Here is a 54,711-nt window from a genome sequence, read left to right on the forward strand (position 1 = left end):
CTCAGTCGCGGCGCCAGGGCAGAGGAGGCTTATCGCGATGGCGGGGCTTGAACTCTATATCGGCGGCACGGTGCTGCTGCTGGGTGCGGCCTTCACCCTGCTGGCCAGCGTCGGCGTCATCCGGCTGCCCGACCTCTATACGCGCATGCATGCCGCGTCCAAGGCAGGCGCGGTGGGTGGCGGACTGATCTTGCTGGCGGTGGCACTGGTGGGACAAGATAGCGCAGTGGCATTACGGGCGATCATTGGCATCGTTTTCCTGTTGTTAACCACGCCGCTGGGCGCTCATCTGCTGGCCCGCGCCAGTTATATTTCCGGATACAGACCAGACGGCGCCACCCGCAGCGACAAACTGGATTTGAACAGCGGTCAAAATTCCGCCACATGAATAGTTCTTGCCATTACATGCAAAATATAGTCGCGCGGCTTGCCTGTCGCAATAAACGGGGCTAGGACTAAGATAAGCTGACAACTGCCCTTGTTGCGGCTCAATAAAAATTTCGGAAGGTTGAAAAATGAACGACGATACCGGCGCGTTCGCTGGTGGTGAGTCCGATCTGATCGAACTCAGCACGGAAATTGTCTCCGCTTATGTAAGCCACAACGCCGTCAGCCCCAGCGACTTGCCCAAGCTCATCGCTGAAGTCCACGGTGCCCTGCGCGCCTTGCAGTCCAACGAAGTACCCGCACCAGTCGAAGAGCTCAAGCCGGCAGTGCCGGTGCGCAAGTCTGTGGCCGCCGACTACATCATCTGCCTTGAAGACGGCAAGAAGTTCAAGTCGCTCAAGCGCCACCTGCGCACCCACTACAACCTCTCCCCCGAAGAATATCGCGAGAAGTGGGGTTTGCCGGCCGACTATCCGATGGTCGCGCCCAGCTATTCGGCGACCCGTTCGCAGCTGGCCAAGGACAATGGCCTCGGCCGCAAGGCCTGACGCAGCCGCGTCTTTCTCAAGACGCCGCCAGCACGCGGGGCAGCACGCCTCGCTCTCGATAATTCCTCCCCCTGACGCAGGGGGAGGGCCGGGGCGGAGGGGTGGTGAATGATCCACTCATGGACCCCCACCCTCAATCCCTCCCCACAAGGGGGAGGGAGGCGCAAGTGCCCCGAGTCCACCTCAGTTTGAAATGGTCTAGTCCAAACGCTGTGGCCGCCCATCGGGCGGCTTTTGTGTTTCTCGGGGTCTGCGGGAGCGGGCTTCTGCGTCGGCGCGGCGAAAGCGCATGTTTAACAAAGAGATAAGATATTTATCCTCGGATGGCTGGTCATTGGGCAGGATGTAGGAATATTATCCTTCATCTGACGGAGTTTTCGATGCCTGTTCGCACCATCAAGCGCCACCGTTTTTCCGCGACGCGCGCCGCGCTGCAGCCAACTGCACCCTATGATCGCATTGTCACCCTGGTCTCGGCGGAACGGCAGGTGCCGACGAAACTTATTCTGAATGCGTCGCGGTGCCGATCGCGCGCCTCCAAGGCGCGGCATCTGGCCATGTATCTGGCGCATGTGGTTTTCGGGGAAAGCCTGGCACGGGTGGGCGTCGCCTTCGGACGAGATAGGACAACTGTCTCCCATGCCTGCGCCCAGATCGAGGACCTGCGCGACGATCCCAGTTTCGATGCTGAAATCTGCCGGCTGGAACGGTGCCTGCAGCAGGAGGGCGTCAGCCATGATGCCTGACATGCAGAAGGGTGACGAAACCCCCGACGCCGTACAGCGGCTGTTGGCGCGGCGCGGCAATGAGGCGGGATTTCTGGGCGATCAGCATGGCGAGGCGGCGCGGCGCCTAGCGCGGCTGATGCGCAGGGCGCAATTGAGCCAGCGGGTCACCATGTCGTATGACGCCAGCCATGTCGGCGGCAATCGCGGGCGGCCAGTGCAGGGGGAGCTGGCCGATAGCGCCGCCGAGGCGCGGCGGCTGCTGGGCGCACTGGCGCATCGCCTGCCGGGTGATTGCTGGTCGGTGCTGGTGGATGTGTGCTGCTTCGATCGCGGTCTGCAGGATATCGAGCTCAGCCATGGCTGGCCGCGACGCGGCGCCAAGCTGGTGCTGCGCATCGCCCTCGATCAGCTGGCTTCGCTCTGGGGACTGGGTGGCGTAGCGGAGGGCAGGGCCCAGGGACGCCAGCGCCACTGGCTGCCGGAGAGGCCGCCGATGTTCGCCGATTAACGATGTAAGCATCGGTAATGATGGCAAGCGAACAAGACGTGGTATGACGCTGGTCTCGGATGCTGCGGTGACCGGAAATGCAGGGCAAGCTCCCCACGATACAATATCTGCGCGGTCTGGCGGCGATGCTGGTCGTGGCCTCGCACGCCCTGCTTTATCCTTTGGCGGAACAGACCATCGCCTATGGGCGGCTGGGATGGCTGGGGGTCATCCTGTTCTTCGTGGTGTCCGGCTTCATCATGGTGACGGTGACGGGCACCGGATCGTTCGACCCCGTGGCCTTTCTCAAGCGCCGCATCCTGCGCATCGTGCCGCTCTACTGGGCCTTTACCCTGGTGGCGGCGGCGCTGGCGCTGGTGGAGCCGGGCCTGTTCAAGACCACGGTGTTCGATGGTGGGCAGCTGCTGAAATCACTGGTTTTCGTGCCGTTCTATAATCCCGCCAGCCATGGGCTGCATCCGCTCTACAAGCTCGGCTGGACGCTGAATTACGAGATGTTCTTCTATGTCGGCTTTGCGGTGCTGGCGCTGCTGACGGCGCGGCGGCGGGTGGCGGTTTTGACCATCGCCTATGTGGCGCTGGCGCTGACCGGGGCGCTGCGGCAGCCGGTCGATGCCATACCGGCCTTCTATACCAGCTTCATGCCGCTGGCCTTCGTGGCCGGGGCCTGGCTGGGACTGGCACAGATCGAGGGGCATTTGCAAAAGGTGCCGACACCGGTGCTGGTCGGGCTCGGCATCATGGCGCTGGCCGGGCTGGTGCAGGGCTTCACCTGGGACCATGGCCTGGTGGAAGACCCGGTGGCCTTTATCGGTCTGCTGAGCTTTGCAGCGGCCACGGTGGCGCTGGTGGTTGGCCTGGAGCCGGTGTTGCCGCGGGTGCGGTTTCTCGAGACGCTGGGCGATGCGTCCTATTCGATCTATCTGGTGCACATCTTCGCGGTGGCGGCGACGGCAGGCGTGCTGCTGCGGCTGCTCGATACCACCGATCCGCTGGTGACCAATGCCATCATCGCCTTTGCCATCGTGGCGGGGGCCGTGGCGGGGCTGATGCTCTACCGACTGGTCGAGCGGCCGCTGATGGGGCGGCTGCGCAAGCTGGCGTAGCTGCTACACCAGCGCGGCGCGGGCTTCGTTGCGCATGCGATTGACCATGGCGACGAGGCCATTGGAGCGCTGCATGCCCAGATGCTCGCTGAGCCCCAGTTTGCGGAACCATTCGATGGCATCGGTCTCGGCGATTTCGGCGGCAGGGCGGCCGGAATAGAGCGCGATCAGGACGGCGACGAGGCCCTTGGTGATGATGGCGTCGGACTGGCCGCGAAAGGTCAGCACCGGCGTGCCGCTTGCGCGCTCGGCATCCGATACCAGCCAGACATTGGAGACGCAGCCGCGCACCTTGTTCTCGTCGGTCTTGTCGGCATCGTCCATGGGCGGCAGCGCCTGGCCGAGCTCGATGAGATAATTGAGCCGGTCCTCCCAGTCGTCGAGGAAGCTGAGGTTTTCGGCGATGTCCTGGAAGGCGGCTGGCTCTGTCATGCCCCCTATCTAGGCGATCTGACCCGGCTTTGCCAGTTGGCAAAATGGGGATCGCGGCGGCGCCCGGGACAAGGCGCCGCCGTCCGATCTCAGGCCGCGCTCGGGCCCGGATCGTGATCAGGATCGATCCGTGGATCGATGGGGGCCGTGACCCGCAGCACGCGGATGCGCTGGCTTTGGCCGTCCGTCCCGAGCCAGGAAATACTCTGCCCTGGCCGCAGACCGAGAAGGGCGGCCCCCTCCGGAGTCGTCACCGCCAGATTATGCTCGTGCCGTTCGGCATTGGCGGGCAGGACCAGCTCGATCGTGCGTTCGCCGCCTTCGCTCGGCCGATAGCGCACGACGCTGCCAATGCGCACCACATCGGGCGGCAGCTGGGCGTCGGGCACGACGTGGGCGCGGTCCAATTCATAGAGCAGGTAGTCGGCGTGTTCGGCGCTGTGGCCGATTTCGGTGAGAGCGACGACGGTCAGGCGCCGACGCTCTTCTTCACCCACCACGATCTGCGGCGATTGCGTCCAATCCGACAAGGCTATGGTGGTCATCGCGCTTTTTCCTCCTGGTGCACAATGGCTGTCGGCGCGGCCGACCGGCGGTCGAAAATGCCGAACAGGTGCTCCGGGGGTGCGCGATGTTCGGCATTGGCGTTGAGACACCACGGGCAGCGTATGGCGGCGCGTGGACGGGGTCCTGTACAGGAACGACAGAACCGCAGGGCGGGCATTTTAGGTCTCCTTGGGTGGTTGGGTTGGTTAAGGGGTTAAGGGAAAGTTACGGGATTGGAGGGGTGGAAAGTTCCAAAGTGCAGGGCCCTCGGGTCGAGCCCGAGGGTGACGGCTGGCGGAGGCTGAGCCTGCAGAACCCCCACCCTCAGGTTCTCTTATCAAGTGGGAGTTGAGGCTGTGGCGCTCGATGCCCTGCCGTCAGATCTGCGCCCGGGCCAGTTGTTGGAGGATGCGGCGGCGGTCGTCGAGGGAGGCGAGACGGATGGTCATGGTCTCGGTCTTGATCGGCGTCTGTGGGGGCAGGCGGTAGGGCAGGCCGGGGAGGTGGGCCTCGGCCCAGGCCTCGAAACGGCTGAGCTTGTTGCCGCCGCTGATCGGCAGGGTGAGCGAATATTTGAACGTCATGGTCATCACTCCGATGAACATATCCGACATGACGAAGGGCGCGGCAAAGCCACGTCCGGAGCGTCTGCGGATAGGTGTAATTGAGCCTACGAGATTGCGATGATCCTGGTGCCGCTCTTGCCCTGGGCAGGTAGCAACACCAGGCAATCAGCCTGCCTGGCGGCGATAATCTCGTTTTGGAGTGATGGTCGAAATCGGGCTCATGAGCGCCATCATGGCCATATTGCCCGCTTTGTCAAATTGGCGCCCGGGCAAAGAAAAAGCCGCAAATGCGGGGCTGCGCATCTGCGGCTGGACCCTGATCGGAACTGTATCACCGGGGCGGAGACACGATCGGGGTCGAGGTCTTGGAGGCACGGCGGGGGCGCGCCGTCATCCCGCCCTTGCCGGTCGAGGCCGGGGGAAGGGGACCGGAGGGGCGGCCGGAGACGTCTGCATGTCGTCAACGGCCTGGGCGGAAAGCTTCTCGGCCGGGGCGGAAAGGTGTTCCACCGGGGCGGAACGGTGTTCCGCCGGACCGGCAGGTTTGAGGGCAGCGGCTGCGATGGCCTTGCCACCAATGCACGTGAGGTCGGTGCACTCGATCTGTTCGATCTGGCTGGCAATGAACTGGCTGCCCTGTGCCATGGCTTGTGCGGACAGGGCAGACGCGGACTCGCGCACATCCATTTCCGGCTTGATGACCAGAAAGGCGAGTGTGAGCCAGAATGCGGAGCGCAGCAAAAACATCAACCGGACCTAGTTCGCATGGCCGCCATGAGCACCCAATGCGAGCTAACCTCTTGTTTGGTCGCGCTTCCAAACCGCAAAAGTGTTGCCACTTCTGCTGGAAGCGTTCCCGCCAGCAGGACCCATTCCCACCGGATTTGAACCAAAATCTAAGCGCCTGCCGTTAAGCGCGGCTGCGCCCAATCGATACAATTTGAGTCAAATTGCCCCGCCAGCGTTAAGCGCGGGCAACCCCTTGTTTACGCTAACTGGCGAAAGGCCGCTTCGGCCTGAGTCGAAGGGGCACCAAAGCCCCCGCGCTTAAACCTGTCTTAGCGGTTGGCGCGTCAGTTTCATCGCAACAGACCCGGACCTCATCCGGGCAGCGATCCAAGCAAGGATCGCCGAACCGGCCGCGCGGCCGGAATCATGGCGTCGGTTTGTGAGTTTGTTGATGCGTAGCCTACAGTTCTTCGGCAGCAAGGGGTTCGACCCCGCCTTGGCCGGGACCGGGAGCCGGCCGGAAGCGCTGCGCCGCAAGACCATCGCCAACAATGCCCGCCTGATGAGCCTTGCTGCCCTCCTGGCCCTGGTGCCCGCCACCTATGGCCTTGTCGTGGGGGCAGGCCTGCCCTTCGTGCTGGCTGCCATGATGCTGGCTGGCGGCATGCTGAGCCTGACGCTGCAGCAGCGCCATCTCTATGACATGGCCGCGCTTGCCCAAGTGGCGACGCTGATGGGGACGGGCCTGGTGCTCACCGCCATCGATCCCAACCTGGCCGATGCGGGGTTGGCCATCGTGCTGATGGGCCCGGTCTTGGCGGCATTGATCGCGCGGCCAGACATGCGGCGCTGGAGCTGGCTGGCCATGGCCATTGTCGCCATTGTCGGCGGCGGGCTTGGCCTTGCCGGCGTCACTGCGAATGGCAGCACCATGCTGCTGGAAAGCTCTGCCATCACCTTCCTTATCGCCTTCGCGGTGGTGGCGCATAGCGCCCATTGCATCGCCACGGCCTATGAAGTGCACGACAGGGCACAGATCAGCGCCTATCGGCACCTGATCGAGCATGTGCATGACGCCGTGGTGCGCTTTGCCGGCGGCGGCCATATCCTTCTGACCTCGCGGTCGTCGGAAACCCTGTTCGGTTGCCCGCGCTATCAATTGTCGAGTGGCGGCTTGCTCGAGCGCGTGCATGTGCTCGACCGGCCGAACTATATGACGGCCTTTGCCGACGCCAATCAGGGCGGTCGCAGCCGCACCATCGAAGTGCGGATGCGTCGCGACGATCCGCGCGCCACCGGCAATGTACCGCAGTTCATCTGGGTCGAGATCAGCCTGTCACCGATTCTCGACGGCGAGAGCAGCGACGGCCGCAATGAAGTCATCGCCCTGATGCGCGATATCACCAAGCGCAAGGACGCCGAGGCGGCCATGACGCGGGCACACACTACGGCCGAGGAAGCCTCGCAGGCCAAGTCGCGGTTCCTGGCCACGATCGGGCATGAACTGCGCACCCCGCTCAATGCCGTGGTCGGCTTCTCCGAGATGATGAGTTCGGGCATCGGTGGCGAATTGTCGCCGACGCATAAGGAATATGCCGGACTCATTCACCAGAGCGGCAAGCATCTGCTCGAAGTGGTGCGCATGCTGCTCGACATGTCGCGCATCGAGGCCGGGCGTTTTGAAATCCAGGCCGAACCGATGCAACCCGCCGAGGTCGTGCCGGCTTGCCTGCCCATGGTCGAGACCATGGCCCAGGCGCGGCGCATCCAGATCACCGCCGATATCGAGCCGAACCTGCCCATGCTGGTGGCCGATGAGCGCGTGTGCCGGCAGGTGATGATCAATCTGCTCTCCAACGCCATTAAGTTCAGCCATGAAGGCGGGCAGGTGACAGTGTCGGTGCGCCGGCAGGGGCAGTCGATCAATTTCTCGGTGCGGGATCGCGGCATCGGCATGGCGCCTGCGGCGCTCAAGCGCATCGGCGAGCCGTTCTTCCAGGTGCAGGACGGGCTGACGCGCCAATATGAAGGCACTGGGCTCGGGCTCTCCATCGTCAAGGGGCTGGTGGAGCTGCATGGTGGTACCCTTAGGGCACTGTCCGAAATTGGGGCAGGGACAACCATGACGGTGTTGTTGCCCATAAACGGTCCGGCAACCAAAGCGGGCGACACTGCCGAAGTTCTCACCCTCCATAAAGAGCCCAATCCGGCCGCATCAGTTTCCAGCCCAGTTTCATGGCCAAACGAAAAAAGAAAAGCGCAATGACGGCTTCGACCCTCTCCCAGCTGCCCCTGATGGCGGGTGGCGCCCTGCTTGGCACGCTGAAAACCGGCGGTCAGTGGGCCTTTTCGCAGTATATGCGCGCGCCGCTGGCCTCCACGGGCCTGCTGGCGCTCGTCACCATGACGGCGCTGGCGGGCAGCAATGCGCTCTATTTCCAGCGGGGCATGCATCCCTCGCCATTCTTCGGCGTGGCGCGCGATGTGCCGGTGGCGCCGATGCCGCTGCCGGTGGAAGAACGCCCGGAAAGCGCCGCAGTGCTGAGCCTGCCGGCGGCGAGCCAGCCGCAGACAACAGGCAGCGTGCAACCCGCGCCGCAGGTGGTACCGGATGCGCCGGTGGGCAATACCGAGGTTTTCGCCGTGCAGAAGAAGCTCTCGGAGCTAAAGCTGTTCGACGGCAAGGTCGATGGCTATTACGGCCCGATGACGGCGCGGGCCATTCGTGCCTTCGAGGAGCGCAATGGCATGAAGCCGATGGGGGCGATGGAGCCCTCGGTGATTCGCGCCATCCTGAGTTCGGATGCCGGCGGCATGGTCAGTGCGCCGGTGCAGCAGCAGGCGCAGCCGCAACCTCAGCCCGTTGCCGTGGTGGCGCCGCAGCCGGTGGCCGTGGCCCCGACGCCGGCCCCTGCGCCGATCGTGGTGCAGCCGGTGGTGCAGCAGGCCGACCAGGTGGTGGGACGCCTGCCGGCGCTGTCGCCGGCCGAACAGACCTTTGACCGCGTCGCCGAATCGGCGGCCAGCAGCATCGACAACATCATTGCCGCGGTGGACAATTCGCGCACCCCGCCGGCGCAGATGGCCAATCCGCCGATCCCGACCGCTCCCGTGGCGCAGGCAGCAACCACCCAGCCCATGCCGGCCCCGGTGGTGCAGCAGCCGGTCCAGCAGGTCCAGGAGCCCGCCGTCATGGTGGCCTCGATCTCCGAAGTGCCGCAATCAGGCCCGCCGGCCACCAATGTGCAGCTGGTGACGCAGATCCAGCGCGGACTGGCGAGCCTGGGCTTCTTCCGCGCCCCCATCGACGGCAAGCCCGGCCCGGAAACGGCCCGCGCCATCCGCGAATTCGAGAATTTCCATAGCTACAAGATGACCGGGCAGGTGCAGCCGGATCTGGTGGAGCTGCTGGTCAAGGCCGGGGCCTCCATCTAGGTGTCCAGCCTGCGCAGCGATTTGTGGTGCATGGCCTTTGTGCGGCGTCACAACGACCTGGGCCATATGTGCGTGGTGGCGCGCAGGGGCGACCCCATCGCCGGGCAGGTGTTCATCGAGGTGGACCATCTCGATGGCACGCGCTCGCTGTTCACCCCGGCGCCGGTCGTCAGTCGCGGCGAGGGTGCCGGGCTGGTGTTCCAGAAGCGCTTCGAGCATGTCGAGCCGGACCAGGTGCGCCAGCGCATCGAGCAGGAAGCCAAATTCGATCCTGACCTGTGGGTTCTGAGCGTCGATATGCGTGGTGACGATATCGGCGTGGACGTGGTCCGCGCCGATCGTTAGCGGCGTCAGCTGGCGCGGCGGGCGCCGATGCGGGCGAGGGCTTCGATGGCCTGCTCGACCACGGGATTCTGGGCGGGCGCCGCGGTGGTGGCTGCTGCGGTGCGCCGGCTGGGCTGGGTGAAGGGCTGGTATTGCGGCTTGCTCAATTCGAGCAGGTTCACCTCGCCGCGCCAGGCGCTCATCAGATAGGCCATGGATTCGGACGAGACGGTGCCGAACAGGGTGGCATAGTCGGCCAGGGCCTTGGAACGCTCGGTGTCGTGGCTGGTGGCGTGGATCAACACCTTGAGCCCGTCATAGGCGGTGGCCCCGAAAGCGCGCAGGATCACGAACAGTGCAGCGCCGGTGGCGTCATGGGCGATCTGGCCGCAGCGGACCTCGTCGAGCCCGGTGATCTGGGCGAGAAGGCGCGTGACCTCCGGACGACGATTCTCGGAAAAGAGCTTCATCAGCGCCTTGGTCAACTCGGCGCTGGCCACCGAGAGCTGCTCGATGGTGCGGGTGATCGGAGCGACCGGGGTCTCGCGGTTGGAGAAGGCCTGAATGACCTTGATTCGGTGGCTGTCGGAGAGGTCGAAGAAGGCAGGCGCCAGGAGGGCCGCGTCGAAATCCTTGCGGCGGCCAAGGGCTTCGGCCACCAGGTGATCCATCTGCGCCGAACGGGCGAGCGCACTGAGATAGGCGCCGCGCGGCGTGATGGCGGTATTGGCGGCAAGGGCGCGATAGACCTTGCGCGAATTCATCTGGAAGAGCTTGGCCAGCACCACATTGGAGAGGTTGGCGCGGGCGGCGAGCGTGGCGCAGGCCGGCACGTCATAGCGCGCGATAATGTCGAGCATGGTCTGGTCGGACAGCTCGGCAGCGGTTTCGAGGAAGGGAATGAGGTCCTCGCCGATATTGTCGACCACCAGCTGTTCGAGGGCCGGCGACAGCACTTCGGCGCGACCGAGAATGGCCGCGCCCTTGGCGCGGGCTTGCGGGCCGGCCGTGGGAAAGAGGCGCGCGGCGAGGGTCTCAAACTGTTCCATCTCGGGAACGGTCGGCTTGCCGCGACGGGCATAGGCGTCACACGCCGCGATCAGCAGCGTGTTCGTACGGTCGACGCCACCGGTCTCGATCAGCAACTGAAACGTCTCGTAAGGCTGAAATCCAAGCATTCTGGGGGAACCGTCGACTCGCTAAGCCATCAATTTCGATGTGTGATCACTTTTGACGGCAATTCGTTAGCAGACTGTTAACCTTGACGATCTCTTAATGAGGTCAAGCGCGAGGGGCGTCGCGCCGGGACTTTCCGACATCAACTCGCTGGCTCCGTTGGGGAACGGGGGAGCGGCGTTCAATGGAGGCTGGCTTGGGAAAGCTGCTGCAACTGACCGGGCGGGCACGACCTGCCACCACCGGGAACAAACCCCCTGGTGACGCCCAGATTCTGATTTTTACCGGGGTGCGTTATGAACGCGGCACAACACCGCCGCCCAATAATCGCCTCGATCCTTCACGGCCAAAGCGCAAGCGCGGCTAGATACGGCGACCAATTGTTCCGCATTGCCCTTTTTCTGACCGCCGCGGCGCTGCTGACCGGTTGCGTATCGCGACCCGTTGGTGATTTCGGTCGCGCGCAGCCCAGCGTGCTGCATGACAGCGTCATGCCGGCCATCGGCAATTTTGCGGCCAAGCAGCGGCGCGAACCGGTATCGGGTTTCAACCAGACCGACCAGGAACGCGAAATGCATGATCGCACCTGGCGCTTCCTCGTTGCCGCGCATGGCAAGGACTGGATGTTCGACGGCACGGTGGAATTGCAGCGTACCCGTATCGGGCGCGCCAAGGACCACACCTATCTGCCCGACCGCTATTACGACTGGCTGAAGCGCACGCAATATCAATCCTCGCGCACCCGCTATTCGACGGTCGGCCGGCATATTGCCGCTGATCTCGACACGCTGCCCACCACCTTTGCCAGTATCTGCGCCGTGCAGGAGGTGGACCGGCAGCGGCGCATCGCCCTGGCCGAACTGGGCGGGCTGGAAGACAAGGTGGCGCTGGATGTCGCGGCGCGGCGGACCGAGAACGAATGGCATATCGACTGGTTCGTGCGGGCGCTGACCTATCGATATGAAAGCTATAGCTATGCGCTGGACCACCTGCTGGTGGAAACGCCACACGAGCAATCCATGGGCGTCGATGAGGCGCTGCGGCGGTTGCAGCCCTGGGTCGCCCGCGCCAATCGCGGCGATTTCTGCTCGGGCAGCAGCCCGCAGGGGCAGGGCGGGGGCTTTGCCATTCCTTCGCGCTTCCAGACCATGGTGATCGACAGCGAAGTGGTGGCGCAGAAGTAAGGGGGGCTTTGCCTCTGGCCCGTCTTCGCCCATAAGGGGCCGATGACGAGGGAGCAGGCGATCTCAATGACCAGACCGAGCTGGGGACACCGCACGCGCGCGGGTTGGCAACGCCTGTTTTCCGGTCCGGTTCTGCCCGCTTATCCCAACAAGGCGCCGTTCGAGCGGCCGCTCGTGGTGCTGATCGCCGCCTTCGTGCCGGCTCTTATCCTGATGTTTCATGCCGATCAGGCGCTGGGCGAGTGGATGGTGAACTATCCCGAAGCGCTGCGGCCCTTTGCCGACAGGGTGACGCGGCTGGGCGAAGGCGTCGAAGTGCTGGTGAGCACAGGCATGTTCCTGGTGCTCAGCGCGCTGGCGCCGGTCTGGCTGGTGCGCAAGCGTCTCGCGGCGGGGCTCGATGCGCTGACCTCGGCCGCGGCCTTCGTGTTCCTCGCTGTGGCCGGCGGCGGGCTGACGGCACTGATCAGCAAATATCTGATCGGACGAGCGCGGCCGGTGCTGCTCGAGAGCCACGACGCGCTCTCCTTCCAGCCCTTTGCCTTCAACTCGGATTTTTCCTCGTTTCCCTCGGGGCATTCGGCAACGGCGGGCGCCATGGCCATCGCGCTGGCGCTGGTGTTTCCACGGCTGCGGGTGCTGTTCATCACGCTGGGCATACTGATCTGCGTGTCGCGGCAATTCGTCGGCGTGCACTGGATGAGCGACACGCTGATGGGCTGGGCAGTGGGCGCCGCTTTCACCTATTGGCTGGCGCATGTCTTTGCCCGGCGGCGGCTGATGTTCACCTATGACGGGTTTGGACGGTTGCGGCCCCTGCGGCTGCGCCTGCGTATGACGCGGTTGCTGCGCCGGCGGCGCCAGCCCTGAATGTCGCAGAACTGTCATCCCTGATGGATTAGGAACAGGACCGAAACGGGACGGGGACAGGCATGAGCGAGAGGGCGGGGCAAGGCGGTGTGGGCGAGGTGTTCGGGGCCTTCCTCAAGCTGGGCCTGACGAGCTTTGGCGGTCCCATCGCGCATCTGGGCTATTTTCGCGATGAGTTGGTGACGCGGCGGCGCTGGATCAGCGAAGCCGGCTATGCCGATCTGGTGGCGCTCTGCCAGTTCCTGCCGGGCCCGGCATCGAGCCAGGTGGGCTTCGCACTGGGGACGATGCGGGCGGGCCCGCTGGGCGGGCTGGCAGCCTGGGCAGGCTTTACCCTGCCATCGGCGCTGCTGCTCATGGCCTTTGCGCTGGGTGCGGCGGCGCTGGACGGGCCGTTGGCGCAGGGCGTGTTGCATGGGCTGAAATTGGTGGCCGTGGCCGTGGTGGCGCAGGCGGTGTTCGGCATGGCGCAGAGCCTGACGCCGGACCGGGTGCGCGCTGTTATCGCCGTTGTCGCCGTTTTCATGGTGGTGCTGGTCGGCGGCGCCTGGGGGCAGTTGGGTGCTATCGGGCTGGGCGCGGTGGCGGGGCTGGTTCTGTGTCGGAATGGTGCGGCTGTGGCGAGCGGCGAGGCCTTTCCGGGGTCGCGGCGCGTCGGGCTGGGGCTTCTGCTGGTCTTCGCCCTGCTGCTGATCGGCCTGCCGCTGGTGGCGGAATGGTCGCCGGTGCTGGCGCTGGCAGATGCGTTCTATCGGGCGGGATCGCTGGTGTTCGGCGGCGGGCATGTGGTGCTGCCGTTGCTCGAGGCCGGAGTGGTGGGACGTGGCTGGGTCGGGCCGGATGCGTTTCTGGCCGGCTATGGGGCGGCGCAGGCGGTGCCGGGGCCGCTCTTTACCTTTGCTGCCTATCTGGGCGCGGTTGGAACGCCAATGGGCGGCGGGCTAATCGCCGGGCTGGTGGCGCTGGTGGCCATTTTTGTGCCGGGTCTGCTGCTGGTGGCAGGAGCCCTGCCGTTCTGGAACGGCCTGCGCGCCTGGCCGGCGGCGCAGGCGGGATTGCGCGGGGCCAATGCGGCGGTTGTGGGCCTTTTGGCTGCGGCGCTTTATGATCCGGTGTTTTTGACCGCGGTGCTGTCGCCGCTGGATTTTGCCCTGGCGCTGGCCGGGTTCGTGGCACTGGTCGCCTGGAAAGCACCGCCCTGGAGCGTGGTGCTGGCTCTGGCTGTGGCGGGTGGGTTTTTGGGGGTGGCTTGGTAGCTGGTTGTTGAGGGAAGCAGACGGGTTTGAGCGTGTTGCACACCCCCACCCGGCCTCCCCCTGTAGGAGGGGGAGGAGCCGCATCGCGTTTGGGGTAAGATTTTGCCAAGAACGCCACCCGAGCTCCCTCCCCCTTGAGGGGAGGGAGGCTAAAGTGCCCAGGTCCGGCTACCCCTTGGGCCCGCAGGTGATTTCTGAGAGTTCCTGCTCGAAGCGGGGGCGCATGGCGGCGTGGGGTGGGGCGAGGCGGACGAGGACGGCGAGCTGGTCGGATTGGGCCTCGACCACGAGCAGTCCCTCGGCGATGTCGATCTGCTGCTGGGCGAGCAGCGCGGTCTGCGCGGCGTTGAAAATGCCCAGTTCCACGGTCTGGCCGATGCCGTCGCGATTGGTGGTGGAATAGGTGACGATCCCGGCGGGGTTGAAGATCGCCACTGACCAGAAGGCGTCGGGCAAGACGCCGCTGAGAAAGGCCGGGCCCTGGGTGAGATCGACGCGGCAGAGGCCATAGGCCAGCTCCGGATCGAGATGCAGCGGATTGGGCTCGCCGGGCAGGACCGGGGGCAGGACCAGCATGCGATTGCCTGCTTCCAACGCCTCGATGCGGGTCCAGGCGGTTTCCTCGGCCAGCAGCGGCAGGGTCAAGATAACCACGATATGGATGATGCCGCCGAGCAGCACGCCACCGAAGAGCCAGAGCAGGGTGCGGATCATCAGCAATCTCCCCGCGTAATCGTGGGAAGGCTGAGATCGGCCGAAGCCGAGCCGCTGAGCGCGGTGGTGTCGTAGAGGGTGAGGACGAGGCTGAACGCACCGCTGCCGGCGAGCTCAAGCCAGGTATAGGGCGAAAGGCGCGTGCCGACAGAGACGCGAAGCGCGCCGGATGTGTCGCGCACCACTTCGCTGGAGCGGATGGCTGGCTGGGTGGGGGAGGCGGAAAGATTGACCCAGTCGGCATTGACGGCCGCAAGGGTCCAGAAGGCGGAGACCGGAACGCGCCCATCGAGCCGATAGGTGCAGGCGAGATCGAGGGGACCGCCGGCGCTGTCGGTGGTGGCGATGAATTGCAGGCCCTCGCTGCGCCCCAGCTGCAGGGCGCCGTCGCGGGTGAGATGGCCGCGCGTATAGGGGTTGGGACTGGGGGCGCCGACATCGGGCCAGCTGATCCAGGGGCCTATCTCACGCGCGCCGAACAGCCGGCCATCGGTCAGCGCATAATAGCTGAGCCCGAAGCCCACACAGAGGGCGACGGCGATGGACAACAGGAGGCGGAGAACGAAGCGCACGGGGTTCAGCTTCTCTGCAGTGTGGGCATGGAGCGGCTGAACCCGTTCGGTTGCGACTGGTCTAGGCTATAGCAACCGAGGGAGCGGGGCGGAAGGCCGATTGTGGCCTCCGCCAGAGGGAGTGCCCTCGGGTCGGGCCCGAGGGGGGCGCGTGGCTAGGTGGGTGACCACCGAAGGTGAGCTGCGGATTACAGCCGGACGAAATCGACCTTCTGGCAGGCGACGAGCTTGCAGCCGGAAAGCGTCATGCGGCTATTGGTGATGAGGGTCACCGAGCCGGCGACGTTGTGGCCGCCATACTGCACGGTGCCGCGCCACTTGTTCTGTGCGGTCGCAGTGGCGCGATTGACCACCATCTTGTTGAGCAGAGCGAGATTTTCGGGCGTGCGGGCATCGGCACGCAGCCAGGTGAGCTTGGCGCAGAGCTGGGTGCCGTCGCCGCAAAGGCTGACGGTATAGCGGGATTCGCCGGTGGTGGTTTGCCAGGTGCCGACGGGGTTCATATCCCCGGCCATGGACGGCGCGGCCATCCCGATGAGCGTCACCAGGGCGGCGAGCGTCTTCCCAAAAGTCATGTTCGTCTCCTAACTCCAGACACAAGCATCGCGCCCTGGGACTTGCGGCCCGGGATAGCGACGCCGGAGGTTCGATAAAATTGCACCGTTCAACTGAACCTTGTGCAAACCATGCGTTCAGATTGGGTTCACAATCTGGGCAAGCCGAAGGCAATTGCGGCAAGCGCCGCGCATGGCGGCCATGCGCTCGATTTCGTCGATCGTTAGGCTGATGTTAAGGCGTTTTCAGGCGCCGAAAATCCGGCGGGATTCCAGCGCCAGCCCGAGGCCCACACTGCCCAACACGTCGGTGCGGATCACCTCGGCGGCCGGGAACAGGGCGCGCAGGCGGGTCGAGACGGCAGGCACCAGGGTGGAGCCGCCGGTGAGGATGAGACTGTCCACCGCTTCACTGCCGAGGCCGGCGCGGCGCATGGTTTCGGCAATGGTGTCTTCGAGCTTGGCCACCGATGCCTCGAGCGCTTCGCCCAGCTGTGCGGCAGTGATCTCGGTATGAATCTGCCGGGCGCGGACGGGGAAGGCGAGGTCGGTCGTGGCGCTGTCGGACAGGGCGATCTTGGCGGCTTCCACGGCGCCGATCAGCCGGTGGCCGAGGCGGTCCTCGACCAACATCATCATGGTTTCGACGCGCTCGGCTTCCACCGCCTCGCGCATGGTCGAACGCAGATCGCGCAGCGCCTGGGCGTCATAGAGGCGGTTGATGCGGTGCCAGGTGGAGAGGTCGTAATAGGGGGCCACCGGCAGATGGCGCTTGCCGTCGCGGGTTTTCGAGCCGAGGCCAAGCTCGGGCATGACCTGGGCCATGGAGAGCAGGCGGTCGAAATCGGTGCCGCCGATATGAACACCTGCCGTGGACAGGATGTCATCGCTGCGGTCGGGGCGACCAGCGCGCTCCGGCGACACGCGGACCAGCGAAAAGTCCGAAGTGCCGCCGCCAAGGTCGACGATGAGAGCGAGGCGTTCGGCGCTGACCTGGCGTTCGTAATCGAGCGCGGCGGCGATGGGCTCGAACTGGAAGGCGATCTCGGCAAAACCCTGCGCCTTGACGGCGGCTTCGAGCTGGGACTGGGCCTGGCGGTCGGCGGCGGGATCGTCGTCTACGAACTGCACCGGGCGACCGACTACGGCGCGGGTCAGTTCCGCACCCAGTTCGGCCTCGGCGCGGCGCTTCAGCTCGCCGACAAAGAGGCCGATGATTTCGCCAAAGCCGAGCCGGCGTGCCTTGACGCGGGTGGTGTCGCCGAAAAGAGCGGTGCCGAGGACGCTCTTGAGCGAGCGCATCAGCCGGCCATCGGCGCCGGTGACATATTCGGCCACCGCCTGGCGCCCGAAATAGAGCTGGTCATCCTCGAAGCCGAAGAACAAGACGCTCGGAATGGTCGCCTGGCCGGCTTCCAGCGGCACGAGCTGCGGCTGGCCAGTGGCACCGACGCGGCCGAGCGTGGAATTGGACGTGCCGAAGTCGAGGCCACAAGCGAGGGTCATGATAAGCCGCCATGGGGGAGAAGCGCCAAAGGCGCGGGAGGGAGGGGTCTCATAAAGAGAGGGGGGCGGCTTGGCAAGGTGGTTGGGGGAGGGGCATGAGGGGGGGTGTTTAGTTCTGGCGCATTGATAACCAGTGTCAGCCCCCCACCCTCAATCCCTCCCCCTTGAGGCAGGGATTGAGGGTGGGGGGCTGAACCATCCAAGAATCCGTTCGTTCCTGGGCGTTTGCTGAACCTGCAGCACCCCCACCCAACCTCCCCCTGAAGAAGGGGGAGGAGCCGCATCGAGTACCGGGTCAGATGTTGCCAAAGACGCCGCACGAGCTCTGTCCCACATTGAGGGGGCAGCGCTTCCTTTGGGCGTATCGGGAGGCACGGAGCCCTCGGCTCCTGCTCTCCCTCCCCCTTTTTCAGGGGGAGGTCAGGTGGGGGTGCTGCAGGTTCAGCAAACTCGATGTCCGAATGGATACCCGGATGGTTCAGCACCCCGCCGAAAAACCTCAGGCGGCTTTGCGGGTGGCGTCTTCGTGGGTGCGGAGGTCGGCGACTTCGAGGCGGGCGAGGCCGCGTTTCTGAGCCTTGCGCAGCGCCTTTTCGGCGGCGGTGGTCACCAGGCGGTCGACCTTGCCATGCGGATTGATGACGGCGAGGCCGATGCCGAGAGTAACGTGGCCGGCATGGCTTTCGCGATTGGCGAGGCCCTGGCGGCGGACGGCGATGGCGATCTTGCGGGCGAGTTCGCGGGCCATGAGCACCGGCATGTCGGGCAGCACCAGGGTCAGGCCGGCGCGGCCGGAGCGGATGCAGCGATGACTGTCATGGGTGAGCAGGACCGAAATTGTGGCCAAAAGCGTCTCGATGCAATCGTCGGCAGCGTCGCGCCCATAGGCGGCGACATATTCGGCGTAGCGGTCGATTTCGAGCGCCATGACGCAGAGCGACACCTTGCGCTGCGCCGCCAGATCCCAGCCCTGGCGCAATTCGTCGTTGACGCGGGCGGGCTTGGGCTTGCCATTGGGGGTGGTGGCGATTTCAGCGTGGCCGTAAGCGGGTTCGGCGATTTTGCCGCCACCAAGCGCGGTCCGCACCCTGGCCCAGAAGCCATCGCTGCCGCTCATCGTCACTCTATTCATCTAGCCTGTCCTGGGCCATGTCGTTCGCGGGCGATCTGGCCACACTATAGTTAAGGCAACGTAAGCAGAGCCACGCATAAGGGTGCGGCGCAGCGCCGCCGGGATGCGGCAGCATCTGCACTATTAAGCACTCAATGTATTGAGTCGTATCGAGAAAAACGCCGGAACTACAAATGCTCGGGCGGTTCCCATTCGGGCCAATCCACGGCGTGATCTTCCCATTCGTCGGGTTCGACTTCGGTTTCGAGAAAAGTGCGGCCCTTGACCGAGACACCGACATCAATGACGGTCTGCGGATCGCCCGAAACCAGCGGGTGCCACCAGGCCAGGCCCTTGCCCTCGGCCAGTCGCCGATAGGCGCAGGTCGTTGGAATCCATGGGATTTCGCCAACATTTTGTGGTGTCAGCTTCACGCAGTCGGGCACCTGTTTCTGCCGGTTGGGATAGTCGGTGCAGGTGCAGGCATCGCCGTCGAGCAGCTTGCAGCGCACATCCGAAGTAATCAGCGTGCCGGTATCTTCGTCTTCGAGCTTGATGAGGCAGCAGCGACCACAGCCGTCGCAGAGCGCTTCCCACTCGGCATCGGACATTTCCACCAGGCTTTTTTCTTCCCAGAAGGCCATCTTAACTTTCAGTCGTTCATGCTGTTGCCGGTTTGCGCTTGTCGGCGGCCCGGCGCAATCATATTCCAGCGATCAAGTTGCATTGTCCGCCTGATGTGGACAATTCTCCCGCCAGTGGGGCCCGGGGCGTAGCGTGCAGGATCCGTTCTATACCAGGGAAAAAAAGCGCAAGTCGACCAGCGGCATGCTGGCGGCGGACGCCTGGCTGGATTCCTCGTTGTACGAGTTCTGGCAGGCCCTGGGCCGCGCCTATACGCGCTACCAGGATTTCATGAGCCGGTTTCATGTCACCGGCATAAAACGCTTCTTCGTCGAAATTCTGTCCGATGCCTTCACCTTCGGTGCCATCGGCGCGGTGCTGATGACGGCGCTGGCGCTGCCGGCCTTCAACATCATCGACCGCGGCGCCTTCAACAAGGCCGAGGATTACTCGGTGGTGTTCCTCGATCGCTATGGCGAGGAAATCGGCCGGCGCGGCATCCGCTCGGATGACAGCGTGGCGCTGGACGAAATGCCCGACTACCTGATCAAGGCGACGCTGGCGACGGAAGACCGACGGTTCTACGAGCATTTCGGCATCGACGTCATCGGTACGCTGCGCGCGCTGATGACCAATGCCACCGGCGATTCCTCGCTGCATGGCGGCTCGTCGCTGACCCAGCAGCTGGCCAAGCAACTGTTTCTGTCGTCCGAGCGCACCATCGAACGCAAGATCGTGGAAGCTTATCTGGCCGTGTGGCTGGAGTGGAATTATTCCAAGGACCAGATTCTCAAACTCTATCTCGACCGCGCCTATATGGGCGGCGGCAATTTCGGGGTGACGGCGGCTGCCGACTATTATTTCGGCAAGCGCGTGCAGGATATTTCCCTGGCCGAGGCAGCAATGCTGGCCGGGCTCTACAAGGCGCCGGGCCGCTGGGCGCCGCATGTGGACCTCGCGGCAGCGCGCGGCCGCGCCAATGTGGTGCTGACCAATCTGGTGGCCGCCGGCTTTCTGACCGAGGGCCAGGTGACGGCAGCGCGCCGTCATCCGGCCGCGCCGATCAACCGCACCGCCGACGTCAACTCACCCAATTATTTCCTCGACTGGGCCTTCGACGAGGCCAAGCGGCTGATCGCGGATAACAACGCGCCGGGCAACAATTTCGTGGTGCGCACCACCATCGACACCACGCTGCAGAAATATGCCGAAGAGGCCATCACTTCGGTGATCCGCGAGCAGGGCGAGCAATATCGAGTCGAGCAGGCGGCCATGGTGGTGACCGACACCAAGGGCGCCATCCGCGCCATGGTCGGCGGCACGGATTATGCCAAGAGCCAGTTCAACCGCGCCATCGTCTCGACCCGCCAGCCCGGCTCGTCCTACAAGCCCTTCGTCTATGCCGAGGCGTTCGAGCAATTGGGGCTCAAGCCCAGCGACACCATTTCCGACCGGCCGGTCTGTATCGGGGATTGGTGTCCGCAGAACTATGGCCGCTCCTATAAGGGGCAGACGACGCTGATCAGTGCCTTTGCGGCCTCGATCAACACCGTGCCGGTGACGCTGTCGATCAAGACCGGGCGTGATGCCATTGCCCAGCTGAGCTATCGCATGGGCTTGCGGCAGGAATATCCGGTGACCCGTTCGCTGGCGCTGGGCGTGGCCTCTGTGTCGGTGCTCGACATGACCTCGTCCTATGCGGTGTTCGCCAATCACGGCTACAAGACCCCGGCCTTCGGCATCACCCGGATGACGACGCTGTCAGGTGACCTGGTGTGGGAAAACGACGCAGACGCGCCGCATGAGCGGGTGCTGAGCGAGCAGACCGTGGCCTATATGAACCAGATGATGCGGGCCGTGGTGACCAGCGGTACCGGGCGTCGCGCCGAGGTGCCGGGCGTGCCAACCCTGGGCAAGACCGGCACGACCACGTCCTATCGCGATGCCTGGTTCGTCGGGCTGACCGGCAATTACGTGGCGGCGGTCTGGTTCGGCAATGACGACTATCGCACCACCAATAATCTGACAGGCGGGCTGTTGCCGACCATCGCCTGGCAGAAATTCATGGCCTATGCCCACACCAATATCGCCATTGCGCCGGTATTCGGCGTCGACTTCGTGCCCGAACAGACCATGGTGGCGGAAGCCGATCCGGACGAGAGCGAGGAAGAGGCCGAGCAGCGCCCGCCCAGCCTCAAGCCAGCGGCGGCGCGCAAGCTGCTCGACCTGGCCAGTCGGTTCGAAACCACCCTGGCCAGCACGCAGCCGGTGAACGACACGGCCAGCCTGCCGGCAGCAGCGAGCAAAACCGGCATTTAGCCCCGTTTCGGCCCGGTCGCGCCGTTTTGCGGCGCCGAAAACGGCAAAAAGCTATCCCCAAAATCCCCGCGTCACGGCGCTGTGCTAGTGTTCAGGCATGGTCGAAGAATTGGGTGAAGCGGGGGACGGATGAGCGAAGGCGTTGTCTCCCCCGACGAGCTCGACCGCGATGGCAGGCCCATTGCCTGGGATGCGGTGCGGCGGGATTACGAGGCCGGTTACCTCACCTGTAACACCATTGCCCGGCTGCATCGGCTGCGGCGGCCGCAGCTCGACAATCACGCCCGCAAGAACAAATGGGACCGCGCGGCCAGCATGGTGCTGGACCGGCATATTCTCATTCAAAAGCTCATGGCGTTGCTCGAACGTCAGATGGATATCCTGGAGGATGGCATGGCCAGTGGCGAGAAGGTGGAGAGCAAGGTGCTCTCCGATCTGGTGCGCGACCTCGACAAGCTGATCGGCATCGAAAAGGCCGAGGGGCAGCGCAGCGGGCATGACGGCGAAACCGGCGAAATGCGCGATCTGCAGCGCAAGCTCGAGGCGCGGATCAACGCTCTCACCAAGGCGAAGACGACGACAGGCTAAGGCGTTGGGGGACGACGCTGGCGGTGCCATTGCGCGATCAGCCAGCCGGTCCCCAGACCGATAATGGCACCGGCGGCCTTGACCAACGCGTCGTCGAGCCGGCCGTGACGATCGGAACGCAGCATCTGCAGCAGTTCCAAGCCGAAGACGCCGACGAGCACGATGGCCAGCGCCCACCAGATGCGGCGGGGATAGGCCAGGGCGAAGAGCAGCCCGACCACCAGAAATGCCAGGCCGCGCTCGATATCGACCGGCAGCGGCAGGCGCGGGCGCAGGCCGATGGGCGAGAGCGTGGCAAAAGCCAGCGCGAAGAGGGCGCCCCAAGCGAGGAGGCGAAGCGGGTTGAGCGTCATGCATTCGACATACGACGCGCCGGCGCGCTTGGCCAGCCATGGGGCTGGGGTAGGCGGATGACGGCGCGCGATCCCACCATTGGGCAATTGCTGGAGCAATTGCCGTTCGAGGCGCAGGCCAAGCTGTTTTATCACTGGCCGATCTGGGCCTATGAGCACCAATTGGCGCCGGCGGGCGACTGGACCACCTGGCTGCTGCTGGGCGGGCGCGGCGCGGGCAAGACCAGGGCCGGGGCCGAATGGGTGCGGCAATTGGCGGAGGCGGGTGTGACCCCGATTGCGCTGGTTGGCGAGACCATGACCGAGGCCGAGGCGGTGATGGTGCGCGGGGAAAGCGGCGTCTTGCGCGTCTGCCCGCCCTGGAACCGGCCAAAGCTGAGCGGCACTGTGCTGCGCTGGGGCAATGGGGTGGAGGCGCATATTCTGCCCGCCTCCGACCCCGAACGGTTTCGCGGCCCGCAATTCGCCGCCGCCTGGAGCGATGAGACGGCCAAATGGCGCAAGGCGGAGGCGGCCTGGGACATGCTGCAATTCGGGCTGCGGCTGGGCGAGCGGCCGCGCCAATTGGTGACGACGACACCCCGCGCCACGCGGTTGATGAAGCGGCTTCTGGCCGACGAGCAGACGGTGGTGACGCGCGCGGCGAGCAAGGTGAATACACATCTGGCGGAAAGCTTCCTGCAAGCCGTGGTCAGCCGCTATCAGGGCACGGTGCTGGGGCGGCAGGAACTGGATGGCGAATTGATCGAGGATTTGCCTGATGCGCTGTGGCGGCGGGCCCTGTTCAAAGCACCGCCGGCGCCGGTCGATGGCCGGATTGTCGTGGCCGTGGACCCGCCTGTCACCGGCACGGCGCGTTCGGATGCCTGCGGCATCGTCGTGGCGGGGCGAAGCGGGGACGGCGCGGTGGTGCTGGAAGATGCAACGTTGAAGCCGGCTTTGCCGCTGGTCTGGGCGCGGCGGGCGGTAGCGGCCTATCACGCCCATGGGGCCGATGCGATCGTGGCCGAGGTGAACCAGGGCGGCGACCTGGTGGTGCAGATGATCGCGCAGGTCGATCCCAATGTGCCGGTGCGGCCCGTGCGGGCCAGCCTCGGCAAATGGACGCGCGCCGAGCCGGTGGCCGCACTTTATGGGCGGGGATTGGTCTGGCACATGCCGGGTTTGACGGCGCTAGAAGATGAATTGTGCGCCTTCGGGCCCGACGGCAAGGCCGAAGGCCATTCGCCGGATCGGGTGGATGCGCTGGTCTGGGCGCTGACGGAATTGCTGCTGAATGACGGCAGGCCGCGGGTGCGGGGGATTTAGGCGAGCCAGGGGTTAAGGAGGTCGACGCCCAGCCCTGAAAAATCCGCCTCGTTACGTGTGACCACGATCAGGCGATGTTCAAGAGCCGTCGCGGCGATCAGGGAGTCGATAACAGGCCTTTTGTCTGGCACATGCATCGGCGCGCAGCGCAGGGCGATCGCTTCGGTGATCGGAAAGGTCGCATCGGCGAATGTCGGCGTGACGAAGGTGTCGATCCAGTGCCGGACGCGGGCGGCCTGTTCGGGATCGCGGCGGTTCAGACGCGCAAAGCGTGCCTCCAGCTCGAACCGCGTCAGGACCGAGATGGCAAAATCGGTGGCGGACACGCTCCTGGCCCAGGCCACGAAATTGCTGTCCATGCTGTCCCGGCGGCGGAATTCGGAAACGGCATTGGTATCCAGCAGGAACCGCGCCAACTAGTCGGCCTCGAAGGGATCGCGCAGGCGCTCTTCGGCGCGCGGCGGGATCAGGTCCATAAGGTCGATATCGCCCGTGGCGTTGGGGTCGTAAAGCGCATCATAGAGAGAGTGGAACGGTTTGGTCTCGCGTCCAGGTGCCAGGCGCTCGAAGTCCTCGTAGCGCATGAACACGTAAGCCGGTCTGCCACGATCGGTGATGGTCACAGGGCCCTGATCGGCAGCCTGTTTGGCGCGGCCGGTGTTTTGATTGAATTCGCGCGACGACATGGTCTGTGTGGGCACGTGTCGGTTCATCACTCATGTCTCCGAATGTAGCAACGTTACTACATTTTCTTGTTCAATAGCAAGATTTCAAGGTCCATATCATGCCCAACCTACTGAACCGCCTGTTCGGCGGGCGATCGAACACGCCCGGTGAAACCAAGTCTTTTGCCGGGCAGACCATGTTGACGCTGAGCCAGTTGGGGCCGGCGCAGTGGAGTGGGCGGGGTTATGCGAGCCTCGTCAACCAGGGGTTCATGCGCAATCCGGTGGTTTATCGCTGCATCAGGCTGATTGCCGAGACCGCCAACCGGGTGCCGCTGATGGTGCAGGTGGATGGCAAGACGGTGGCCGACCATCCGCTGGCGCAATTGCTGGGCCGGCCCAATGGCCGGCAGTCGGGGCCGGAGCTGCTGGAGGCGATCTATGCCTACCTGCAGACGGCGGGGAATGCCTATCTGCAGGCCGGGATCGTCGATGGTGCAGTGCGCACGTTGTTTGTACTGCGGCCTGACCGGATGAGCGTGGTGGCCGGGCGCGATGGCTGGCCGGTGGCCTATGAGTACAAAGCCGGGGGCAGGGCCACGCGGCTGAGCCAGGAGGCGCTGCCGATCCCATCGGTGCTGCACATGGCGCTGTTCCATCCCATGGATGATCACTACGGCATGGGGCCGCTGGAGGCGGCGCAGACCAGTCTCGATATTCACAATGCCTCGGCGCAGTGGAACAAGGCGCTGCTCGACAATGCGGCGCGGCCCAGCGGGGCGCTGGTCTATTCGGCGGGCAATGGCAGCCTGACCGATGACCAGTTCAGCCGGCTCAAGGAGGAGCTGGAAGAGCAGTTCTCGGGCTCGGGCAATGCCGGGCGGCCCATGGTGCTCGATGGCGGGCTCGACTGGAAGGCGCTGGCCATGAGCCCGCGCGACATGGACTTCATCGAGGCGCGCAATGCTGCGGCGCGCGATATCGCGCTGGCCTTCGGCGTGCCGCCCATGCTGCTCGGCATTCCCGGCGACAACACCTATGCCAACATGGCCGAAGCCAATCGCACGCTTTGGCGGCAGACATTGGTGCCGCTGGTGGTGCGGGTAGCCCAGGAGTTGAGCGGCTGGCTTGGACCGGCATTTGAGGGCGTGGACGTGGTGCCCGATTTCGACAAGGTCGAGGCCCTGGCGGAAGACCGTGCAGCGCTATGGGAGCGGGTGGGCAATGCGAGTTTCCTCAGTGACGAGGAGAAGCGGCAAATGGTGGGGTTAGGGGCGTCCTCTTGAGGAAAATCGCCCCAATGGAGCGATTTGAACGGCCAAGGCCAAGAGAGCTGCGCTCGAATGGCGGAGTTGGGAGCGTAAAGCATGGCGCGGATTGCTCGGCACCAATTGAAGGCGCTAGCCCGTGAAATCCGGTTGGCGACATTGTCTTTGAAATTGGATGTGCTCGTTGCAGCGCTCGAGCGACGCTACCGACCGGATCAGCCACGAGCGCCAAGGGGCACATCAGAAGGTGGCCAGTGGATACGTGATTTTTCTACCACGGTTAGTCCACCAGAGCCTGAGCGCATCCTCGTTGCAGGGCCGCGCTGTGATGGGTTTTCTAGCGGATGCCAAAATGGAGGAAGTTTTGGTACAACCGACGCTGTCCACATCTCAGGCAAGCGCTACTGCATTGACTGCGCAGTGAAGTTCTTGGGCCTTCAGGGACTACCATTCGATGAGATAGCGGAGACCTTAGGTGGCTTCGATTCAAACTGGCGAAAGAAGGGTACCAATGTCAGCAAGAGCGAGGGCCCTCAATGCGGTGAAAGTGGGCGACGTGATCTTTGGAATAGCGGAAGGTGGCCAGCCGAAGCTGCTCTTGGTGTATGAAGCTGATGACGAGGGGTTTTCTGCACGACATGTCACCTCGCAAACTAGCGCGAGGTTCGGGCGCGATGGCAAGAGCAGTTGGGCCCCGGATGGTGGCTCGTGTGTAATTGTCTCTACTGCCCAACTACCTTTTGATATGCACGAGACGGTGTTGGGTCTAGATCGTAAATGGGCCGCTAAACCGGAGTATCCGGACACCAAGCTGAGTAGTGCGGAAATCAAATTGATGACATCTCACAGGGCATTTTTTGAAGCACATCGCCTACCGGATGAATAGGAAGGTGCCGGATGTTGGAGGGACGATGTCGTCAAGGACGCAAGCACTCAAAGGCGTGTCGGTCGGGGACTTGATTTTCGGGCTCAGGGAGAATGGGCGGCCGGATCTTTTGTTCGTCTATAGCGCCGACGATACTGCGTTGTTGGCTCGCAACATTTTCAATCGGGCGAACTTCAGGTTCGGTCGTGACGGCGTCGGCCAGAGGGTGGAGGACGGGCAGGTGTGCACGATCGTTTCGACCGCAGAACTTCCCCCTGAACAGCGTCAAGTTGCCATTGGGCTGGACCGTAGGATGGGGTCAAATCCCGAATATCCGGACACAAGAATGACTGAGGACGAAGTCCGGCTGGTTCTTGATCACGACGACTTCTTTGAGGCCCGCCTGTTGCCCGGAACGGAGGCAATCGTTAGGCGAGCGCAGCGGCTGCGGGCTGTATCGCTGATTCTAGTTTCGGAACTGAACCTGATCGACGAACGGGACACCCCAGCTTCGCTGTCTGAGTACGACGATTACATTCCAACATTGGTTGAGCTATTGGAGAAGCCGGGCTCGACCGAAGAGGTGGCGCATGCGCTCTCGGAGATCGCAGCATTGAGACACAGGCCGCATAGGGTGTTTGAGCGCACGGCGGCAGTAGCGGAGAGCCTGGTGCGGCTAGCGCAGTACTGGGCTTAAGCAGGCCCACACGCGGCTCACATTGACAGTCAACCAAGCCCGCCTCCGGCGGGCTTTTTTGTGTCCGGAGGGTCCATGGACAACCTCACCACCACCATCATCGAGCGGGGCGATCTCGCTCATCTGGCGCTGTTTTTGTGGGCCAGCGGGTCGAGTGCTCTGCTCGTGTGGAGCCTCAAGGAGCTGGCCAGGGCCAATCAGCACTTCAACGACTTCGTGCGCGAGATTGCCGCGCTGAATCGATTGTTCCGCAAGGAGGATTAAGCCGATGGCTGACAAGCAAAATCGGGAGAATGCGCAGCATACGTTCCGGCAATTTGCCTGGAACCTGGCGGGAACGCTGGCCGACAAGCAGGCTGGGGCGATCAAGCCGAAACCGAGCCGGACTGGTGGAGCCAAGCGCTGATGTCGGCCATTCCCATTGATGCGGAAGGGCGGTTCGCCGGCTATGCCAGCGTCTTCAACCGGCTCGATAGCGGCGGCGATATCGTGCTGCCGGGCGCCTTTGCAAAGTCATTGGCGAAACGGCGCGGGCGCATAAGGCTGTTGTTTCAGCATGATCCCAAGGAGCCGGTCGGCATTTGGGAGACCATTGCCGAGGATAGCCACGGCCTGTTCGTGACCGGGCGACTGGTGCCGGGTGTGCCGCGCTCGGATGCGCTGCGGCGGCTGATCGAAAACCGGGCGCTGGATGGCCTGTCCATCGGCTTTCGCACGGTCAAGGCCAGTCGCGAAGCGGGGACCGGTCATCGGCGCCTTAGCGAAATCGACCTCTACGAGATTTCCATCGTGACCTTTCCGATGATGGAGGACGCGCGCATCGCCGCCCCCCTCACCGCCGGCGCGGCTATTGCCGCAGCCACGAAAACTATCCGCAACCGATAGAAGGATACCGACATGGATCGGATTGACGACGGCCTTGAGATTAAGGCCAGCGCGGGGACTGATATTGCCGCGCTGTTCGCTGACTTCTCGACGGCGTTCGAGGAATTCAAGCGCACCAATGACCAGCGCCTGGGCGAAATCGAAAAGCGCGGCACTGCCGATGGGCTGCTCGAGGGCAAGCTGGATCGGCTCAATGCGGTGCTCGATGGGCAGAAGGCGGCGCTGGACCGCGCCAAGGCCGAACGGGCGCGCCCGGCCATCGAGGGCAAGGGGCAGATCGCCGACGGCGAATACAAGGAGGCCTTCTCGGCCTATGTGAAGCGCGGCGAGGAAAAGGCGCTCTCGATTGGGGTGCCGGCGGATGGCGGCTATGTGGTGCCGGCCGAGGTCGAGACCGAAATCACCCGGCTGATGACCCACATCTCGCCCATTCGTGCCATTGCCGGGGTGCGGCAGGTGTCGGGCTCGGTCTATAAGCGGCCGATCACGGTGACTGGGCCGCAGACCGGCTGGGTGGCCGAAACGGCGAGCCGCCCGACCACCACCAGCCAGACCCTGGCGGAGCTGAGCTATCCGACTGCCGAGCTCTACGCCATGCCGGCGGCGACCACGGCGTTTCTGGACGATGCGGCTGTCGATGTCGGGCAGTGGATTGCCGATGAGGTCAATGCAGCCTTCGCAGCGCAGGAAACCACGGCCTTCGTCAATGGCAATGGCACCAACAAGCCCAATGGCTTCCTCAACGCCGCCAAGGTGGCCGAGAGCGGCTGGGAATGGGGGAAGCTCGGCTATCTCGCCACCGGCGTGGATGGGGCGCTGCCCGCCAGCAATGGCGCCGATGTGCTGATCGACCTGGTCTATGCGCTCAAGGCCGGCTATCGCCAGAATGCCAGCTGGGTGATGAACCGCAAGACGCAAGGCGCGCTGCGCAAGCTCAAGGATGGCGAGGGCAATTATCTCTGGCAGCCGGCGACGGCGGCCGATGGCAATGCCACGTTGATGGGCTTTCCGCTGGTGGAAGCCGAAGACATGCCGAACATGGACGAAGACAGCTTTTCGGTGGCCTTCGGCGATTTCCGCCGCGGCTATCTGATCGTCGACCGCCAGGGCGTGAGCGTCTTGCGCGACCCGTTCAGCGCCAAGCCCTATGTGCTGTTCTACACCACCAAGCGCGTCGGCGGCGGCATTGCCGACTATGATGCGATCAAGCTGCTGAAGTTCGGCGAGAGCTGATTGGCAGCGTCCAAGCAAAAAGGGGCGCCCGCCGGCGCCCCTTCCATGCATTCATGTCAAAGATTACTGCGCGACGCCGAGAGCGCGGGCGCTGGCGTGGAAGATGTCGGTATTGTCGACATAGATCTGGCTTTCGGCAGGAACGCCGTATTTCGCCAGGTTCTCGTCGGCTTGGCCAACTTCGAGGAAATAGGCCGATCCCGGTCCCTTAGCATAAACCGGCACCAGTTCACGGGTGTGGGTGTCGGAGTTCCAGCTGACCAGCGGCAGGGCGCCGGCGCCCTGGCTTACGACCGGGCTGAAGGCATTGGTCTTGGCATCGGGGCCGAGCAGCAGGCCATTGCCATGGTCGGTGGTGACGATAACCAGCGTCTCTTCCCAGGAGGAATTGGCTTCGACCCAGTCCACGACGGCCTTCACCGTGTGGTTGAAGTCCATCTGCTCTTCGATGATGCGGGGCAGATTGTTGGCGTGGGCGGCCCAATCGACGGCGCCGCCTTCGACCATCAGGAAGAAGCCGTCTTCATCCTTGGCGAGGACGTTGAGCGCGCCTTCGGCCATGGTCACCAGCGAGGGCTGGGTGTCGAGGAAGTTGCCGGCAGTGACGCCCGAGCGGTTGAACTGCAGCGTCGCGCTGTTCTGCACGGTGCCCAGGAGCTGAGTCTTGTCGCCCAGATCGAGAGTGCCGGCGGCCAGGGCTTCGAAATCGGCCTTGGTTTCGATCAGCTTGTAGGGGGTGTCTCCAGCGACCAGGCGCTCCCACAAATCCTTGCCGCCGACATAGCGGAAGGCCTTGTCTTCGCTCGGCTCGATGGCCTTGCCATTATTGTCGAAATAGGGATGGCCCGATCCCATGATGACGGTCGCCTGGCCTGCTTCGATGATTTCCTGCGCGAGCGCCGCATATTCGTTGCGGCTCTTGTTGTGGCCGAGGAAAGCGGCAGGGGTGGCGTGGGTCCACTGCACCGAGGTCACGACACCCAGGGCGCGGCCGGACTCGACGGCCAGTTCACCGATATTGGTGAGCTTCTGGTCCATGTTCGACCAGTTGATGGCATTGTTATAGGTCTTGTGACCTGTGGCCAGCGCGGTGCCCGCGGCAGCGCTGTCGGTGTAAAAATTCTGCGCATAATCGTAGCCGGCGAACCAGGCCGGATATGCACCCAGATTGCCCTTGAACACCGCATCCGAGGCAGCATCGGACCACAGGGCGGTCGGATCAAAAGTGACCTCGGCCGCTTCGGTCATGGTCGGCTCGTTGGCCGTGTTGAGCGGAATGGTGTCGGCAAAGACTTTGACGTCGAAGGCGTCGTAGGCCTGCTTGCCCAGGCCGCCGAACTCGAAATAGGAGGCGGCGTTCCAAGTCTGCATGCCGGCGCCGTCAGAAATCAAGAGAATGACATTCTTCGCAGGGGCGTCCTGCGCAAGAGCTGCCGGCACCAAAGCCGAACTGGCCAGAAGGGCCGCGAACAAAGTGGAAAATCGCATGTCGATGGTCCTTTGATGGGAAGCCCTTGTGGGCCGCATCGGGGACCTAGCGGTCGTTTGTGACGTGGCGACTGCAGTTTTTTGACATTTCCGTCACGTCAAGCGCGCTTAAACAAGGACAACCAACATGATTTCCTATCTCCTGGCGGGGCCCGCCGAGGAGCCGGTTTCGCTTGCCGAGGCCAAGGCTTTTCTCAAGATTGATGACGCAGCAGAGGACGGGCTGATCACCACCCTGATCGGCGCGGCGCGCCTGCATATCGAGGGCATCACCGGCCGGGCGCTGTTGGCGCAGAGCTGGCGCATCGTGCTCGACGACTGGCCGGAAACGCTGGTGGTAAAGCTGCCGGTGGCGCCGCTGATTGCCATCACCGCCATCGCGGCCGTGGATAACAATGGCGCCAGCCACGATATCGGGTTGGCGCAGTTTTCCGCCGAACCGGATCGGCTGATCGTGCCGCGCGCGATCACCGGCATGCCGGGGCTGCAGGCACGGGGTGGCATCGAGGTCGACTATGTCGCCGGCTTCGGCACCGAACCCGAGGATGTGCCTGCCGATCTCAGGCAGGCGCTGCTGGGGCTGGTGGCACATTGGCACGCGCATCGGGACGCAGTGATTGTTGCGGGGTCCGGCGCGGTGGTGCCATCGGGCTTTGACCGGCTGGTGAGCCGCTACAAGAGGGCGCGGCTGTGAGCGGGGATAAAATCCCGCCCATCGGCACTCTGACCGACCGGGTGCAGTTGCGCCAGCGGCAGAGCGTGGCCGAGGACGAGGGCGGGCATGGACGGGTCTATGTGCCGTTGGGCACGGTGTGGGCGCGGGTACGCAGCCTAACCGGGCGGCAGGGGACCAATGCCGATGGCCGGTCGGTGGCGATTTCCCATGCCGTGGTGCTGCGTTTTCGCAGCGATCTGGGGCCGGGCGATCGCATTGTCTATCGCGGGCGGCAGCTGGATGTGCTCAGCGCGTCCGACATCAATGGGCGGCGCGCTTATGTCAGCTGCGCCTGCAGCGAAACCAGCGTGACGGGGTAGGCCATGCATCCGATCGTGCAATTGCAGGCGGCGTTGGTGGCGGCCCTCATGGGCGACGCGGCGCTGGTGGCGCTGGTCGGCACCGCGGGCGTGTTCGACGCGCCGCCGCGCGACCGGCCGGCACCCTATGTGGTGATCGACCGCCACGATATCCGCCAGCGCGATGGTGACCTGACCCCGGGCTGGGAACATCGGGTGCTGCTGCATTGCTGGGCGGGGCAGCCGAGCCGCAAGGCGGCACTGGCGATTGCCGAGCGCGTGGTGGCGGCCAAGGACGGGCTGACGCCTGCCGGGCTGGTGGTGACCCTGGCAGAGCATATGCGGACCGAGACGGTGATCGATGGTGCCACAGGCTTGGCACGGGCGGCGGTGTTGCTGCGGTTTTTGAGTGAGTGATCGTCTGCGGGATGAAAGCCCCCACCTAACCTCCCCCTGAAGCAGGGGGAGGGACCGATCGAGTTTGCACGGACTTTAGGGTGAGCGCGACCTGCTCCTCCCCCTGCTTCAGGGGGAGGCCGGGTGGGGGTGCTTGCGCATCCAGGAGGGACAAAAATGGCGGCCCAGAGTGGCAAGGATATGCTTTTGAAGCTCGACCAGACCGGGTCGGGGAGTTTTCTGACGGTGGCGGGACTGCGGACGCGCAGCCTGGCGTTCAACGCGGCCAGCGTCGACACGACCGACCAGGAAAGCGCCGGGCGCTGGCGGGAACTGCTGGCGGGCGGCGGGGTGAAGCGGGCTTCGGTGGCCGGTTCGGGTGTGTTCAAGGACCAGGGCTCGGACGCGGCGGTGCGGAGCCTGTTTTTCGCCGGCACCATCCGCAACTGGCAATTGATCCTGCCGCATTTCGGGGTGGTCGAGGGGCCGTTCCAGATTGTGGCGCTGGAATTTTCGGCCGACCACGCCGGTGAGGTGACGTTCGACCTGGCGCTGGAAAGCGCCGGAGAAGTGACGTTCGCGGCGGTTTAGCGACTATCGAGCGCGTGGCCCCCCTCATCCGGCCCTTTGGGCCACCTTCTCCCCGAGAGGGAGAAGAATAGGAGGGGGGCACCATTCCTCTCCCACTCGGGGAGAGGGTGGATCGGCCATAGGCCCAGACGGGTGAGGGGCCATCATTTAGGCGGGAACAGAAATGACCAATATTCATCGTGGTGAAATCGCCGCCGAGATCGGGGGCGAGGTGCGGGTGCTTTGCCTGACGCTGGGGGCGCTGGCGGAACTGGAGGCGCGGTTGCAGGCCGGGGATCTGGCCGGGCTGGCGGAGCGGTTTGCGGATGGCAAGGTGTCGGCACGGGACCTGACCGCCATCCTGGGCGCCGGGCTGCGCGGCGGCGGCAATGCCGTCACCGATGACGACCTGGCGCGGATGAGCGTCGAGGGCGGGTTGCGCGGGGCGGCGGAGATCGCAGCACGCTTGCTGCGCGCGACGTTCGGAGAGGCGGCATGAAGGCGTTTCCCTGGACTGATGCAATGCGGTTCGGGCTTGGCGTGCTGCGGCTGCCGCCGGACGCCTTCTGGCGCATGACACCGCGCGAACTGGCGGCGGCCTGGGGTGCTGTGGTGGGCGATCGCGGCGCACCCTTGGGGCGGGCCGATCTGGACCAGATGATGGAGCGCTTTCCCGATGGCCGGTGAGCTTTTTGGCGACAAAGTCCGCGACGAGCTGGGCGAAGTGTCAGTGGAGCTCGAACGCATCGGCGACCTTGCCGATGGGGTGTCGCGCTCGATCAGCACCGCCTTTCGCGGAGCGCTGATGGATGGAAAGTCCTTCAAATCGGTGCTGGGCGATATTGCCCGCGCCTTTGCCGATATCGCGCTGAAGGCAGCGATCAAGCCGCTGGGCAATCTGGTCGGTGGCCTGGTGGAGAATATCTTCACTGCCACCAATCCGGCTTTGGCGGGGGTGAAACCCTTCGCCAAGGGCGGGGTGATCGCAAGCCCGAGCTATTTTCCGCTGGGCAAGGGGTTGGGGCTGGCCGGGGAGGCCGGGCCCGAGGCGATCATGCCGCTGCAGCGCGGGCCGGACGGGCGACTAGGCGTGGCTGGCGGCGGCGGTGGTGGTGTGCAGGTGACGTTCAACGTAACCGCAAGCGACGCGCGCAGTTTCGCGGCGAGCGAGGCCGAGGTCAGCGCCATGCTGTTGCGCGCGGTGCGGCGGGGGACGCGGGGGAGTTGAGAAGCCCCCCACCTAACCTCCCCCTGAAGAAGGGGGAGGGACCGATCGGGTTTGTTATTGCCCCGGCTTTCCGAACGTAAAGAGCCCTCGGGTCAGGCCCGAGGGTGACGATTTGTGTTTGCGGAGCCGCGGAAGCTTACGAGGACGTCATGGCTTTTCATCATATCCGCTTTCCGCTCGATATTGCGCTGGGGGCGCGGGGTGGGCCGGAGCGGCGGACCGAGGTGGTGACGCTGGCGGGCGGGGGCGAGCAGCGCAATGGGCGCTGGCAGCATTCGCGGCGGCGCTACAATGCCGGTTATGGCGTCAAGTCGCGGGCCGACATGGCGGCGGTGCTGGCGTTTTTCGAGGAAAGGCGCGGGCGGCTGCATGGCTTTTTGTGGCGCGATGGGCTCGACCATTCATCGGGCGGCGCCATGCCCCAAGCCACCGACCAGGTGCTCGATACGGGCGATGGAGAGCGGACGCAGTTTCAGCTCACCAAGCGCTATGGCGCGGATTTCGATCCCTATTTGAGGCCCATCAGCAAGCCGGTTGCCGGCTCGGTGACGGTGGCGCTGGACGGGGTGGAGCAGGGGAGCGACTGGGCGGTGGATGCGACCACCGGTGTGATCAGCTTCGCCGTGGCGCCGGGGGCGGGCGTGGTGGTGACGGCCGGGTTCCTGTTCGACGTGCCGGTGCGCTTCGACACCGATCGGCTCGATATCGAGACGCATAGTTTTGATGGCGCCGAGGCGCCCAACATTCCGCTGGTGGAGATTTTGCCATGAGAGCGATCGATCCCGACCTGGCTGCGCATTTGGCGCAGAGCGAGACGACGCTGGCCAAATGCTGGCGGGTGATCCGCGGTGATGGCGTGGTGCTGGGCTTCACCGACCACGACCGGGGGCTGGTAGTGGAAGGGACGGCGTGCTCGCCCATGCATGGGCTGGACGGCAGCGAAATGCCTGCACGGCTGGGGGCGCAGGTCGATACGGGCGAAGTGCTGGGCGTGCTCGACAGCGCCGCCATTGCCGAGGACGACATTCTGCTCGGCCGCTATGACGGCGCCAAGGTGGAAAGCTGGGTGGTGAACTGGAGCGCGCCCGAGCAACGGCTTTTGTTGCGGGTGGACACGATCGGCGAGATCGTGCGCGAGGATGGGGTTTTCCGGGCGGAACTGCGTTCGCCGCAACAGGGGCTGAACCTGACGCGCGGACGGATCTATCAGGCACTGTGTGATGCAGTTGTGGGAGATGGACGCTGTGGCGTCGATCTCGAAAATCCGGCCTTTCGCGGCAGTGCGACCGTGGTGCGGGTGGATGATCCCTTCCGTATCGTGGTCAGCGGACTCGAGGGGTTTGCCGAGGGCTGGTTCGGTTTTGGCATGGGCCGGTGGGATGATGGCAGGCGGGTGGGGCTCGCCGATGCGGTGCTGACGCAGCAGAAAACGCCTGAGGGCGATGTGCTGGGTTTTGCGGCCAAGGTGGGCGAGTGGGTGGCCGTGGGCGACCGGCTGACGCTGACGGCCGGCTGCGACCGGCGCTTTGCCACCTGCGGGAGCAAATTTGCCAATAGCGCCAATTTCCGCGGCTTTCCGCATATTCCGGGCAATGACTATGTGCTGCGCCATCCGCGCGCTGGCGATGCGCTGGACGGGCGGGCGGTGGTGCGGTGAACGGCGACAGCGTGGTCGCGGCGGCGCGGCTGTGGCTGGGCACGCCCTATCGGCATCGGGCGTCGACGCTCGGGGCCGGCTGCGATTGCCTGGGGCTGCTGCGCGGCGTGTGGCGGAGCCTTTATGGCGAGGAGCCGATGGCTGTGCCGCCCTATCGCGCCGATATGCGCGACCCCGCCCATACCGGGGCGCTGCGGGCGGCTGCGGAACGCTTTCTGCTGCCGGTCGAGGGGCCAGCGGCCTCGGGCCAGGTGGTGCTGTTCACCCTCGGTGGCATGGCCCACGCCAAGCATTGCGGGATCCTGGTGGCGGCCGACCGGTTCATCCATGCGCAGGAAAAGCTGGGCGTGGTGGAAGCGAATTTGACCGCCGCCTGGGCAAGGCGGGTGAGCGGGCGGTTCGGGTTTCCGTGAGATTTTTTTTGGGGGTGGGGGCGTTTGGTGATCGACTGAAGGACCCCCTCCCTCATTCCCTCCCCTCAAGGGGGAGGGAGGCGAAAGCGCCCAGAGTTCACCTTAGTTTGAAATGATCTCGCACCTCATCCGTCTCGCGCTGCGCGCGATCCGGCTTCTCCCGCACGGCGAGAAGGGGAGCCGGTATGTACCCCGATAATCTGCAAGGAACAAAAACATGGCGACTTTGGCGTTGTCGGTGGCGGGGCAGTTTGCCGGGGCGCTGGTGGGTGGTCCGTTCGGGGCGACCATCGGGCGGGCGCTGGGAGCGCTGGCGGGGAGTGTCGTCGATGGCTGGCTGTTCGGTGAGAAGGCCGAGGCGCCGGTCTTCGATGTGCGCCTAGGCGGCTCGGCGGAGGGCGGGGCCATCCCGAGGCTTTATGGCTGGGGACGGCTTGGCGGCAATATTATATGGGCGCGTGAACTGGAACGGCTGGGCGGCGAGCAGGCCGGTGCCAAGGGGCTGATGCCGCAGGAGGACGACGAGGAAATCGGCGCCAGCTTCGCTATCGGTTTCTGCGAAGGCCCGGTGGCGCGGCTGGGACGCATATGGGCCGATGGGCAATTGCTGGATACGCGCGGGCTGACGCTGCGCTTTTATCACGGCGACGCGGCGCAGCTGCCCGATGGGTTGATCGAGGCGACGCAGGGCGTGGGTCAGGCGCCGGCCTATCGCGGGCTCTGTTATCTGGTGGTCGAGAACCTGCCGCTGTCGCGGTTCGGCAATCGCATCCCGCAGATTTCGGCGGAGCTGTGCCGGGTGGTGGGCGAGCTGGAGCCGGCGATATCAGCGGTGACGGTCATCCCGGGGGCGACGGAGTTCGGCTATGACCCGGTGCCGCGCGTCCGCATGGTCGGGCGAGGCGCCGGAGTGAGCGAGAACGCGCATCTCCTCGCCGGCGTCAGCAATTGGAGCTGGTCGATCGACGAGCTGCAGGCGCTTTGCCCCAATCTCGAACATGTGGCGCTGGTGGTGACCTGGTTCGGCGACGACCTGCGCTGCGGTGAATGCAAGGTGACGCCGCGCGTCGAAGCTGCCGGGCGCAGTATCGAGGGGACGGAGTGGAGCGTTGCCGGGCTGGGGCGCAGCGATGTGCCGGTGGTCTCGCAGCACAATGGCGGGCCGGCCTATGGCGGCACGCCGTCGGATGACAGCGTATTGGCGGCAATATCAGACCTCAAGGCGCGGGGGCTCAAGGTCACCCTCTATCCGCTGATGATGATGGACGTGCCGGCCGGCAACGGGCTGCCCGATCCCTATGGCGGGGGCGAGCAGGCCAACTATCCCTGGCGTGGTCGCATGACCTGTTTTCCGGCCGCTGGCATCGAGGGCTCGCCCGATGGGACGGGTATGGCCGCGGCGCAGGTGGCCGCCTTCGTGCCCGGATATCGCGACATGGTGCTGCATTATGCCGGCCTCGCAAGCGCGGCCGGTGGTGTCGAAGCGCTGCTGATCGGCTCGGAAATGCGCGCCCTGACCACGGTGCGCGGCGAGGGTAACAGCTTTCCGTTTGTCGAGGCGCTGGTGACGCTGGCGGCCGATGTGCGGGCGATTGTGGGACCGGAAGTGAAGCTCAGCTATGCGGCGGACTGGAGCGAATATTCCGGGCATCAGCCGGATGGGCAGAAGTTCTTTCATCTCGATCCGCTGTGGGCTTCGCAGGACATCGATGCGGTGGGGATCGATTGCTACATGCCGCTCGCCGATTGGCGGGACGGGGAGAACCATCTTGATCGTGCAATTTCAGCCAATGGCTATGAACTCGGCTATCTCGGCGGCAATGTTGCGGGGGGCGAGGGGTTCGACTGGTATTATGCCAGCGACGCGGACCGCCAGGCGCAGCGGCGAACGCCGATCGTCGATGGTGCATATGGTGAGGACTGGGTCTGGCGCTACAAGGATATCGCCGCCTTCTGGGGCAATGCGCATTACAATCGGCCGGGCGGGGTGCGCGATAGCGTGCCGACCGCATGGGTGCCGGGCTCCAAGCCGATCTGGCTCACCGAACTGGGCTGCGGGGCGGTCGACAAGGGTGCGAACCAGCCCAATATTTTCGGCGACGACAAGAGTGCCGAGGGCGGTCGGCCATATTTTTCGAGCGGCCAGTCGGACGCCTTGATCCAGCGACAATTCCTGCGGGCGCACTTCCGGCACTGGGCCGATGCGACGAAAAATCCGCCTGGAATGGTGGATGCGGGGCGGATTTTTGCCTGGACCTGGGACGCGCGGCCATATCCGGCCTTTCCGGCGCAAGACGATGTGTGGGCCGATGGACCCAACCATCGCACCGGCCATTGGCTGACCGGACGGCTTGGGGCGCTGGCCTCGGACGAACTGGTCGGGGCAGTGGCCAGTGAACATGGCTGCACGCTCGAAGCGGTGCCGGCGGCGCCGCTGGTGACTGGGCTATTGCTGGAAGGGCCGAGCACAGCGCGCGAAGCCGTCGAGCCAGTGCTGGAGATCGCCGGATTGCGGCTCAAGGCCGAAGGCGCGGCGCTGGTAGCTCAGGCACAAGGAGGCACTGGCGCTGCATTGGACCGGGACGAACTAGCGGAGATCGATGCGCCGGTGGTGTCGCGCCGGCGTGGTGCGGCAACCGAGCGGGCGAGCCGGCTGGGATTGGGTTTCCTCGACCGCAGCCGCGACTATCTCGCTGCCAGTGCCACGGCCATTCGCCCGGGAACGGGGCCGCTCGAAACGCGGCGCCTGCCCATGGTGCTGGACGATGGCTCGGCGCGGCAGGCGGCCGAACGGCTGCTCGATGCCAAGGCGGGTGAGGATGACCGTCTGGAACTGGCACTGCCGCCCAACCGGCTGGATCTGGAGGTCGGGGATCGGATTGGTGTGGTTGGACTGGCCGAGGGGCCGTTCGAAATCGTCGAAATCCGCGACGGTTTGGCGCGACGACTAACGGCGCGGGCCGTTTCGGCCGCCGACGCCAAGGCCGTGGGTGGGGGACGCGCCATGACGGCACCGGCGCTGCCGCCGGCTGCGGTGTCGCCGCATGTGGTTTTGGCGCATCTGCCGCTGCCGGCGGGGGAGGGCGCAGGGAGCCGGCTGGTGATCGGCGCCTATGCTGATCCCTGGCCAGGCATGGTGCGGATCGAAGATGCCGCGAGTGGCGGTCGCCTGTTGGAGCTGAGCCAGCCGGCTGCGCTTGGCGAAGTCATGTCGCCCTTGGCGCCGGGACCGGTGCACGTGTGGGACCGAGGCAATGCGCTCGAGATCGTGCTTTATCGTGGGCACCTCGCCGATGTGGACGAGCAGGCACTGTTTTCCGGGGCCAATCGCCTTGCGGTGGAGACCGATAGCGGGGACTGGGAAGTTATCGGCTTTGCCGAGGCGACGCTGGTGGCACCGGGGCGCTATCGGCTGACCGGCCTGCTGCGGGGACTGGATGGGACGGAAGCCGCGATGGCGCCGGCGTCTGCTGGTCGCTCGGTGATGGTGCTGGATGGACGCGTCGGGACAATGGCGGTCGATCCGCAATGGATCGGCGATGGCCGGGCGCTGCGCTGCTTTGCTGGCGGTACCGACTTGGTCGGACAGGAACTCGCTGTGGCCTTCGGTACGACAGCGGTTTTGCCGCTGTCGCCGGTGCATCTGCGTGTCCGGAGGTCCGAGAGCGGGGCCATCACCATCGGCTGGATCAGGCGCAGCCGCGCTGATGCCGGCAATTGGGGGCTGGCGGAGCCGCCCCTCGACACAGGCACCGAGGCCTATCGGGTGAGCATTCGCTCCGGCGGCAGCATCGTTCGGACGATGACGACGCTCGTGGCGGAGGCCGTTTATGAGCTGGCCGCGCAAGTCACGGATTTCGGTGGGGCGGCCACTGATTTTGGGATCGAGGTGGCGCAGGTGAGCCCGGCTTTCGGTCCGGGGCCGGCACTAACGGGAGGGTTTGCGGATGAGTGGACGGTTTGAGGCCTGCCTGACTGAGGTGCTGCGGCATGAGGGTGGCTATGTCGATCACCCTTCCGACCCCGGCGGGGCTACCAATATGGGAATTACCCGCAAGACGCTGGCGCGCTGGCGACATGTGTCGCCGTGGTGGACCTTACCCAAAACTGCGGTGCAGGGGCTGAGCCGAGAGGAAGCGGCGCGCATCTATCGGGCGCGTTACTGGAATGCCTGCAAGGCCGGTGAGATGCCCGGCGGCATCGACCTGGCGCTGTTTGACTACGCGGTCAATTCCGGCCCGGACCGGGCTATCCGCACGCTGCAGGCCATTCTCAATGTTGCCGCCGACGGGCAGGTGGGGCCGCTGACCATTACTGCCGCCAGCAAGGCCAATGCGCGAACAGTCGTCGACGCCCTCTGCGACCGACGTCTGGGCTTTCTACGCGGGCTGTCGAATTTCTCCGTCTTCGGCACCGGCTGGACGCGCCGTGTGGCTGCGATCCGCAAGGCGGCGCTGGCCATGGCGCCGGTAAATCCTATCGTTCAAACAGGGAAACACACCATGGATATCCTGTCAGGATACAAGACCTATATTGTGGCTGCTTTCATGTTGCTGGCGGGGCTGGCGCAACTGCTGGGCATCGACCTGCCAGCGCTCGATGGCGGTGGGGCGGGCAATCTGATGCTCGAGGCGCTGGCGATCATCTTCCTCCGCCGCGGCCTCAAGGGCGATATCGGTAAAGCCTGAGCCTTGCGGTGGGGCAGGGCGTGTATGATATTGGTGCCTGGAAGGGGTGCCAGCATGACGCAAAGGGTATTCTCTGTTTCAGCCGAGTGGGATGAAAAGGCGAAAGTCTACTACTCGTTAAGGGATATTGTCGGTCTCCATATCGAGGCCGCGACGCTTGACGAGTTTGAAGACCTATTGATGGACGTGGCGCCAGGCCTGATCGTGACGAACCACATGTCTGCCGCAGCGCTGGCCTCGGGAAAGCCGGAAGATTACATCCCGGCCATTGTCTGGCGGCGTCCTCAGGACCGTGCGGCCTAGATGGTCGATGGCTATTACACCATCGTGATCAGGGAAATTCGATCTTTGGGCTTCCGCTATCTTTCCAACGCCAAGGGATCGCATGAAAAGTGGGGCAATGACGCGGGGCGGTGTTGGTCGTCCCTCGCAACATGTTCAGCCGCCACACTGCAAATGCCATTCTTAAGGATGCCAAGAGTGTGCTGAAGCTGTGAGTCTGCCTCATTCATGTCCCATTCAGCAAGGGGACGATAGTTTGTCCATCATGACACAGAACGCCCCCAAACCCACCGCCATCGTCACTATCGCTCTGGCGCTCGCGCTTGCTTTCGCGGGTACCACTGGCGCTTCCGCGCAGGCCTGTCTCGACCGCTACCAGATCCAGGAAGCGGTCGCCTCGGGCCAGATCCAGTCACTCGATGCCGTGCTGGCATCGAACGGGGTCGACGGCCGCGCCGAAATCCTCAACGTCCAGGTCTGCGACCAGGGCGGCAGGCTCGTCTATATTATCGGCGTATTGAATCCGGATGGGACTGCACAGAATCTGACTTTGGGTGCACAATAAGGCATAAGTGGTGGGGGTATCACATGCGCGTTCTGGTTGTTGAAGACGATACGAACCTTAATCGTCAGCTCAAGGATGCCTTGACCGAGGCGGGTTATGCCGTCGACGTGGCGTTCGATGGTGAAGAAGGACATTTTCTCGGCGATACCGAGCCATATGACGCGGTCATCCTCGATATCGGCCTGCCGCGGATGGACGGTCTGTCGGTTCTCGAAGAATGGCGCCGGACTGGCAAGACGACGCCAGTGCTGCTGCTGACGGCCCGCGATCGCTGGAGCGACAAGGTGCAAGGCATCGATTCCGGCGCCGACGACTATGTCGCCAAGCCCTTCCATATGGAGGAGGTGCTGGCCCGTGTCCGCGCCCTGGTGCGCCGCGCTGCCGGTCACGCCAGCAACGAGATCGTTGCCGGCTCGGTGCGGCTCGATGCGCGCTCCGGCAAGGTGACTGTGGATGGCCTGTCCGTGAAGCTGACCAGCCACGAGTTGCGCCTGTTGAGCTATCTCATGCACCACAAGGGCAAGGTGATTTCGCGCACTGAATTGACCGAACATCTCTACGATCAGGATTTCGACCGCGACAGCAACACCATCGAAGTGTTTGTCGGCCGGCTGCGCAAGAAGCTGCCGGAAGACTGCATCCAGACGGTACGTGGCCTCGGTTATCAGATCGTCGGGGATTAAAGCTTTGACAGTGGCCCGCCTGCGGTCCGGCCCAAGAATCCACCATGCTGCGTAAGGGCTCTATCGCCGCTTCGTTGTTCTGGCTTTCGGCCGGATGGCTGGTGCTTGGACTGGTCGCGACCGGCTTCCTCCTGACCGACCTCTATTCGCGCGCGCTCGATACCTCGCTGACCCAGACACTGGATTTTCATGTCGAAAGCCTGGCCGGCGAATTGCTGGAGGCAGGCGATCCGCGCGACGAGTCCATCGTGCTGGCAGATCCGCGCTTCGAGCGTCCGCGTTCGGGGTGGTATTGGGTAATCCGGGACGGCAATGGCGCGGTGGTCAATCTCTCCGCGTCCATGGTCGGCATAGACTTGCCGCAAATCCCGGTGGCAGACCGCGATGCTTCGGGGCGCGCCACGGCCATGCTGCAGGATGCATTCGGCACACAAATGCGCGTGGTCGAACGCACCGTGACGCTCGCACCGAACAGCTACACCATTTCCGTTTCCGGCAATTTCACCGAAATCCTGGAACTCGTCGATGATTTCCGCGGCCAGGCCTTCATCGTTCTGGGCGCCGTCGGTATCATGCTGGCCGGCATGAGCGCGATTGTTGCCCGCTTCGCCATGCGGCCGATTTCGCGGCTCAGCAGGGCCATCGAGGCGGTGCGAGAGGGTGACAGCGCGGAAGTGTCGGGGAGCTATCCCACCGAAATCGCGCCCCTGGCAGAAGAGGTCAACGAACTCCTGCGCTCCAATCAGCAGATCATCGAGCGGGCGCGCAGCCAGGTGGGCAATCTGGCCCATGGCCTCAAGACGCCGATCGCCGTGCTGCGCAATGAAGCCTTCGCCCGCAAGGGCGCATTGGCCGACATCGTGCAGACCGAAATCGAAAAGATGAGCAACATGGTCTCGACCTATCTCGAGCGGGCGCGTCTGGCGGCGCGTACCTCGGTGGTGGGCAAAAAGGCCGATGCCACCATGATCATGCTGCGCCTGACGCGGGTGATGCGCAAAATCCATCCCAATATCACCATTGCCTTCCAGCGCCCTGATGCGTCGCTGCCCTGGTTCCGGGGCGACGAAGCCGACCTGGAAGAGATGGCCGGTAATCTGCTCGACAATGCCTGCAAGTGGTCCAAAGGCCAGGTTGGCGTGCGCCTCAGCAGCGAACGCGGCGACAAGGGCACGTTTCTTTTGATTCGGATTGACGACAATGGACCGGGCCTCAGCGAGGAAGATGCGGTCAAAGTGTTGCGCCGCGGCGTCAGGCTGGATGAGAAAACACCCGGAACCGGGCTAGGGCTGGATATCGTCAAGGAACTGGTCGATGTCTATGGCGGCAGTCTCGACTTCAAGCGCTCGGCGCTGGGCGGGCTGCTGGTGGAGCTTCGCCTGCCGACCGCGCGACTGGGCGGCCTGGTGCGCCAGCCTCAGGGCTGACGCACTTTTGCCGTATTGCGCCAACAAGAACCGAATGACCGTGTAGAAGGCCATATTGATGAATCGCTTCGTTACTGTTGCTATCCCCGCCCTTGCTTTGTTGCTCGCCGGTTGCGCCAGCTCCGGCCCGACGCGCGTGGCGCAGGCCCCGGTGGTCAGCCAGCCGGCCGTCGTGGCCCAGCCGCTGGTCCCCACTACCGCCCAGACCGTGCAGCAGGCGCGCCTCACCACCAGCATCGCCAACGGTTTCGTCGATCCCGCCGCGCTCAATCTGATGACGGCCAAGGATTCCAGCGAAGCCAACAGCGCCCAGTTCTACGCGCTGCAGTTCGGTCGTCCCGGCGCCCCGCGCCAATGGGCCGGCGACAAGGGCACGACCGGCTCGGTGGCTGTTGGCCCCTATGTCCGCGTCAACAATCTTGACTGCCGCGATTTCACGCACTCCGTGAAGATCAGCGGCGCCGACTATGTGCGCAAGGGAACCGCCTGCCGCGAGCAGAACGGCAACTGGAACGTGGTGCAGGGCGCGGCCTGATCCGCGCCGCTCTGCATCGATCGCGAATAAACATTGTTTACCTGCACACGTTAGGGTCGATGGGTAATCACCCTTTCGTTGTGCGTAGATGAGCCAGCCAGCCCCTATATCTTCTGTCGCTGCACCGGCTTCCGCCCGGACCGCGAGCCGTAATGCCGGTGCCGCGATCCGGCCTTTTGCCGGCCTTATAGATCCCATCCTGGTGGACGAGCCGGTCTTGTTCACCTTTCCCGGTTCGCTGGGGCGGGACGCAGCCATGGCTGCCTGGACCTGGGCGGTGCGCGACACCAGCGCCGACCTGGTCTCGCTGGACGGCGTGTTCAATGGCGCACTTACCGGCGCCGATTTCGAGCCCGTAGCCACCGAGGTTGCCCTGCGCATGCGCGCCGGGCTGGAACAGGCTGGCAAGGACCCCGATGCCGCCCGCCGCCTCAAGGCGCAGATGGCACGCGACGACCATCGCGAACTCCTGGTCACGGCCATTTCGGCGTTGCGGCACCGCAGCCTGCTCGCCAAGGCGCAGGCCTTCGGCAAGGCCACCAATGCCATTACCGACGATGCCGCGCTGCAGACGGCTTTGCAGTCCATGCCGCTCAAGGACCCGCAACTGGCTGCCTTGCTGTTCCAGGCGGCAGTCGGCAAGGTTGCCAATCCCGCCCGTCTCATCACGGCTGTGATCAAGCTCGCCGGCGGCGCGACCGATGCGGCCATCGGCCGGGCTGGTTTCTCCCCAATGGTCGACGCCTATCTGGCGCATGCGCAAAACCAGCTGCACAATCTGCAGCTGCTGGGGCCCTTTGCTGATTTCGACCTGGTATGCCGCAGTCTCGATCGCTTCCACCGTCTGGTCCGGGCGCTAACCGGCTATATCGAATTCAGCCGTGGCAGCCGGGCTACCCAGGTGTTGTCGGCGCTGACAAAGCATGTGTCGGATCGTGTCGAGCCGCGCCTCAAGGAAGTCGCGGTCGATGTGAACCAGGCATTGCGGCGGCCACGCGAAGGCGCCGACCGGCTGGACGATGACCGGCTGCTGGCCGCGGTCAATGGCGTCTATCTTCTGTCCGCCGTGCGCGACTCTCGCGATTCCCTTGCCCTCAATGCCGTGTTCGACCAGGCCTGGAGCCAGACCGGTCAGGCGCTGGAAATGCATGCCCAGCGCATTATCGAGCATTTGCGCCAGGCGCCGGGCGATGCGCTCGGTGGCGCGCGCATGGATGCGACCATCAAGATGGCCGAAATCCGCTTCAATGCCGACTATGCCGAAACGCTGCGCCGGGCGCGCGTTGCTGCCGAGCGCCGGAGCTAGGCGGGCAGCGTCTCGGTCAATGGCACCACTCGCGCGGTCACGGCCCGCCCCTGATCGCGCAGAGTGAGCAGGCCGCCGGACTGCGAGGCTGCTGCCGAAACCAGCGCCAATGGTCCGCCGGGGCCGGTGCGCAGGACGGTTCCGATAGCCTCGAGTGGGCTCTTCGCGTCAGAACTGCGATAGAGCAGGGCGCCGATTGCGACCGCCCGGCTCTCTTCCAGCGCCAGTCGCACCACAATCCCATCTCTGCCAAATCGCCCGACGAGATAGTCGGGCACGCCCATCGCCTGCACGGGCGCTGCGCTATCCATGTCCTCGTTGGCATCGGCCGACGTCAACGGCACCAGCGCAACACGCTCCTGCGCCACGATTCCTGCCGAAGCGGGCGGAACCAGGCCAAGGGATACGCCGGCCGAAACCTCGGCGATGGTCAGCGGTTGCGATGCCTCTGACAGGGCCGGCAGGCTCGGTGTCTTCGCACGACGGAACAGATGCCACCAGGCCTTGGGCTCGACGCCAGGCCGCTGCAACAGGCCGGTATGGTCGAGATAGGCTATTTGCTCTGTTTCGGTGGGTAAGGCGAAGGGCAGATCGTCATCCGGTGTCTCGTGCAGCGCGTCGATCACCGGGTCATCGATCACCTGGCGCCTTCGACCAAGCAGCAGGTCCACCGCGTCCGCGCCGCTCTGGATGCAGCCGCGACGGGTCAGGAAGCCAGCGGCGCTGCCGGCAAGTGCGATCGCATCCAGCGGACCGACCGGTTCGAGCCGGTGGCGCGCGCCGTTCCACTGGCTGGTCCCGCCGGCCACGTGCCAAAGCGTCAGGTCGGGTTGCCAGCCGCCATTGACGATCAGCCGTTCGGTGATGGCGGTCTGTTCTGGCTCGACGCCGAAGCGCACTTCTACGGCGCCGCCGGCGCCAGACACGACGACTTGCTGCGGTCGTGTGCCGGGAAACTGGCGAATGCCATAGGCCTTGGTGAAGGCGATGAAGCGAGAATTGGGCTGGCTGCGGCTGTCGAAGATGCGATCGACCGAGATGCCCGCATCGCTGGCCAGCTTGGCCAGCCAATAGGCGGCGTTGCCGGCAGTGGCTATGATGGCCGACCCTCCGGGCCAGACGCCGTAGCGGGCGGCCAGTTCATAGGCGTCGAGGGCGCCGATCACCCCCGGCAGACGATTGCCGGCAAAGATCGGGAGGCGCTCCAGCGATCCCGTCGCGACAATGATGTGCCTCGTGTCGATATCGGTGACACGGCCCTGAGCGGTCCCGCCATCCACCACTACCTGATGCAGTCGGGCCTTGCCGGGGCGCAGGGCAAAAACCTGGCTGCACGTCAAGACCGATATCGCGGGCTGGGCGGCGATGTCGGCGGCGAGTCGGCTCATGCTGGCATCGGGGCTATCCTCGCCCTCCTGCGTACCGAAAATGCCCGAATGCCCTCCCAGAACCGGACTGGCTTCGACCAGCGTCACGGACAGCCCCGCACGGGCGCCGGCCAGCGCCGCAGCCATCCCGGCGACGCCGCCGCCGATGACCAGGAGGTCCGTTACTGCGGCGGGCACACCGCTGACATCGCGCCATGGCTGATCGAGGGCGTGTGGATCCTCAAGCCCGAGGCCAAGCGTTCGTCCGGGTTGGAACAGTCGTGCCAGCAGGCCCGCCCGGCGTGCTCCGCCGACCGTGACCAGTTCGGCGCCAGCAAGCGCCGGCGTGCGGTCCATGGGCAGGGCGCGCTGGCCATCCCGCGCCAGCGCAGCATAAGCAATGGGCGGATGGCAATGCGGGCCCAGGCCCAACAATTGCTCATGATGACTGCCCAGCGTGTCTATGCCGGCGGCGAGAACCGCGCTGAGCACAGTGTCGCCGACAAAACCGCTGATCTGGCGACCATCGAGCTGAAAGGTCAGGGGACGACTTCTGTCGATGGCGCGGCCGGCAAGCAATTTTGCGCTGTCTGGCGACAGGCGCGCGCTTTGGTGCCTCATGGCTTGGCCTCGCTGAGAGGCGGCGCGAATTCGGCGACACGCCGATCGTTGGGGTCGCGATTGACGAGACGCGCACCGAACCACGCGGCCTCCGCTGGACTGGCAGCGCCTGCGAGCCAACGCGCCAGCGCCGGAGCAAGGAAAGCTCCGGCCATGCCCAGCCCCGCCACGATATCGGCGCCTTGCCCGGCGGCGCGACCCACAAGGGGGCCTCCATCGATGGAGACCAGCCGCTGATAGCCGGTCTGACCGGCCTGCTCCACCTGCCGATCGCGCCCAAGCAGCGCCTGAAGGCGTCCCGAAAACACTGCCAGATCTTCGGAACCCAAGGCGGCAATGCCCCCCTCTGCCTGTTGCTTCAACACAGTGCCGGAGCCGATCTGCACCATGGCCGGCGCGGCCAGAGGCTTGGTGGGCGTGGTGAGGATGGTCGCCCCGGCCTGTCGTCGCAACAGCATTGGCCAGTGCTGCAACGGGAGCCAGGCGATGATAGCCGTATCATCGGCCAGCACGGCCTGATGTGCCACCAATTCCACCGCCGATGTCGCCACCACCGCGCTGCCGTCGAGCCCGATTCTGAGGCCCGAAATTTCGGGTCGCTCGACGCCGATTTCGGCAAGCCACGTATCGAGCGCCGGTTCGAGAACCGGGCGGTTGAGGCGAATGGCGTCGCGGAACAGCAGCCCCTCGCGTCCCTGCCCGAGCAGCGATGGGGCGACCTTCTCCACCGCCACACCAAACCCGGCAGCCATCTGCCCGCAATGGGCCAGAGCCTCGCGGTCGGCCGCGCTATCGGCAAAAAAGATCGGATCGATATGGCGCAGTGCCCCGCGCCCCGCGATGCGGGTGATCAGCCTGGCGGTCTCGTCGCTGCTCGGACGCAGCAGAGCCCAGCTTTCAGGGCGTGTCAGCGGCGCCACAGACAGATCGAGGCTGCGCGGCAGGCGGTAGGTGGCCTGGCTCTCGCCTACGAAGATGACGCGCCGGCCATGAGACTGCGCCAGAAGTCCCGCCACGAGGCGCGCCAGCGGCGTCGATCCGGCCACGAGGAAGTCGGCTGGTGCGTCGCTCATGTGGCCAAAATGTCTGCGACGATGCGACCCTGTGGCAATGCGTCCATGACCCCCAACGCGGTTTTGATGGCTTTTCGCCGCATTCCCACTATAGAAAACACAACGTTGAGACGCGAACCAAACAAGCGTTTGGGGCCCATGATTTTCTGGTCGATTGCCATTGCAGTAACCGCCATTGCCTGCGCTGTCATGTTCTATGCGGCTGCGGGGCGAACGGTCAACGCAGCCGGTCCGGAATTGACCGATGCCAATGCTCACTTTCGTCAATTGCTGGCCGGCATCGATGCCGACCTTGCCGCAGGCAAGCTCGGCGAAGCCGAGGCGATTGCTGCCAAGGGCGAGTTGGCGCGCGAATTGCTGCGGGTCAAGGCCGATGGCGGCATCAATCAACCCAAGGGTGAAGTCGGCCGCGGGGTGATCGGCATCGGCGTGGCGCTGGTGGCGGTGATCGCGCTCGGACTCTATAGCGTGCTCGGCCATCCTGACCTGCCGACCCAGCCACTGGCGGGGCGACCGGAGGCGGTGGCGCAGAACATCGACCTCGAGACGGCCGTGTCGCAGATCGAAGCCGCGCTGGCGCGCAATCCCGAGGATTTACGCGGCTGGACGGTGATCGCCCCCGCTTATGTCGAGATCGGCCGTTTCGCCGACGCGGTCAACGCCTATCGCCGCATTCTGGCGCTGTCGCCGCCCAATGCCGAGGTGCAGACCAACCTCGCCGAGGCCTTGCTGCTCCAAGCAGGCGGCGATGGTTCCAACGAAGCCATGGACCTGCTGCGCGCCGCGGCGGCCAGCGATCCCAATCACATCCGCTCGCGCCTTTATGTCGCCGCCGAGCTCATGCGCACCGGCGACTACGCGCAGGCGGCGCAATGGTGGCAACAGGCCCTGGCGCTGTCCAAGGGCGACGAACCCTGGTTGGCAGCGGCGCAGCGGGGCCTGTCCGTCGCGGAAAATAACGGCGTCGATGTCGCTGCCCAGCAGCAGTCGGAAATGATCCAGCAGATGGTTTCGGGCCTGTCGCAGCGGCTGATGAGCGAGGGCGGAACCGTCGCGGAATGGACGCAGCTGCTCCGTTCCTACCTCGTGCTCGGCGATCAGCAGCAGGCGCAGGCGGCCTATGACGCCGCCGTGAAGGCCTATCCGGCTGCATTTGATCGTGGTGAACTGGACACTCTGGCGCTCAGCGCCGGCCTCACACTGAACGGAGACGCGCAATGACCATGCCCGCTGCTGCCCGTCGCAAGGGCATGACCCGCAAGCAGAAGCGTTTGGCCGTTATTGCCGGCCTTGCCGTGGTGATCGCCATTGCAGCAGGGCTGGTGCTGACGGCCCTGCGCGACCAGATCGTCTTCTTCTATTCGCCCAGCGACGTCATCACCCGCGGTGTCGAGCCGGGCCATCCAATTCGCCTCGGCGGGCTGGTGAAGGATGGCAGCTGGGTCCGCAACGGGCAGGACAATGTCTTTGTTGTCACCGATGGCGGCGCCGAAATCGAGGCCAGCTATACCGGTATCCTGCCCGACCTGTTCCGCGAAGGGCAGGGCGTGGTGGCCGAAGGCAGCATGGGCGATGACGGCAAGTTCGTCGCCACCAATGTGCTGGCCAAGCACGATGAGAACTACATTCCCAAGGAAGTCGTCGATGCGCTCAAGGCGCAGGGCGAGTGGCGTCCGGAGGGCGGCGCGCAGTGAGTATCGAGCTCGGCCATTTCGCCTTTGTGCTGGCATTCGCCATCTCCGTGGTCTCCGCGCTGGCGGGACTGACGCTGTGGCGGCGGGGCGACCGGTTGGCAATGGCGCTGAGCCAGGCCTCGGTCCTGCAGTTCATCCTCATTGCCGCGGCCTTCGCGGCGCTGGTGCAGGCCTTCGTTGTCTCCGATTTCTCGGTGGCACTGGTCGTCAACAACTCTCATTCGCTCAAGCCGCTGATCTTCAAGATCTCTGGCGTATGGGGCAATCACGAGGGCTCCATGCTCTTGTGGATCCTCATCCTCGTGCTGTTCGGCGCGCTGGTCGCGGCGTTCGGGCGGCGCCTGCCGTCCGATCTCACCAGCCTCGTCCTCGGCACGCAGAGCCTCCTGGTCGCGGCCTTTTCCGGCTTTACCCTCTTCACATCCAATCCCTTCGCCCGCGTCGCCGTGCCGCCGCTGGAGGGCAATGACCTCAATCCGATCCTTCAGGATATCGGTTTGGCCATCCACCCGCCGCTGCTCTATGCCGGCTATGTCGGGTTCTCCATATGCTTTTCCTTCGCTATCGCAGCGCTGATCTCGGGCCGGATCGACCAGGCCTGGGCGCGCTGGGTGCGGCCCTGGACCATGCTGAGCTGGATCTTCCTGACCCTGGGCATCGCCATGGGCTCTTACTGGGCCTATTACGAGCTCGGCTGGGGCGGCTGGTGGTTCTGGGACCCGGTGGAAAATGCCAGCTTCATGCCCTGGCTGGCCGGCACGGCGCTGCTGCATTCGGCTTTGGTGATGGAAAAGCGCAATGCGCTCAAGGTGTGGACGGTGTTCCTCTCCATCATCACCTTCTCGCTGTCGCTGCTCGGTACATTCCTCGTCCGCTCGGGTATCCTCACATCGGTGCATACCTTTGCCAGTGACCCGACGCGCGGGCTGGTGATCCTCTCCATCCTGGCGGTTCTGATCGGCAGCGCCTTCCTGCTCTTTGCCATCCGATCGCCGGCTTTGCGGCAGGGGGGGCTCTTTGCCCCGATCAGCCGCGAAGGCGCCTTGATCCTCAACAATCTCTTCCTCGCCACGGCCGTCGGCGCAGTGCTTGTGGGCACGCTCTATCCGCTGCTGCTCGATGCCTTGACCGGCACTTCGATTTCCGTAGGCGCCCCCTTCTTCGACTTCACCTTCGGCGCGCTGATGGCGCCGCTCCTGCTGGTGTTGCCATTCGGGCCGCTGCTGCCCTGGAAGCGCGGCGACATGGTCGCGGCCGGACAGCGCCTGGTGGGGGTTGCCGCACTGGCTATTTTCCTAACCATTCTCATTTCAGCGCTAGGCGGGGTGTCGATCTCGCTGGTGCCGCTAGGGCTGCTGCTGGGCTTCTGGGTCAGCTTCGGCTCCATCGCCGAAGTGCTGGAACGCGGCCGCGTCGGGCGCATTCCGGTCAGCGAGAGCGTGCGGCGCCTCGTGGGACTGCCGCGCTCGATCTGGTCGACCGCAATCGGCCATCTTGGACTGGGGCTGACCGTGCTCGGTGTGGTCTCGGTGACGGCCTGGGAGACCGAGCTGGTGACCACGCTCAATCCCGGCGAGACTGCCGAGCTCAGCGGCTACACCATCCACTTCGAAAGCTTCGAGCAAGTGCCGGGCCCGAACTACATGGCCGATACCGGCATTTTCACCGTCACCGATGCCGGCGGCGGAACAGCCCGGCTCGAAGCGGAACGGCGCATCTACGCCGCCAGCGGCATGCCCACCACCGAAGCGGCCATTCAGACCTACGGTCTCTCCCAGCTTTACCTGCAACTGGGTGAGCCATTGGCCGACACCCATGTGATCCGCGTCTGGCACAAGCCCTATATCCTGCTCATCTGGCTCGGGGCGTTGGTCATGGCAGGTGCGGGTGTGCTTTCGCTCACTGACCGCCGCCTGCGCATCGGTGCGCCTAACAAGGCCGCCAGGCCCAGCCTCAAGGCTGCCGAATGATCTGGCGCGCGCTTGTTCTCTGCCTGATGCTGGCGCTGCCCAGCGCTGCCCTCGCCGTCAGCCCGGACGAGGTCTTGGCCGATCCCGTCCTCGAGTCCAGGGCCCGCGACATATCCTCCGGGCTGCGATGCCTCGTCTGCCAGAACCAGTCCATCGACGACAGCGATGCCGACCTGGCGCGTGACCTGCGTCTGCTTGTGCGCGAGCGCCTTGTGGCCGGCGACAGCAATGATGAAGTCGAGCAATATCTCGTCGATCGCTATGGCGAATTCGTGCTGCTCAATCCGCGCGTCAATTCCCATACATTGCTGCTTTGGATCGCCACGCCCGGACTGCTATTGGCCGGGTTGATCGCCATTTTCGTCGCCTCCCGACGCCGGAAGACTTCCGATCCCACACCCGCCCTCACGCCGCAGGAACAGGCCGCCCTCGACACGCTCAATCGCGACGAGGATTAACTGTCTTGTCGTTCACACTGTCGTCATGGGACCGGTGGGCGATGGCGACTGTGATGGAATCCCGAGCCGATCTCGTTGCGCGCAAAGAAAGCATTTGCGTCAGGTATTAGGGCGTCCCGCTGGCATTGCCACGAAATGTCCAGAGCCATTTTGTGGCGTCGATCGCGCGCGAATTGCCGCAATCCTGCCCGCTAGATTGCCAAAGCTTAATGTTGGCGCAACTTCACAGAAAGGCGGGACGTTCCATATCTAGGTCCATAAGCTGTTGAGAGCTTAACGAAGGAGATTCGTTACCATGCGTTCGACTATTCTCTCGCGCACCCGTCGTTGGCTGGGGGCTTCTGCCCTGGCCCTGCTGGTCGGCGTCGGTGGCGTTTCCACCGCATTCGTCCTCAACGGACAGGTCGCCAATGCGCAGGTGCAGAATGCCGCGCAGATCGTCGTGCCGCAGACGTCCGTGCAGCAGGGCTTTGCCGATCTGGTCGATGCGGTGAAGCCGGCTGTTGTGTCCATCCTGGTTGAGGCCGAGGCGCCCGGTCGCGCGGTTCAGCGCGGTGGCCCGAACTTCAACTTTGATTTCAATTTCCCTGATCTGCCCAAGGATCACCCCTTCCGTGACTTCTTCGACCAGTTCGGTGGTCCTGGCGGCCCTGGCGGACCTGGTGGTCCCGGCGGCGAACCCGCGCCGCGTCGTTTCATGGCAGCAGGCTCCGGCTTCATCATTTCCGCCGATGGCTATGTCGTGACCAACAATCACGTCGTGCAGGACGCAACCAAGGTAACGGTGGTGTTCGAGGACGGCAGCGAGCAGGTGGCCGAGATTGTCGGTACCGACCAGCGCACCGACCTTGCCGTGCTCAAGATCAAGGGCGAAGACCTGCCCTTCGTGACCTTCGAGCAGAAGGCCAGCCGCGTGGGTGACTGGGTCGTGGCAGTCGGTAATCCCTTTGGCCTCGGCGGCACCGTGACAGTGGGCGTCATCTCCGGTTCGGGCCGCAATATCGGCGGTTCCAGCTATGGCGACTTCCTGCAGATCGATGCGGCCGTCAACACCGGCAATTCGGGTGGTCCGGCCTTCAACACCAATGGTGAAGTGGTCGGCGTCAACACCGCCATCTATTCGCCCAATGGCGGCAATGTCGGTATAGCTTTCGCTATCCCCGCCCATACCGTTCAGCAGATCGTCGATCAACTGATCCAGGATGGCTCGGTGACTCGCGGCTATCTTGGCGTGTCCATCCAGGACGTGACCAAAGACATTGCCGACAGCGTCGGCTTGCCCAATGCCCGCGGCGCCATCGTGCGTGAGCCCACCGCTGACGGCCCGGCAGGTACCGCCGGCGTCAAGTCTGGCGACATCATCACCAAGGTCGATGGCGACCAGATCGATGATGCGCTCGACCTGAGCCGCACCATTGCCGGCAAGGCCCCGGACTCCACCGTCGAGCTGACCATCTGGCGCGACGGCGCCGAGACTACCGTTTCGGTGAAGCTGACCCAGCTCAAGGAAGCCGCTCCGGAAGAGCCGCAAGCGCCGACCCCTCCCGAAGCAATCCCTGAAGCCACCACCAGCCTGGGCATCACCGTGGTTCCCAATGGGGACGGCACGGGCGGCCTGCTGATCCAGGATGTCGAGGCCAACAGTGCCGCCAGCGATCGCGGTCTGAGCGTCGGCGATGTGATCCTGGAAGTCGATAACGCCGCCGTGCAGTCGTCGGCCGACTTCACCAAGGCCATCGACGCGGTCAAGGCCAAGGGCCTCAACACGGCTCTGCTGAAGGTTGCGCGTAACGGCGAAGCCCGGTTCATCGGCCTGCCGATCACCGAGTAACCTCTTGGGCCCCGGGGCATTGCCCCGGGGCCCATCTCTGCGCTGGGGGCCCAATTGAAAATTCTCTTGATCGAAGACGACCGGGAAGCCGCCAGCTATCTGATCCAGGCGCTCGACGAAGCCGGTCATGTCACACATCATGCCGCCGATGGCGAAACCGGCTATGCCATGGCCTCGGGCATGGATTACGACGTGCTGATCGTCGATCGCATGCTGCCCCGTCGTGACGGTCTCTCCATCGTCGAATCGTTGCGCGCCGAAGGCGATGCAACCCCGGTGCTCATCCTGTCTGCGCTGGGCGAGGTCGATGACCGCGTGACCGGCCTCAGGGCAGGGGGCGACGACTATCTCACCAAACCCTATGCCTTTACTGAACTCTTGGCGCGCG

Annotated in this window: 64 protein-coding genes (2 of these 64 cut by a window edge); 47 read left to right on the forward strand and 17 right to left on the reverse strand. The window is 64.6% G+C overall.

Annotated features, from left to right (window positions below; translation table 11 throughout):
• The 6 genes from BGO80_RS15825 to BGO80_RS15850 all read left to right on the forward strand — a co-directional run.
• Positions 1-51, forward strand: partial view of a cation:proton antiporter gene (locus BGO80_RS15825; protein ID WP_286722222.1) — the 3' end only. Its footprint begins 261 nt before the window's first position; only the last 51 of its 312 coding nucleotides appear in the window; the start codon falls outside the window, past its left edge; the stop codon is at positions 49-51.
• Entirely contained in the window at positions 38-388 is a 351-nt protein-coding gene (gene mnhG / locus BGO80_RS15830) for a monovalent cation/H(+) antiporter subunit G (protein ID WP_126151725.1), read from the forward strand. Before BGO80_RS15825 ends, mnhG begins: the two co-directional genes overlap by 14 nt.
• Before the next feature lie 127 nt (positions 389-515).
• Positions 516-935 (forward strand): Ros/MucR family transcriptional regulator, encoded by a 420-nt coding sequence (locus BGO80_RS15835; protein WP_126151726.1) that lies wholly within the window; start codon positions 516-518, stop codon positions 933-935.
• Between the two features lie 380 nt (positions 936-1,315).
• Positions 1,316-1,681: a helix-turn-helix domain-containing protein gene (locus BGO80_RS15840; RefSeq protein ID WP_126152189.1), complete on the forward strand. Its 366-nt coding sequence runs from the start codon at positions 1,316-1,318 to the stop codon at positions 1,679-1,681.
• Positions 1,671-2,171: a DUF6456 domain-containing protein gene (locus BGO80_RS15845; protein WP_286722223.1), complete on the forward strand. Its 501-nt coding sequence runs from the start codon at positions 1,671-1,673 to the stop codon at positions 2,169-2,171. The genes BGO80_RS15840 and BGO80_RS15845 overlap by 11 nt, the downstream gene beginning before the upstream one ends.
• Before the next feature lie 77 nt (positions 2,172-2,248).
• Positions 2,249-3,277, forward strand: coding sequence for an acyltransferase family protein (locus BGO80_RS15850; RefSeq protein WP_286722224.1), 1,029 nt, complete (start codon positions 2,249-2,251; stop codon positions 3,275-3,277).
• A gap of 3 nt (positions 3,278-3,280) precedes the next feature.
• Here BGO80_RS15850 and BGO80_RS15855 read toward each other — a convergent pair whose 3' ends face one another.
• From BGO80_RS15855 to BGO80_RS15870, 4 genes are all read right to left on the reverse strand, one after another.
• Entirely contained in the window at positions 3,281-3,709 is a 429-nt protein-coding gene (locus tag BGO80_RS15855; RefSeq protein ID WP_286722225.1) for a SufE family protein, read from the reverse strand.
• Between the two features lie 89 nt (positions 3,710-3,798).
• Complete coding sequence (rnk, locus tag BGO80_RS15860) at positions 3,799-4,254, reverse strand: nucleoside diphosphate kinase regulator (RefSeq protein WP_286722226.1); 456 nt, start codon at positions 4,252-4,254, stop codon at positions 3,799-3,801.
• Positions 4,255-4,632: 378 nt separating this feature from the next.
• The gene (locus tag BGO80_RS15865) at positions 4,633-4,839 is read right to left on the reverse strand and encodes a hypothetical protein (RefSeq protein WP_126152184.1); all 207 of its coding nucleotides are present in this window, start codon (positions 4,837-4,839) and stop codon (positions 4,633-4,635) included.
• A 372-nt stretch (positions 4,840-5,211) separates the two neighbouring features.
• Positions 5,212-5,568, reverse strand: coding sequence for a hypothetical protein (locus BGO80_RS15870; protein ID WP_286722227.1), 357 nt, complete (start codon positions 5,566-5,568; stop codon positions 5,212-5,214).
• 433 nt (positions 5,569-6,001) lie between these two features.
• Here BGO80_RS15870 and BGO80_RS15875 point away from each other — a divergent pair, with 433 nt between their 5' ends.
• Genes BGO80_RS15875 through BGO80_RS15885 form a run of 3 tightly spaced genes read left to right on the forward strand, consistent with a single transcriptional unit; the run spans position 6,002 to position 9,330 of the window.
• A complete protein-coding gene (locus BGO80_RS15875) occupies positions 6,002-7,816 on the forward strand; it encodes a sensor histidine kinase (protein ID WP_286722229.1) in 1,815 nt (604 codons plus the stop codon).
• Complete coding sequence (locus BGO80_RS15880; protein ID WP_286722230.1) at positions 7,813-8,985, forward strand: peptidoglycan-binding domain-containing protein; 1,173 nt, start codon at positions 7,813-7,815, stop codon at positions 8,983-8,985. Before BGO80_RS15875 ends, BGO80_RS15880 begins: the two co-directional genes overlap by 4 nt.
• Positions 8,986-9,330, forward strand: a complete 345-nt coding sequence (locus BGO80_RS15885; RefSeq protein ID WP_286722231.1) for a DUF1491 family protein — start codon at positions 8,986-8,988, stop codon at positions 9,328-9,330. It abuts the gene before it with no gap.
• Positions 9,331-9,335: 5 nt separating this feature from the next.
• On the opposite strand, the gene BGO80_RS15890 is transcribed toward BGO80_RS15885, so the two are convergent.
• On the reverse strand, positions 9,336-10,454 hold the full coding sequence (locus BGO80_RS15890) for a DUF2336 domain-containing protein (RefSeq protein ID WP_286722232.1): 1,119 nt from the start codon (positions 10,452-10,454) through the stop codon (positions 9,336-9,338).
• 227 nt (positions 10,455-10,681) lie between these two features.
• Between BGO80_RS15890 and BGO80_RS15895 the strand changes: the two genes are divergently transcribed.
• The 4 genes from BGO80_RS15895 to chrA all read left to right on the forward strand — a co-directional run bounded on the left by BGO80_RS15895 (position 10,682) and on the right by chrA (position 13,795).
• Entirely contained in the window at positions 10,682-10,852 is a 171-nt protein-coding gene (locus BGO80_RS15895) for a hypothetical protein (RefSeq protein WP_286722233.1), read from the forward strand.
• A gap of 13 nt (positions 10,853-10,865) precedes the next feature.
• Entirely contained in the window at positions 10,866-11,669 is an 804-nt protein-coding gene (locus BGO80_RS15900) for a hypothetical protein (protein ID WP_126152178.1), read from the forward strand.
• 66 nt (positions 11,670-11,735) lie between these two features.
• Positions 11,736-12,539: a phosphatase PAP2 family protein gene (locus BGO80_RS15905; protein ID WP_286722234.1), complete on the forward strand. Its 804-nt coding sequence runs from the start codon at positions 11,736-11,738 to the stop codon at positions 12,537-12,539.
• Positions 12,540-12,601: 62 nt separating this feature from the next.
• Positions 12,602-13,795 carry a chromate efflux transporter gene (gene chrA / locus BGO80_RS15910; RefSeq protein WP_286722235.1) on the forward strand — a complete coding sequence of 398 codons (1,194 nt, stop codon included), beginning with the start codon at positions 12,602-12,604 and terminating at the stop codon, positions 13,793-13,795.
• Positions 13,796-13,963: 168 nt separating this feature from the next.
• On the opposite strand, the gene BGO80_RS15915 is transcribed toward chrA, so the two are convergent.
• The 6 genes from BGO80_RS15915 to BGO80_RS15940 form a co-directional block, all read right to left on the reverse strand.
• Positions 13,964-14,509, reverse strand: a complete 546-nt coding sequence (locus BGO80_RS15915; protein WP_126152175.1) for a DUF1254 domain-containing protein — start codon at positions 14,507-14,509, stop codon at positions 13,964-13,966.
• Entirely contained in the window at positions 14,509-15,081 is a 573-nt protein-coding gene (locus BGO80_RS15920) for a DUF1214 domain-containing protein (protein ID WP_286722237.1), read from the reverse strand. Before BGO80_RS15920 ends, BGO80_RS15915 begins: the two co-directional genes overlap by 1 nt.
• A 188-nt stretch (positions 15,082-15,269) precedes the next feature.
• Positions 15,270-15,656 (reverse strand): DUF2147 domain-containing protein, encoded by a 387-nt coding sequence (locus BGO80_RS15925; protein ID WP_286722238.1) that lies wholly within the window; start codon positions 15,654-15,656, stop codon positions 15,270-15,272.
• Between the two features lie 225 nt (positions 15,657-15,881).
• Positions 15,882-17,141 (reverse strand): Hsp70 family protein, encoded by a 1,260-nt coding sequence (locus BGO80_RS15930; RefSeq protein ID WP_286722239.1) that lies wholly within the window; start codon positions 17,139-17,141, stop codon positions 15,882-15,884.
• Positions 17,142-17,640: 499 nt separating this feature from the next.
• Positions 17,641-18,273: a diguanylate cyclase domain-containing protein gene (locus BGO80_RS15935; RefSeq protein ID WP_286722240.1), complete on the reverse strand. Its 633-nt coding sequence runs from the start codon at positions 18,271-18,273 to the stop codon at positions 17,641-17,643.
• A gap of 167 nt (positions 18,274-18,440) precedes the next feature.
• Complete coding sequence (locus tag BGO80_RS15940) at positions 18,441-18,896, reverse strand: YcgN family cysteine cluster protein (protein WP_126152209.1); 456 nt, start codon at positions 18,894-18,896, stop codon at positions 18,441-18,443.
• Positions 18,897-19,029: 133 nt separating this feature from the next.
• On the opposite strand from BGO80_RS15940, the gene BGO80_RS15945 reads away from it, so the two are divergent.
• Entirely contained in the window at positions 19,030-21,195 is a 2,166-nt protein-coding gene (locus BGO80_RS15945; RefSeq protein ID WP_286722242.1) for a transglycosylase domain-containing protein, read from the forward strand.
• 129 nt (positions 21,196-21,324) lie between these two features.
• Positions 21,325-21,783, forward strand: a complete 459-nt coding sequence (locus BGO80_RS15950; RefSeq protein WP_286722243.1) for a hypothetical protein — start codon at positions 21,325-21,327, stop codon at positions 21,781-21,783.
• On the opposite strand, the gene BGO80_RS15955 is transcribed toward BGO80_RS15950, so the two are convergent.
• The gene (locus tag BGO80_RS15955) at positions 21,780-22,136 is read right to left on the reverse strand and encodes a VanZ family protein (RefSeq protein WP_286722244.1); all 357 of its coding nucleotides are present in this window, start codon (positions 22,134-22,136) and stop codon (positions 21,780-21,782) included. The two genes, BGO80_RS15950 and BGO80_RS15955, sit on opposite strands and share 4 nt — an antisense overlap.
• Positions 22,137-22,193: 57 nt before the next feature.
• Between BGO80_RS15955 and BGO80_RS15960 the strand changes: the two genes are divergently transcribed.
• Positions 22,194-23,444, forward strand: coding sequence for a DNA-packaging protein (locus tag BGO80_RS15960; RefSeq protein ID WP_286722245.1), 1,251 nt, complete (start codon positions 22,194-22,196; stop codon positions 23,442-23,444).
• Here BGO80_RS15960 and BGO80_RS15965 read toward each other — a convergent pair.
• Positions 23,441-23,860, reverse strand: a complete 420-nt coding sequence (locus tag BGO80_RS15965) for a type II toxin-antitoxin system VapC family toxin (RefSeq protein WP_286722246.1) — start codon at positions 23,858-23,860, stop codon at positions 23,441-23,443. The two genes, BGO80_RS15960 and BGO80_RS15965, sit on opposite strands and share 4 nt — an antisense overlap.
• Entirely contained in the window at positions 23,861-24,157 is a 297-nt protein-coding gene (locus tag BGO80_RS15970; RefSeq protein WP_286722247.1) for a type II toxin-antitoxin system prevent-host-death family antitoxin, read from the reverse strand.
• A gap of 71 nt (positions 24,158-24,228) precedes the next feature.
• Between BGO80_RS15970 and BGO80_RS15975 the strand changes: the two genes are divergently transcribed.
• The 7 genes from BGO80_RS15975 (at position 24,229) to BGO80_RS16005 (ending at position 29,057) form a co-directional block, all read left to right on the forward strand.
• Positions 24,229-25,395 carry a phage portal protein gene (locus tag BGO80_RS15975; protein ID WP_286722248.1) on the forward strand — a complete coding sequence of 389 codons (1,167 nt, stop codon included), beginning with the start codon at positions 24,229-24,231 and terminating at the stop codon, positions 25,393-25,395.
• 457 nt (positions 25,396-25,852) lie between these two features.
• Complete coding sequence (locus tag BGO80_RS15980) at positions 25,853-26,263, forward strand: hypothetical protein (RefSeq protein WP_126152215.1); 411 nt, start codon at positions 25,853-25,855, stop codon at positions 26,261-26,263.
• On the forward strand, positions 26,235-26,939 hold the full coding sequence (locus tag BGO80_RS15985) for a hypothetical protein (RefSeq protein ID WP_126152216.1): 705 nt from the start codon (positions 26,235-26,237) through the stop codon (positions 26,937-26,939). Before BGO80_RS15980 ends, BGO80_RS15985 begins: the two co-directional genes overlap by 29 nt.
• 75 nt (positions 26,940-27,014) lie before the next feature.
• Entirely contained in the window at positions 27,015-27,203 is a 189-nt protein-coding gene (locus BGO80_RS15990; RefSeq protein ID WP_286722249.1) for a hypothetical protein, read from the forward strand.
• A 4-nt stretch (positions 27,204-27,207) separates the two neighbouring features.
• The gene (locus tag BGO80_RS15995; protein ID WP_286722250.1) at positions 27,208-27,345 is read left to right on the forward strand and encodes a hypothetical protein; all 138 of its coding nucleotides are present in this window, start codon (positions 27,208-27,210) and stop codon (positions 27,343-27,345) included.
• A complete protein-coding gene (locus BGO80_RS16000) occupies positions 27,345-27,824 on the forward strand; it encodes an HK97 family phage prohead protease (protein ID WP_286722251.1) in 480 nt (159 codons plus the stop codon). The genes BGO80_RS15995 and BGO80_RS16000 overlap by 1 nt, the downstream gene beginning before the upstream one ends.
• Before the next feature lie 12 nt (positions 27,825-27,836).
• Positions 27,837-29,057, forward strand: coding sequence for a phage major capsid protein (locus tag BGO80_RS16005; protein WP_286722252.1), 1,221 nt, complete (start codon positions 27,837-27,839; stop codon positions 29,055-29,057).
• Between the two features lie 63 nt (positions 29,058-29,120).
• Here BGO80_RS16005 and BGO80_RS16010 read toward each other — a convergent pair whose 3' ends face one another.
• Positions 29,121-30,545 carry an alkaline phosphatase gene (locus BGO80_RS16010; RefSeq protein ID WP_286722253.1) on the reverse strand — a complete coding sequence of 475 codons (1,425 nt, stop codon included), beginning with the start codon at positions 30,543-30,545 and terminating at the stop codon, positions 29,121-29,123.
• Positions 30,546-30,672: 127 nt separating this feature from the next.
• On the opposite strand from BGO80_RS16010, the gene BGO80_RS16015 reads away from it, so the two are divergent.
• The 18 genes from BGO80_RS16015 to BGO80_RS16100 all read left to right on the forward strand — a co-directional run bounded on the left by BGO80_RS16015 (position 30,673) and on the right by BGO80_RS16100 (position 45,309).
• Complete coding sequence (locus BGO80_RS16015; RefSeq protein WP_286722254.1) at positions 30,673-31,239, forward strand: head-tail connector protein; 567 nt, start codon at positions 30,673-30,675, stop codon at positions 31,237-31,239.
• Complete coding sequence (locus BGO80_RS16020; RefSeq protein WP_126152221.1) at positions 31,236-31,580, forward strand: phage head closure protein; 345 nt, start codon at positions 31,236-31,238, stop codon at positions 31,578-31,580. The genes BGO80_RS16015 and BGO80_RS16020 overlap by 4 nt, the downstream gene beginning before the upstream one ends.
• Before the next feature lie 3 nt (positions 31,581-31,583).
• Entirely contained in the window at positions 31,584-31,976 is a 393-nt protein-coding gene (locus tag BGO80_RS16025; protein WP_286722255.1) for a DUF3168 domain-containing protein, read from the forward strand.
• A gap of 156 nt (positions 31,977-32,132) precedes the next feature.
• Positions 32,133-32,546, forward strand: a complete 414-nt coding sequence (locus tag BGO80_RS16030; protein ID WP_286722256.1) for a phage major tail protein, TP901-1 family — start codon at positions 32,133-32,135, stop codon at positions 32,544-32,546.
• Positions 32,547-32,709: 163 nt separating this feature from the next.
• Positions 32,710-33,024, forward strand: a complete 315-nt coding sequence (locus tag BGO80_RS16035; protein ID WP_126152224.1) for a gene transfer agent family protein — start codon at positions 32,710-32,712, stop codon at positions 33,022-33,024.
• On the forward strand, positions 33,021-33,212 hold the full coding sequence (locus BGO80_RS16040) for a rcc01693 family protein (protein ID WP_126152225.1): 192 nt from the start codon (positions 33,021-33,023) through the stop codon (positions 33,210-33,212). The genes BGO80_RS16035 and BGO80_RS16040 overlap by 4 nt, the downstream gene beginning before the upstream one ends.
• Positions 33,202-33,753, forward strand: coding sequence for a phage tail tape measure protein (locus BGO80_RS16045; protein ID WP_286722257.1), 552 nt, complete (start codon positions 33,202-33,204; stop codon positions 33,751-33,753). Before BGO80_RS16040 ends, BGO80_RS16045 begins: the two co-directional genes overlap by 11 nt.
• Before the next feature lie 149 nt (positions 33,754-33,902).
• On the forward strand, positions 33,903-34,523 hold the full coding sequence (locus tag BGO80_RS16050) for a DUF2460 domain-containing protein (protein ID WP_286722258.1): 621 nt from the start codon (positions 33,903-33,905) through the stop codon (positions 34,521-34,523).
• Entirely contained in the window at positions 34,520-35,410 is an 891-nt protein-coding gene (locus BGO80_RS16055; RefSeq protein ID WP_286722259.1) for a phage/gene transfer agent baseplate hub protein, read from the forward strand. The genes BGO80_RS16050 and BGO80_RS16055 overlap by 4 nt, the downstream gene beginning before the upstream one ends.
• Positions 35,407-35,823 carry an NlpC/P60 family protein gene (locus BGO80_RS16060; RefSeq protein WP_286722260.1) on the forward strand — a complete coding sequence of 139 codons (417 nt, stop codon included), beginning with the start codon at positions 35,407-35,409 and terminating at the stop codon, positions 35,821-35,823. Before BGO80_RS16055 ends, BGO80_RS16060 begins: the two co-directional genes overlap by 4 nt.
• 217 nt (positions 35,824-36,040) lie before the next feature.
• The gene (locus BGO80_RS16065) at positions 36,041-39,787 is read left to right on the forward strand and encodes a baseplate multidomain protein megatron (RefSeq protein WP_286722261.1); all 3,747 of its coding nucleotides are present in this window, start codon (positions 36,041-36,043) and stop codon (positions 39,785-39,787) included.
• Positions 39,771-40,511, forward strand: a complete 741-nt coding sequence (locus BGO80_RS16070; RefSeq protein ID WP_286722262.1) for a glycoside hydrolase family 108 protein — start codon at positions 39,771-39,773, stop codon at positions 40,509-40,511. Before BGO80_RS16065 ends, BGO80_RS16070 begins: the two co-directional genes overlap by 17 nt.
• 54 nt (positions 40,512-40,565) lie before the next feature.
• Positions 40,566-40,814: a DUF1902 domain-containing protein gene (locus BGO80_RS16075; RefSeq protein WP_286722263.1), complete on the forward strand. Its 249-nt coding sequence runs from the start codon at positions 40,566-40,568 to the stop codon at positions 40,812-40,814.
• A 235-nt stretch (positions 40,815-41,049) separates the two neighbouring features.
• Positions 41,050-41,358 carry a hypothetical protein gene (locus BGO80_RS16080; RefSeq protein ID WP_126150789.1) on the forward strand — a complete coding sequence of 103 codons (309 nt, stop codon included), beginning with the start codon at positions 41,050-41,052 and terminating at the stop codon, positions 41,356-41,358.
• Positions 41,359-41,381: 23 nt separating this feature from the next.
• Entirely contained in the window at positions 41,382-42,041 is a 660-nt protein-coding gene (locus BGO80_RS16085) for a response regulator transcription factor (protein WP_286722264.1), read from the forward strand.
• 44 nt (positions 42,042-42,085) lie between these two features.
• The gene (locus tag BGO80_RS16090; protein ID WP_286722265.1) at positions 42,086-43,468 is read left to right on the forward strand and encodes an ATP-binding protein; all 1,383 of its coding nucleotides are present in this window, start codon (positions 42,086-42,088) and stop codon (positions 43,466-43,468) included.
• Positions 43,469-43,526: 58 nt separating this feature from the next.
• Positions 43,527-44,003, forward strand: a complete 477-nt coding sequence (locus BGO80_RS16095; RefSeq protein WP_126150786.1) for an RT0821/Lpp0805 family surface protein — start codon at positions 43,527-43,529, stop codon at positions 44,001-44,003.
• An 88-nt stretch (positions 44,004-44,091) separates the two neighbouring features.
• A complete protein-coding gene (locus BGO80_RS16100; protein ID WP_286722266.1) occupies positions 44,092-45,309 on the forward strand; it encodes a hypothetical protein in 1,218 nt (405 codons plus the stop codon).
• Here the strand turns inward: BGO80_RS16100 and BGO80_RS16105 are convergent.
• Together BGO80_RS16105 and BGO80_RS16110 are read right to left on the reverse strand one after the other, a co-directional pair.
• A complete protein-coding gene (locus BGO80_RS16105) occupies positions 45,306-47,297 on the reverse strand; it encodes an FAD-dependent oxidoreductase (RefSeq protein ID WP_286722267.1) in 1,992 nt (663 codons plus the stop codon). The genes BGO80_RS16100 and BGO80_RS16105 overlap by 4 nt on opposite strands.
• Positions 47,294-48,370 carry an FAD-binding oxidoreductase/lyase gene (locus BGO80_RS16110; RefSeq protein WP_286722268.1) on the reverse strand — a complete coding sequence of 359 codons (1,077 nt, stop codon included), beginning with the start codon at positions 48,368-48,370 and terminating at the stop codon, positions 47,294-47,296. Before BGO80_RS16110 ends, BGO80_RS16105 begins: the two co-directional genes overlap by 4 nt.
• Positions 48,371-48,508: 138 nt before the next feature.
• On the opposite strand from BGO80_RS16110, the gene ccmI reads away from it, so the two are divergent.
• From ccmI to BGO80_RS16140, 6 genes are all read left to right on the forward strand, one after another.
• Entirely contained in the window at positions 48,509-49,591 is a 1,083-nt protein-coding gene (gene ccmI, locus BGO80_RS16115) for a c-type cytochrome biogenesis protein CcmI (protein WP_286722269.1), read from the forward strand.
• A 29-nt stretch (positions 49,592-49,620) separates the two neighbouring features.
• Entirely contained in the window at positions 49,621-50,064 is a 444-nt protein-coding gene (gene ccmE / locus BGO80_RS16120; protein WP_286723058.1) for a cytochrome c maturation protein CcmE, read from the forward strand.
• Entirely contained in the window at positions 50,061-52,034 is a 1,974-nt protein-coding gene (locus BGO80_RS16125; RefSeq protein ID WP_286722270.1) for a heme lyase CcmF/NrfE family subunit, read from the forward strand. The genes ccmE and BGO80_RS16125 overlap by 4 nt, the downstream gene beginning before the upstream one ends.
• On the forward strand, positions 52,031-52,492 hold the full coding sequence (locus BGO80_RS16130; RefSeq protein WP_286722271.1) for a cytochrome c-type biogenesis protein: 462 nt from the start codon (positions 52,031-52,033) through the stop codon (positions 52,490-52,492). Before BGO80_RS16125 ends, BGO80_RS16130 begins: the two co-directional genes overlap by 4 nt.
• A 295-nt stretch (positions 52,493-52,787) precedes the next feature.
• Positions 52,788-54,323: a Do family serine endopeptidase gene (locus BGO80_RS16135; RefSeq protein WP_126150779.1), complete on the forward strand. Its 1,536-nt coding sequence runs from the start codon at positions 52,788-52,790 to the stop codon at positions 54,321-54,323.
• 54 nt (positions 54,324-54,377) lie between these two features.
• On the forward strand, positions 54,378-54,711 hold the 5' end (the start) of the coding sequence (locus BGO80_RS16140) for a response regulator transcription factor (RefSeq protein WP_126150778.1). Its footprint extends 338 nt past the window's final position; only the first 334 of its 672 coding nucleotides appear in the window; it begins with the start codon at positions 54,378-54,380; the stop codon falls past the right edge of the window.

Source organism: Devosia sp. 63-57 (assembly GCF_001899045.1).
Taxonomy (GTDB): domain Bacteria; phylum Pseudomonadota; class Alphaproteobacteria; order Rhizobiales; family Devosiaceae; genus Devosia; species Devosia equisanguinis.

Coding starts and splice junctions, on each gene's coding strand:
- BGO80_RS16055 (WP_286722259.1), top strand. CDS start 34,520: ATGAGAGCGATCGATCCCGACCTGGCTGCGCATTTGGCGCAGAGCGAG.
- BGO80_RS16090 (WP_286722265.1), top strand. CDS start 42,086: ATGCTGCGTAAGGGCTCTATCGCCGCTTCGTTGTTCTGGCTTTCGGCC.
- BGO80_RS15935 (WP_286722240.1), bottom strand. CDS start 18,273: ATGAATAGAGTGACGATGAGCGGCAGCGATGGCTTCTGGGCCAGGGTG.
- BGO80_RS16010 (WP_286722253.1), bottom strand. CDS start 30,545: ATGCGATTTTCCACTTTGTTCGCGGCCCTTCTGGCCAGTTCGGCTTTG.
- BGO80_RS16110 (WP_286722268.1), bottom strand. CDS start 48,370: ATGAGCGACGCACCAGCCGACTTCCTCGTGGCCGGATCGACGCCGCTG.
- ccmI (WP_286722269.1), top strand. CDS start 48,509: ATGATTTTCTGGTCGATTGCCATTGCAGTAACCGCCATTGCCTGCGCT.
- BGO80_RS15995 (WP_286722250.1), top strand. CDS start 27,208: ATGGCTGACAAGCAAAATCGGGAGAATGCGCAGCATACGTTCCGGCAA.
- BGO80_RS15915 (WP_126152175.1), bottom strand. CDS start 14,509: ATGATCCGCACCCTGCTCTGGCTCTTCGGTGGCGTGCTGCTCGGCGGC.
- BGO80_RS16095 (WP_126150786.1), top strand. CDS start 43,527: ATGAATCGCTTCGTTACTGTTGCTATCCCCGCCCTTGCTTTGTTGCTC.
- BGO80_RS15955 (WP_286722244.1), bottom strand. CDS start 22,136: ATGACGCTCAACCCGCTTCGCCTCCTCGCTTGGGGCGCCCTCTTCGCG.
- BGO80_RS16045 (WP_286722257.1), top strand. CDS start 33,202: ATGGCCGGTGAGCTTTTTGGCGACAAAGTCCGCGACGAGCTGGGCGAA.
- BGO80_RS16050 (WP_286722258.1), top strand. CDS start 33,903: ATGGCTTTTCATCATATCCGCTTTCCGCTCGATATTGCGCTGGGGGCG.
- BGO80_RS15845 (WP_286722223.1), top strand. CDS start 1,671: ATGATGCCTGACATGCAGAAGGGTGACGAAACCCCCGACGCCGTACAG.
- BGO80_RS16100 (WP_286722266.1), top strand. CDS start 44,092: ATGAGCCAGCCAGCCCCTATATCTTCTGTCGCTGCACCGGCTTCCGCC.
- BGO80_RS16000 (WP_286722251.1), top strand. CDS start 27,345: ATGTCGGCCATTCCCATTGATGCGGAAGGGCGGTTCGCCGGCTATGCC.
- chrA (WP_286722235.1), top strand. CDS start 12,602: ATGAGCGAGAGGGCGGGGCAAGGCGGTGTGGGCGAGGTGTTCGGGGCC.
- BGO80_RS16035 (WP_126152224.1), top strand. CDS start 32,710: ATGACCAATATTCATCGTGGTGAAATCGCCGCCGAGATCGGGGGCGAG.
- BGO80_RS15970 (WP_286722247.1), bottom strand. CDS start 24,157: ATGAACCGACACGTGCCCACACAGACCATGTCGTCGCGCGAATTCAAT.
- BGO80_RS16015 (WP_286722254.1), top strand. CDS start 30,673: ATGATTTCCTATCTCCTGGCGGGGCCCGCCGAGGAGCCGGTTTCGCTT.
- ccmE (WP_286723058.1), top strand. CDS start 49,621: ATGACCCGCAAGCAGAAGCGTTTGGCCGTTATTGCCGGCCTTGCCGTG.
- BGO80_RS15855 (WP_286722225.1), bottom strand. CDS start 3,709: ATGACAGAGCCAGCCGCCTTCCAGGACATCGCCGAAAACCTCAGCTTC.
- BGO80_RS15950 (WP_286722243.1), top strand. CDS start 21,325: ATGAGCGAAGGCGTTGTCTCCCCCGACGAGCTCGACCGCGATGGCAGG.
- BGO80_RS15850 (WP_286722224.1), top strand. CDS start 2,249: ATGCAGGGCAAGCTCCCCACGATACAATATCTGCGCGGTCTGGCGGCG.
- BGO80_RS16030 (WP_286722256.1), top strand. CDS start 32,133: ATGGCGGCCCAGAGTGGCAAGGATATGCTTTTGAAGCTCGACCAGACC.
- BGO80_RS16040 (WP_126152225.1), top strand. CDS start 33,021: ATGAAGGCGTTTCCCTGGACTGATGCAATGCGGTTCGGGCTTGGCGTG.
- BGO80_RS16105 (WP_286722267.1), bottom strand. CDS start 47,297: ATGAGGCACCAAAGCGCGCGCCTGTCGCCAGACAGCGCAAAATTGCTT.
- BGO80_RS15835 (WP_126151726.1), top strand. CDS start 516: ATGAACGACGATACCGGCGCGTTCGCTGGTGGTGAGTCCGATCTGATC.
- BGO80_RS15905 (WP_286722234.1), top strand. CDS start 11,736: ATGACCAGACCGAGCTGGGGACACCGCACGCGCGCGGGTTGGCAACGC.
- BGO80_RS15880 (WP_286722230.1), top strand. CDS start 7,813: ATGACGGCTTCGACCCTCTCCCAGCTGCCCCTGATGGCGGGTGGCGCC.
- BGO80_RS15865 (WP_126152184.1), bottom strand. CDS start 4,839: ATGACGTTCAAATATTCGCTCACCCTGCCGATCAGCGGCGGCAACAAG.
- mnhG (WP_126151725.1), top strand. CDS start 38: ATGGCGGGGCTTGAACTCTATATCGGCGGCACGGTGCTGCTGCTGGGT.
- BGO80_RS15975 (WP_286722248.1), top strand. CDS start 24,229: ATGCCCAACCTACTGAACCGCCTGTTCGGCGGGCGATCGAACACGCCC.
- BGO80_RS15960 (WP_286722245.1), top strand. CDS start 22,194: ATGACGGCGCGCGATCCCACCATTGGGCAATTGCTGGAGCAATTGCCG.
- BGO80_RS15925 (WP_286722238.1), bottom strand. CDS start 15,656: ATGACTTTTGGGAAGACGCTCGCCGCCCTGGTGACGCTCATCGGGATG.
- rnk (WP_286722226.1), bottom strand. CDS start 4,254: ATGACCACCATAGCCTTGTCGGATTGGACGCAATCGCCGCAGATCGTG.
- BGO80_RS16025 (WP_286722255.1), top strand. CDS start 31,584: ATGCATCCGATCGTGCAATTGCAGGCGGCGTTGGTGGCGGCCCTCATG.
- BGO80_RS16130 (WP_286722271.1), top strand. CDS start 52,031: ATGATCTGGCGCGCGCTTGTTCTCTGCCTGATGCTGGCGCTGCCCAGC.
- BGO80_RS16065 (WP_286722261.1), top strand. CDS start 36,041: ATGGCGACTTTGGCGTTGTCGGTGGCGGGGCAGTTTGCCGGGGCGCTG.
- BGO80_RS16070 (WP_286722262.1), top strand. CDS start 39,771: ATGAGTGGACGGTTTGAGGCCTGCCTGACTGAGGTGCTGCGGCATGAG.
- BGO80_RS15940 (WP_126152209.1), bottom strand. CDS start 18,896: ATGGCCTTCTGGGAAGAAAAAAGCCTGGTGGAAATGTCCGATGCCGAG.
- BGO80_RS16085 (WP_286722264.1), top strand. CDS start 41,382: ATGCGCGTTCTGGTTGTTGAAGACGATACGAACCTTAATCGTCAGCTC.
- BGO80_RS16135 (WP_126150779.1), top strand. CDS start 52,788: ATGCGTTCGACTATTCTCTCGCGCACCCGTCGTTGGCTGGGGGCTTCT.
- BGO80_RS15875 (WP_286722229.1), top strand. CDS start 6,002: ATGCGTAGCCTACAGTTCTTCGGCAGCAAGGGGTTCGACCCCGCCTTG.
- BGO80_RS15870 (WP_286722227.1), bottom strand. CDS start 5,568: ATGTTTTTGCTGCGCTCCGCATTCTGGCTCACACTCGCCTTTCTGGTC.
- BGO80_RS16005 (WP_286722252.1), top strand. CDS start 27,837: ATGGATCGGATTGACGACGGCCTTGAGATTAAGGCCAGCGCGGGGACT.
- BGO80_RS15930 (WP_286722239.1), bottom strand. CDS start 17,141: ATGACCCTCGCTTGTGGCCTCGACTTCGGCACGTCCAATTCCACGCTC.
- BGO80_RS15840 (WP_126152189.1), top strand. CDS start 1,316: ATGCCTGTTCGCACCATCAAGCGCCACCGTTTTTCCGCGACGCGCGCC.
- BGO80_RS16075 (WP_286722263.1), top strand. CDS start 40,566: ATGACGCAAAGGGTATTCTCTGTTTCAGCCGAGTGGGATGAAAAGGCG.
- BGO80_RS15990 (WP_286722249.1), top strand. CDS start 27,015: ATGGACAACCTCACCACCACCATCATCGAGCGGGGCGATCTCGCTCAT.